Origin of the sequence: Acinetobacter sp. PFS20 (genome assembly GCF_052261015.1) — a bacterium.
In the GTDB taxonomy this organism is placed as follows: Bacteria; Pseudomonadota; Gammaproteobacteria; order Pseudomonadales; family Moraxellaceae; genus Acinetobacter.
The window spans coordinates 3400487-3458157 of the sequence record NZ_JBPVZE010000001.1; the positions used below are offsets into that span (position 1 = coordinate 3400487).

At 38.2% G+C, this 57671-nt stretch carries 53 protein-coding genes (1 of these 53 cut by a window edge); 32 read left to right on the top strand and 21 right to left on the bottom strand.

Going from position 1 to position 57671, the window contains the following annotated elements:
• On the top strand, positions 1 to 829 hold the 3' portion of the coding sequence (locus ACS125_RS16090; RefSeq protein WP_296522458.1) for an AraC family transcriptional regulator. It extends 200 nt beyond the left edge of the window; the window shows 829 of its 1029 coding nt (coding positions 201-1029); its start codon lies off the left edge, out of view; it ends in the stop codon at positions 827 to 829.
• A gap of 7 nt (positions 830 to 836) precedes the next feature.
• Here ACS125_RS16090 and prmC read toward each other — a convergent pair whose 3' ends face one another.
• From prmC to ACS125_RS16105, 3 genes are all read right to left on the bottom strand, one after another.
• Positions 837 to 1658, bottom strand: a complete 822-nt coding sequence (gene prmC / locus ACS125_RS16095) for a peptide chain release factor N(5)-glutamine methyltransferase (RefSeq protein ID WP_004791491.1) — start codon at positions 1656 to 1658, stop codon at positions 837 to 839.
• Positions 1658 to 2746 (bottom strand): peptide chain release factor 1, encoded by a 1089-nt coding sequence (gene prfA, locus ACS125_RS16100; RefSeq protein WP_005306718.1) that lies wholly within the window; start codon positions 2744 to 2746, stop codon positions 1658 to 1660. Before prfA ends, prmC begins: the two co-directional genes overlap by 1 nt.
• Positions 2747 to 3037: 291 nt before the next feature.
• Entirely contained in the window at positions 3038 to 3877 is an 840-nt protein-coding gene (locus ACS125_RS16105) for a type 1 glutamine amidotransferase domain-containing protein (RefSeq protein ID WP_174728364.1), read from the bottom strand.
• A 119-nt stretch (positions 3878 to 3996) separates the two neighbouring features.
• Between ACS125_RS16105 and ACS125_RS16110 the strand changes: the two genes are divergently transcribed.
• The 5 genes from ACS125_RS16110 (at position 3997) to ACS125_RS16130 (ending at position 8112) form a co-directional block, all read left to right on the top strand.
• Positions 3997 to 4899: a LysR family transcriptional regulator gene (locus ACS125_RS16110; RefSeq protein WP_174728361.1), complete on the top strand. Its 903-nt coding sequence runs from the start codon at positions 3997 to 3999 to the stop codon at positions 4897 to 4899.
• A 196-nt stretch (positions 4900 to 5095) separates the two neighbouring features.
• Positions 5096 to 5515, top strand: a complete 420-nt coding sequence (locus tag ACS125_RS16115) for a glycine zipper domain-containing protein (protein WP_004791486.1) — start codon at positions 5096 to 5098, stop codon at positions 5513 to 5515.
• Between the two features lie 236 nt (positions 5516 to 5751).
• Positions 5752 to 6261 carry a hypothetical protein gene (locus ACS125_RS16120; RefSeq protein WP_174728358.1) on the top strand — a complete coding sequence of 170 codons (510 nt, stop codon included), beginning with the start codon at positions 5752 to 5754 and terminating at the stop codon, positions 6259 to 6261.
• A 134-nt stretch (positions 6262 to 6395) separates the two neighbouring features.
• Positions 6396 to 7400 carry an LLM class flavin-dependent oxidoreductase gene (locus tag ACS125_RS16125; protein ID WP_174728355.1) on the top strand — a complete coding sequence of 335 codons (1005 nt, stop codon included), beginning with the start codon at positions 6396 to 6398 and terminating at the stop codon, positions 7398 to 7400.
• 148 nt (positions 7401 to 7548) lie between these two features.
• Positions 7549 to 8112, top strand: coding sequence for a flavoprotein (locus ACS125_RS16130; RefSeq protein WP_443273309.1), 564 nt, complete (start codon positions 7549 to 7551; stop codon positions 8110 to 8112).
• Between the two features lie 39 nt (positions 8113 to 8151).
• Here ACS125_RS16130 and pgaD read toward each other — a convergent pair whose 3' ends face one another.
• The 5 genes from pgaD to ppsR form a co-directional block, all read right to left on the bottom strand.
• Positions 8152 to 8610: a poly-beta-1,6-N-acetyl-D-glucosamine biosynthesis protein PgaD gene (gene pgaD, locus ACS125_RS16135; protein ID WP_443273311.1), complete on the bottom strand. Its 459-nt coding sequence runs from the start codon at positions 8608 to 8610 to the stop codon at positions 8152 to 8154.
• Entirely contained in the window at positions 8607 to 9854 is a 1248-nt protein-coding gene (gene pgaC / locus ACS125_RS16140; protein WP_443273313.1) for a poly-beta-1,6-N-acetyl-D-glucosamine synthase, read from the bottom strand. The genes pgaD and pgaC overlap by 4 nt, the downstream gene beginning before the upstream one ends.
• Positions 9854 to 11680: a poly-beta-1,6-N-acetyl-D-glucosamine N-deacetylase PgaB gene (gene pgaB / locus ACS125_RS16145; RefSeq protein ID WP_443273315.1), complete on the bottom strand. Its 1827-nt coding sequence runs from the start codon at positions 11678 to 11680 to the stop codon at positions 9854 to 9856. Before pgaB ends, pgaC begins: the two co-directional genes overlap by 1 nt.
• Entirely contained in the window at positions 11680 to 14118 is a 2439-nt protein-coding gene (gene pgaA, locus ACS125_RS16150; RefSeq protein ID WP_443273317.1) for a poly-beta-1,6 N-acetyl-D-glucosamine export porin PgaA, read from the bottom strand. The genes pgaB and pgaA overlap by 1 nt, the downstream gene beginning before the upstream one ends.
• 383 nt (positions 14119 to 14501) lie before the next feature.
• Positions 14502 to 15338, bottom strand: a complete 837-nt coding sequence (ppsR, locus tag ACS125_RS16155) for a posphoenolpyruvate synthetase regulatory kinase/phosphorylase PpsR (protein WP_004791471.1) — start codon at positions 15336 to 15338, stop codon at positions 14502 to 14504.
• A 147-nt stretch (positions 15339 to 15485) separates the two neighbouring features.
• On the opposite strand from ppsR, the gene ppsA reads away from it, so the two are divergent.
• The 12 genes from ppsA to alr all read left to right on the top strand — a co-directional run bounded on the left by ppsA (position 15486) and on the right by alr (position 27891).
• Positions 15486 to 17873 (top strand): phosphoenolpyruvate synthase, encoded by a 2388-nt coding sequence (gene ppsA, locus ACS125_RS16160; protein WP_171065147.1) that lies wholly within the window; start codon positions 15486 to 15488, stop codon positions 17871 to 17873.
• Between the two features lie 64 nt (positions 17874 to 17937).
• A complete protein-coding gene (locus ACS125_RS16165) occupies positions 17938 to 18693 on the top strand; it encodes an RDD family protein (protein WP_004791466.1) in 756 nt (251 codons plus the stop codon).
• Positions 18694 to 19009: 316 nt separating this feature from the next.
• A complete protein-coding gene (cyoA, locus tag ACS125_RS16170) occupies positions 19010 to 20044 on the top strand; it encodes a ubiquinol oxidase subunit II (RefSeq protein ID WP_004791463.1) in 1035 nt (344 codons plus the stop codon).
• Positions 20045 to 20047: 3 nt separating this feature from the next.
• Positions 20048 to 22039 (top strand): cytochrome o ubiquinol oxidase subunit I, encoded by a 1992-nt coding sequence (cyoB, locus tag ACS125_RS16175; RefSeq protein ID WP_004791462.1) that lies wholly within the window; start codon positions 20048 to 20050, stop codon positions 22037 to 22039.
• A gap of 4 nt (positions 22040 to 22043) precedes the next feature.
• Positions 22044 to 22664: a cytochrome o ubiquinol oxidase subunit III gene (cyoC, locus tag ACS125_RS16180; protein ID WP_005306751.1), complete on the top strand. Its 621-nt coding sequence runs from the start codon at positions 22044 to 22046 to the stop codon at positions 22662 to 22664.
• A complete protein-coding gene (locus ACS125_RS16185; RefSeq protein WP_004643325.1) occupies positions 22664 to 22993 on the top strand; it encodes a cytochrome o ubiquinol oxidase subunit IV in 330 nt (109 codons plus the stop codon). Before cyoC ends, ACS125_RS16185 begins: the two co-directional genes overlap by 1 nt.
• A 10-nt stretch (positions 22994 to 23003) precedes the next feature.
• The gene (gene cyoE, locus ACS125_RS16190) at positions 23004 to 23882 is read left to right on the top strand and encodes a heme o synthase (RefSeq protein WP_005306754.1); all 879 of its coding nucleotides are present in this window, start codon (positions 23004 to 23006) and stop codon (positions 23880 to 23882) included.
• A gap of 184 nt (positions 23883 to 24066) precedes the next feature.
• The gene (gene rpsF / locus ACS125_RS16195) at positions 24067 to 24450 is read left to right on the top strand and encodes a 30S ribosomal protein S6 (protein WP_004791455.1); all 384 of its coding nucleotides are present in this window, start codon (positions 24067 to 24069) and stop codon (positions 24448 to 24450) included.
• 11 nt (positions 24451 to 24461) lie between these two features.
• Complete coding sequence (gene rpsR / locus ACS125_RS16200) at positions 24462 to 24689, top strand: 30S ribosomal protein S18 (RefSeq protein WP_004791454.1); 228 nt, start codon at positions 24462 to 24464, stop codon at positions 24687 to 24689.
• Positions 24690 to 24697: 8 nt separating this feature from the next.
• Positions 24698 to 25144 carry a 50S ribosomal protein L9 gene (gene rplI / locus ACS125_RS16205; RefSeq protein WP_004700828.1) on the top strand — a complete coding sequence of 149 codons (447 nt, stop codon included), beginning with the start codon at positions 24698 to 24700 and terminating at the stop codon, positions 25142 to 25144.
• Positions 25145 to 25342: 198 nt separating this feature from the next.
• The gene (gene dnaB / locus ACS125_RS16210; RefSeq protein ID WP_004791451.1) at positions 25343 to 26788 is read left to right on the top strand and encodes a replicative DNA helicase; all 1446 of its coding nucleotides are present in this window, start codon (positions 25343 to 25345) and stop codon (positions 26786 to 26788) included.
• A gap of 32 nt (positions 26789 to 26820) precedes the next feature.
• Positions 26821 to 27891 carry an alanine racemase gene (gene alr, locus ACS125_RS16215; RefSeq protein ID WP_443273323.1) on the top strand — a complete coding sequence of 357 codons (1071 nt, stop codon included), beginning with the start codon at positions 26821 to 26823 and terminating at the stop codon, positions 27889 to 27891.
• Between the two features lie 60 nt (positions 27892 to 27951).
• On the opposite strand, the gene ACS125_RS16220 is transcribed toward alr, so the two are convergent.
• The 4 genes from ACS125_RS16220 to ACS125_RS16235 are packed head-to-tail and all read right to left on the bottom strand — an operon-like array spanning position 27952 to position 31654.
• Positions 27952 to 28686: a proteasome-type protease gene (locus ACS125_RS16220; RefSeq protein ID WP_004791447.1), complete on the bottom strand. Its 735-nt coding sequence runs from the start codon at positions 28684 to 28686 to the stop codon at positions 27952 to 27954.
• 16 nt (positions 28687 to 28702) lie between these two features.
• Positions 28703 to 29482, bottom strand: a complete 780-nt coding sequence (locus tag ACS125_RS16225; protein WP_004791445.1) for a transglutaminase family protein — start codon at positions 29480 to 29482, stop codon at positions 28703 to 28705.
• A 2-nt stretch (positions 29483 to 29484) separates the two neighbouring features.
• Positions 29485 to 30081 (bottom strand): alpha-E domain-containing protein, encoded by a 597-nt coding sequence (locus ACS125_RS16230; RefSeq protein ID WP_443273326.1) that lies wholly within the window; start codon positions 30079 to 30081, stop codon positions 29485 to 29487.
• Between the two features lie 22 nt (positions 30082 to 30103).
• Positions 30104 to 31654 (bottom strand): circularly permuted type 2 ATP-grasp protein, encoded by a 1551-nt coding sequence (locus tag ACS125_RS16235; RefSeq protein WP_443273328.1) that lies wholly within the window; start codon positions 31652 to 31654, stop codon positions 30104 to 30106.
• Between the two features lie 227 nt (positions 31655 to 31881).
• On the opposite strand from ACS125_RS16235, the gene ACS125_RS16240 reads away from it, so the two are divergent.
• Positions 31882 to 32889 carry a helix-turn-helix transcriptional regulator gene (locus tag ACS125_RS16240; protein WP_049837019.1) on the top strand — a complete coding sequence of 336 codons (1008 nt, stop codon included), beginning with the start codon at positions 31882 to 31884 and terminating at the stop codon, positions 32887 to 32889.
• Between the two features lie 377 nt (positions 32890 to 33266).
• Here the strand turns inward: ACS125_RS16240 and mnmG are convergent, their stop codons facing one another.
• Positions 33267 to 35147, bottom strand: coding sequence for a tRNA uridine-5-carboxymethylaminomethyl(34) synthesis enzyme MnmG (gene mnmG, locus ACS125_RS16245; protein ID WP_004791439.1), 1881 nt, complete (start codon positions 35145 to 35147; stop codon positions 33267 to 33269).
• 231 nt (positions 35148 to 35378) lie between these two features.
• On the opposite strand from mnmG, the gene ACS125_RS16250 reads away from it, so the two are divergent.
• The 11 genes from ACS125_RS16250 to ACS125_RS16300 all read left to right on the top strand — a co-directional run bounded on the left by ACS125_RS16250 (position 35379) and on the right by ACS125_RS16300 (position 45900).
• Positions 35379 to 35672, top strand: a complete 294-nt coding sequence (locus ACS125_RS16250) for a hypothetical protein (protein WP_151963145.1) — start codon at positions 35379 to 35381, stop codon at positions 35670 to 35672.
• Between the two features lie 153 nt (positions 35673 to 35825).
• Complete coding sequence (gene prmA, locus ACS125_RS16255) at positions 35826 to 36731, top strand: 50S ribosomal protein L11 methyltransferase (protein WP_004791435.1); 906 nt, start codon at positions 35826 to 35828, stop codon at positions 36729 to 36731.
• A 12-nt stretch (positions 36732 to 36743) separates the two neighbouring features.
• Positions 36744 to 37589: a DUF3426 domain-containing protein gene (locus ACS125_RS16260; protein WP_443273331.1), complete on the top strand. Its 846-nt coding sequence runs from the start codon at positions 36744 to 36746 to the stop codon at positions 37587 to 37589.
• A 376-nt stretch (positions 37590 to 37965) separates the two neighbouring features.
• Positions 37966 to 38235: a DNA-binding transcriptional regulator Fis gene (gene fis / locus ACS125_RS16265; protein ID WP_001086304.1), complete on the top strand. Its 270-nt coding sequence runs from the start codon at positions 37966 to 37968 to the stop codon at positions 38233 to 38235.
• 85 nt (positions 38236 to 38320) lie between these two features.
• The gene (gene purH / locus ACS125_RS16270; RefSeq protein ID WP_013197325.1) at positions 38321 to 39895 is read left to right on the top strand and encodes a bifunctional phosphoribosylaminoimidazolecarboxamide formyltransferase/IMP cyclohydrolase; all 1575 of its coding nucleotides are present in this window, start codon (positions 38321 to 38323) and stop codon (positions 39893 to 39895) included.
• Positions 39896 to 40019: 124 nt separating this feature from the next.
• Positions 40020 to 41303, top strand: a complete 1284-nt coding sequence (gene purD / locus ACS125_RS16275) for a phosphoribosylamine--glycine ligase (RefSeq protein ID WP_004791429.1) — start codon at positions 40020 to 40022, stop codon at positions 41301 to 41303.
• Positions 41304 to 41790: 487 nt separating this feature from the next.
• Complete coding sequence (locus ACS125_RS16280) at positions 41791 to 42663, top strand: MetQ/NlpA family ABC transporter substrate-binding protein (RefSeq protein WP_443273336.1); 873 nt, start codon at positions 41791 to 41793, stop codon at positions 42661 to 42663.
• Between the two features lie 75 nt (positions 42664 to 42738).
• Complete coding sequence (locus ACS125_RS16285; RefSeq protein WP_151963149.1) at positions 42739 to 43764, top strand: methionine ABC transporter ATP-binding protein; 1026 nt, start codon at positions 42739 to 42741, stop codon at positions 43762 to 43764.
• Positions 43761 to 44456: a methionine ABC transporter permease gene (locus tag ACS125_RS16290; RefSeq protein WP_004791423.1), complete on the top strand. Its 696-nt coding sequence runs from the start codon at positions 43761 to 43763 to the stop codon at positions 44454 to 44456. The genes ACS125_RS16285 and ACS125_RS16290 overlap by 4 nt, the downstream gene beginning before the upstream one ends.
• A gap of 161 nt (positions 44457 to 44617) precedes the next feature.
• Complete coding sequence (gloB, locus tag ACS125_RS16295; protein WP_174731802.1) at positions 44618 to 45349, top strand: hydroxyacylglutathione hydrolase; 732 nt, start codon at positions 44618 to 44620, stop codon at positions 45347 to 45349.
• 347 nt (positions 45350 to 45696) lie between these two features.
• A complete protein-coding gene (locus tag ACS125_RS16300; protein WP_003652518.1) occupies positions 45697 to 45900 on the top strand; it encodes a hypothetical protein in 204 nt (67 codons plus the stop codon).
• Positions 45901 to 46066: 166 nt separating this feature from the next.
• Here the strand turns inward: ACS125_RS16300 and ACS125_RS16305 are convergent, their stop codons facing one another.
• Complete coding sequence (locus ACS125_RS16305) at positions 46067 to 47365, bottom strand: dicarboxylate/amino acid:cation symporter (RefSeq protein ID WP_151963151.1); 1299 nt, start codon at positions 47363 to 47365, stop codon at positions 46067 to 46069.
• A gap of 446 nt (positions 47366 to 47811) precedes the next feature.
• Positions 47812 to 48384: a TetR/AcrR family transcriptional regulator gene (locus tag ACS125_RS16310; protein WP_312821640.1), complete on the bottom strand. Its 573-nt coding sequence runs from the start codon at positions 48382 to 48384 to the stop codon at positions 47812 to 47814.
• Positions 48385 to 48517: 133 nt separating this feature from the next.
• Between ACS125_RS16310 and ACS125_RS16315 the strand changes: the two genes are divergently transcribed.
• Together ACS125_RS16315 and ACS125_RS16320 are read left to right on the top strand one after the other, a co-directional pair.
• Complete coding sequence (locus ACS125_RS16315) at positions 48518 to 49720, top strand: MFS transporter (protein WP_192454098.1); 1203 nt, start codon at positions 48518 to 48520, stop codon at positions 49718 to 49720.
• Positions 49721 to 49945: 225 nt separating this feature from the next.
• A complete protein-coding gene (locus ACS125_RS16320; protein ID WP_443273342.1) occupies positions 49946 to 50599 on the top strand; it encodes a glutathione S-transferase family protein in 654 nt (217 codons plus the stop codon).
• 45 nt (positions 50600 to 50644) lie between these two features.
• Here ACS125_RS16320 and ACS125_RS16325 read toward each other — a convergent pair whose 3' ends face one another.
• The 6 genes from ACS125_RS16325 to ACS125_RS16350 all read right to left on the bottom strand — a co-directional run bounded on the left by ACS125_RS16325 (position 50645) and on the right by ACS125_RS16350 (position 57615).
• Positions 50645 to 51796: a sterol desaturase family protein gene (locus ACS125_RS16325; protein ID WP_443273344.1), complete on the bottom strand. Its 1152-nt coding sequence runs from the start codon at positions 51794 to 51796 to the stop codon at positions 50645 to 50647.
• Between the two features lie 131 nt (positions 51797 to 51927).
• Positions 51928 to 52818: a LysR family transcriptional regulator gene (locus tag ACS125_RS16330; RefSeq protein WP_443273346.1), complete on the bottom strand. Its 891-nt coding sequence runs from the start codon at positions 52816 to 52818 to the stop codon at positions 51928 to 51930.
• 89 nt (positions 52819 to 52907) lie between these two features.
• A complete protein-coding gene (locus ACS125_RS16335; protein ID WP_443273348.1) occupies positions 52908 to 54263 on the bottom strand; it encodes an MFS transporter in 1356 nt (451 codons plus the stop codon).
• A 42-nt stretch (positions 54264 to 54305) separates the two neighbouring features.
• Entirely contained in the window at positions 54306 to 55583 is a 1278-nt protein-coding gene (salA, locus tag ACS125_RS16340) for a salicylate 1-monooxygenase (protein WP_443273351.1), read from the bottom strand.
• A gap of 177 nt (positions 55584 to 55760) precedes the next feature.
• Positions 55761 to 57134 (bottom strand): PQQ-dependent sugar dehydrogenase, encoded by a 1374-nt coding sequence (locus tag ACS125_RS16345; protein WP_443273353.1) that lies wholly within the window; start codon positions 57132 to 57134, stop codon positions 55761 to 55763.
• Positions 57135 to 57204: 70 nt separating this feature from the next.
• Entirely contained in the window at positions 57205 to 57615 is a 411-nt protein-coding gene (locus ACS125_RS16350) for a PH domain-containing protein (RefSeq protein WP_443273355.1), read from the bottom strand.
• Positions 57616 to 57671: the final 56 nt, after the last annotated feature.

Below are 57671 nucleotides of genomic sequence, written 5' to 3' on the forward strand. Positions count from 1 at the left end.
CATGAATGATGAATTTTTTGGCATGGATAGCCACCCTATGCGTCGTGGCAGCTATAAGTTATTGACTAAACTTGTCAGTACGGCCGAAACTTTAGAAAAGGCACTCCACGATATTTTAAAGTTTTTTAACTTTGTGCTTGATGACATGCATGGAGAACTCATTAGAGAGCAAGAAAAAGCTTATTTGGTGATTCATGATCAAAAACAACCTAAACGCATGTTTACCTATGCAACCTTTTTAATGCTGGTACACGGACTTATGTGCTGGTTAGTAGACCAACGAATTGGTTTAAATAATATTAGAATACGTTGTCTTAAACCGAACGATATTCAGGATTATCTCGTACGTTTCGGTGAAGATATTCAATTTAATGCCGAGATAAATCGAGTTGAATTCGATGCTCATTACTTAGATATTAAAATTAAAAAAGATAAAAAAGCGCTTTATGATTTTTTAGAAAAAACACCGCAAAATCTTTTAGTTCGCTTTAAAAATGAAAATGCCTTGAGCGTTCTTATTCGTCGCCATCTATTGAAACTCCATCCCGCGCAATGGCCCGAACTCAAAGATGTTGCAAAACAACTCAATATTTCAGAAGCCACCATTCAGCGCCGACTGAAACATGAAGGGGGCAGTTATCAACAAATTAAAAATGAAATCCGATGTGATATTGCCGTTGAACGTTTAAGTAAAACGAATGATTCAATTCAAGATATTAGTGAAGATTTAAGTTTCCAAGATCCAAGCGCCTTTCACCGTGCCTTTAAAAAATGGACTGGCGTCAGTCCAGGTGCGTATCGGGAAGCGACCTTTAACTCTATAGATTAAATCGTTCTTATTTTATTGATAATGAAGCCAACGTAACCCGATCATTTTGGCCATAGTCTTGAATGGTTTTAATTTCACTAAAACCATGCTCAGCAAATATATTTCGAACAGCTTGCCCCTGATCATAACCATGCTCTAGTGCAATCCAGCCTTGTGGTTTTAACCAGTTTTTCCCTTCAGCGATAATAATTTCAATATCAGCCAGTCCCTGATGATCTGCAACCAATGCACGGCGTGGTTCTGTTGCCAAAGCTTGCATGTGTTCATCTTCAGGGTCAATGTACGGCGGATTAGAAACAATTAAATCAAATTTTTGTGGCTCAAGTGCTTCAAACCAAGCGCCACAAGCGAATTTTACACGTTGCAAATTATGAGCTAGTGCATTTTCTTTTGCGACTTCTAAAGTAGGCGCATAAATATCAGTTGCTGTGACGGTCCAAGTTGGACGTTCACTCGCTAACGCAAGCGCAATTGCACCTGTCCCCGTTCCCAAATCAACAATATTTGCAGTATTTGGCAAATTTAGATTTAAAACGGTTTCAACTAAAATTTCAGTATCCGGACGTGGCACCAAAGTATCAGATGTTACTTTTAAATCGAGCGTCCAAAATGGCTGTGAACCCGTCACATAAGCTAAAGGTTCACCTTTTTGAATACGTTCAAGACCAGCTACATAGTCTTGCTCTTGTTGGGCGGTTAACTCTTGCTCAAGTCTAAACTTTAATTCAAGCGAATTGATTTTTAGAAAATGCTCAAGTAACCAAGCATTTTCTTGTCGTTCATAACTGTCAGGCTCACCACGAATTGCAAGCGCTTGAGCAATATTCATTAGCCGCCATTTTCCTGTGCAAGCATCGCAAGCTGATCTGCCTGATATTCACGATGTAAGCTGTCAAGCAATTCAGTTAAATCACCTTCCATAATCGCATCTAACTTATATAAAGTTAGGTTAATACGGTGGTCAGTCATACGACCTTGTGGATAGTTATACGTACGGATACGTTCAGAACGGTCACCAGAACCGACTAAATCACGACGCATTTCAGAAGTTGCAGCATCAGCCGCTGCACGTTTGGCATTTTCTAAACGCGATACCAAAAGGGCCATCGCTTTAGCTTTGTTTTTATGCTGTGAACGTTCTTCTTGGCACTCAACTACTGTACCTGTTGGAATGTGGGTAATACGTACCGCCGAGTCGGTTTTGTTAATGTGCTGACCACCTGCACCAGATGCACGGTAAGTATCAATACGTAAATCTGCCGGATTAATTTCAACGTTGGTATCGACATCAATTTCAGGCAAGATCGCAACTGTACATGCTGAAGTATGAACACGACCTTGTGACTCAGTCGCTGGAACACGTTGCACACGATGCGCACCACTTTCAAATTTTAGACGACCATAAACGCCATCGCCATCTACACGGCAAATGACCTCTTTAAAGCCACCATGCTCACCTTCATTTTCAGAAAGTACTTCTATACGCCAATTTTGTGTCTCGGCATATTTACTATACATGCGAAATAAGTCACCAGAGAAAATTGCAGCCTCGTCACCACCCGTTCCAGCGCGAATTTCTAAATAAGCTGCATTAGAGTCATTTGGATCTTTTGGAATCATTAAAATATTGAGCTGGCTTTCTAACTCTACAAGCAAATCTTTATTGGCTTGAATTTCTTCTTCTGCCATATCTTTAAAGTCAGGATCAGACTTCATCATTTCAGCAGTTTCAATATCTTCTTCTGCTTGACGGTATTTGCCCCAAACTTCGGTAATTTCAGATAAATCACTATGTTCGCGAGACAATTTACGGAAACGTTTGTTATCGGAGATGACTTCCACATCTGCAAGCAACGCGGTAAGTTCTTCATGTCGATCACAGAGTTGATCAAGTCGTAAACGGAGTGACGCTTTCATAAGAGGAAATATCTCAAAAGTCCAAAAAGCTTATCGAATGCTATATAAATAGAAGATAAGCAAAATCGTAAAATAGCGCATAGTTTACAGATTATGGCGCTTAAATGACATATATAATCAGCCAATTCATCAACTTTCACCGTAAGTAACGGCTGAACGATATAATGATTTCAGATGAGGTTTATTTACTCGCCTATAATTTAGCTTTCTCTATAAAAAAATAATAAGCCACGTTTTTCACTCAACTGGTAATAGAGGCTTTATTTATAAAACCTCTATTACCTGGTCTATTTATTTTAATTTTTCTAATAATGTTTTACCCACAAGAACAGCCGAGGCCGGATTTTGCCCAGTAATAAGTTCACGGTCTACCACCACGTTTGGAGTCCACACAGTTGTATTACTTTGATATTTACCCCCAATTGACTGTAATGCCGTTTGTGGATAGAACTTCATTTCACCACCTTTTAACAAAGCTTTTGCTTGCTCTTCTTCTTGATTGCTAATCACCGTCATACGATAATTTTTATAAATCCATTCACCAGTTTTGACTGTTTTACCTTGTTCTAGTTGACCAACTACTTCCGAGGCATTAGGTAAAGTTGACATTAAAGCGATAGGACCATGGCAAACCAATGCGGTAGGTTTTCCAGCTTTATGAAAAGCCGTGAGGACTTTGCCGAGCTGTTTATCTTTTAATAAGTCTTGCATGGGCGCATGTCCACCCGGAATATAAATCGCATCAAACTTATCAAACCCAATTTGCTCAATGCGAGACAAACTCAAAACTGGAGAATCTTGAGGAGAGGTTAACTTTAGATCATGCAATAAACCTGCATATTGCTTTAACGCTTTTTCATCTTGGTTAAAATACATTGCAGTATTTGATGACTCATCTAAAGTCGGAGCTTTCCCATGAGGGGTCGCAAAAGTTACTGTGTGACCTGCATCTAAAAGCATTTTTGTAGGCTGCATCAATTCATTAAGATAAAAACCTGTTTTAAAAACCTGATTATTCTTTAGCTCTAATTGGGCTTCATCAGACAACACAACCAATACATGAGCTGCATTTGCACTTAACGCTACTGAAGCGGTAATCATTGCAAACATTATTTTATTTAACATCTTCATTATTCGACCTTCATTCCAAGCATTTGCTGGATTTATAACTGGGATGGCTATATTCTATTTTTACCCCAGAGGTAGAAAAACAACTCCGTTTACAAATCTTTTTTGCGTTTGAGGACAAAATGTCTCGTCAATTTGACTACCTTGCCGATGTTGAAGTGTTTTTAATTGTAGCTGAGAAGCTTTCTATTAGCGCAACTGCAATTCATTTGTCTACGACGCCTTCAGTCATTAGTAGAACAATTACACGGCTGGAGAAAAAATTGGGTATCCAGTTTTTTAGAAGAACGACTCGCCATCTGAGCTTGACGGAAGCAGGCCAACTTTATTACGAAAAAATGCAGCATGCTTTTCAGTTAATTGACCATGCAGAACGTGTAATTCAAGGCGAACAACTGCAAATTTCTGGGAAAATCAAATTAAGTGTTCCTACAACGTATGGTCACTATCGTTTACCACCCTTACTAGAAAAATTTCTTTTGCAATATCCGGACATTCAAATTGAAATCAGTATTTCTAATCGAAACGTTGATTTAATTGCTGAGGGATTTGATTTAGCTATTCGTCAAGGACATCTTCCAAATAGCTCTTTTGTGGCTCGACCTTTAGAACAAGCACCTTTAAAACTTGTTGCCTCACCCACTTATTTAAAGCGTATGGGTATTCCAAAAACGCTAGAAGAATTAAATCATCATCAGTGTATAGCCTTTGAGTTACCCAGTAATGGCAAGGTCACTCCGTGGTTCCTTAAAGATATAGATCAGGAAATTCAGTGGATACCAACAAATCGGATTTTAGTAAAAGAAGATATTTTAGGAGTCGTGTCTCTTGCTGAAAATGGACTAGGGATATGCCAGAGTTACGACTTTATTGTTAATGAAAAAATTCAACAAGGAACGCTACAGCCTTTACTTGAACGATATGCAGGTCACACACGCCCTTTCTCCTTACTATATGCACAACATAAACATATGTCTTCTGCGACAAGAGCTTTGATCAATTTTCTCTGTTCAGATCGTGAGTAATCAACTCATTAAAATTAAATGAGATTCATATTTATTTATATGGGTATTAAATATTCTATTTTAATAGAAAACATACAAACCAGACACTAAACTACAATAATGAATTGATGGTTCTCCATATTTTGAGAAACGTGTTTTGTTACATTTGCCGTAACAAAAGATATAGCGTCCTGCTGCTAAGGACACGGAGTAGAAAATGAAATTAAATGCTTGGTTATGTAGTGCTGTTTTAGCAACTTCTATGGTTACTGTAGCTCATGCTGACAACACAACACATGTAGCGGCTGCTTCTGCTCTAGGTAGTGTCGCTGGTACTGCAATTGGTAAAAGCATGGGCGGTACTTCTGGCGCAACAATTGGTGCTGCTTTAGGTGGTGCTGGTGGTGCAGCTGTTGCAAGTGATCGTCGTCACCGTACCGAATCCGCAATTGGCGGCGGTTTAGGCGGTGGTGCTGGTTATACCGTTGGTAAAAGTATGGGTGGTACAAACGGTGGATACATCGGTGCTGCTTTAGGTGCGGCAGGTGGTGGTGCTTTAGGTAATAAAATTTCTAAAGACCGCGATTATGACCGATCTTCTAAACACTGGAAGAAAAAACACCGTCGTCATCATTAATTAAATTTGATGAAACGACTCTAAGCACCTTCGGGTGCTTTTTTATTAGCATCAACAAATATTCATTACCCCTCCTTTGCTCAGGATTTATCCATAAATTAATAGAAACAATACAAACCGACACAAAACACTCGTATCTCCGTTTGGCTTCTCCATAATTATCACGAAATTTTTTATTACATTTACCTCAAGATAAAAATACTGTCCTTTCAGTAAAAAGGACATGGAGTTCCAAGATGAAAATGAATATTTGGTTAGCTAGTGCAGTACTTGCAACATCGTCTATTGTGACAGTTGCACATGCAGATAATGGTACGCGTGTTGCTGCAACATCTGCTTTAGGTAGTGTAGTTGGTACAGCAATTGGTAAAAGCATGGGTGGCACAACAGGCGCAACCATTGGTGCTGCTTTAGGTGGTGCTGGTGGTGCAGCCGCAGCGAGTGACCGTCGCAATCGTACCGAAGCTGCGATTGGTGGTGCTTTAGGTGGTGGTGCTGGTTATACCGTCGGTAAAAATATGGGCGGTACCAACGGAGGCTATATCGGTGCAGCAGTAGGTGCTGCGGGTGGTTCAGCCCTAGGTCGTAAAGTTTCTGAAGATCGTAACTACGATGATCGCTATGATCGTGGTAGCCGTTACGATCGAGATGATCGTAGATATGATGATGGTGACCGTCGTTATTATAAAGGTGGTCGTCACCGCCACGACAATGGCTTACACCGTGGTTGGTATAAAAATCGCTAATTCACATATGAAACAAAAGAGCACCTTCGGGTGCTTTTTTTATTAAGAGGTAAAATTTAATATCGAAAAAAAACGATATACATTATCCCTTATATATCGTAGTATTTCGATATATCCCTATTCGAGAATATCGCATGCGATCACTTCAAGATACCAAGTTTTCAATTTTAGAACTTGCTCCCATTCGTAATGATAAAACCATCGAATTTTCGTTACGTCACGCATTAGAGTTAGCACAACATGCAGAGAAACTAGGTTTTGAACGTTTCTGGCTTGCAGAACATCACAACATGGATGGAATTGCGAGCTCTGCTACAGCAGTTTTACTCGGTTTTATTGCAGCACATACACAACATATTCGTTTAGGTTCCGGCGGCATTATGCTTCCTAACCATGCTCCTTTAGTTGTCGCAGAACAATTTGGAACACTTGCTACGTTATATCCAAACCGTATTGAACTTGGCTTAGGCCGTGCTCCTGGTACAGATCAACTTACCATGCGAGCTTTACGTCGTGGTCATCAAGAAACAGAAGATCAATTTCCAAAAGATGTTGTCGAAATCTTAAAATATTTTGGTGCCCCTCAGGCAGGGCAAAAGATTATTGCAACGCCAGGGCAAAATACCCATGTTCCTGTTTGGTTACTTGGATCTAGTCTTTTTAGTGCGCAACTGGCGGCAAAACTTGGACTTCCCTACTCATTTGCATCTCATTTTGCACCACGTATGTTAGGTCAAGCGATTCAGCTCTATCGAGAGAACTTTGAGCCTTCTGAGTACTTAGATAAGCCTTATGTTTCAATGGGTGTGCCTGTTGTTGTGGCAGATACAGATGAGGAAGCTCAGTTCTTAGCAACGAGTGCGTACCAACGTGTATTAGGTTTAATTCGTGGCGAAAGTTTAAAGCTTAAACCACCGGTTGAATCAATGCAGGGATTATGGAATACAGCAGAACAGCTTTCTGTTGAAAATTTCTATGCAATAGCTCAAATTGGTTCTGTAGATACAGTTCGCTCTGGTTTACAAAAACTTTTAGCGACATACGATGTTGATGAATTTATTTTCACATGCGATGTATACGATACAGCTAAACGTTTAGAAAGCTTTACACAACTAATGAACGTAAAAACAGAACATTAAACTCTGCTTCGCATTCCCATACTTGAATTGATTTCGAGTATGGAATGACCATCTATCTGAAAAGACTTTACCCCAACTTCCTGCTTGGTTATTTATATTAAAACGATAAAAACATCATGATTTAAAAACCAAAAGGACTTTTGGAAAAATGAGTATTAATATTAAAAATAACACTTCAAAATCAGTAATTTTTCAGAATACTTCTCAAGATTTTGAAGACTTTGCTGGACAAGTGATTTCATCAAGTTCAATTAAAGAATTTGACTTTTCACATTCAACTGTCGCAATTATTGGTACTAATCAAGATACCGTGACCCATCTTGAAAAAATCTGTCAACAAGCAAAATTTGTGACCGTATTTCAAATCACACCTCACTTTATTTTGCCCCACAGTCAAATGGGCACAAATAAGTTAATTACCCATCCTCTCATTATCAAAAACCGGAGATTATTTAACAATCGAGTAAAAAGTCTTTTGGCTTTACGTTTTCTTGATACTCAGGTGAGTGAAACATGGCTTAAGCGCCTTTTAACACCCAATATGGCAACGGCTAAAAAGGTATTTTTTAAATCTGATAGCTATTATGCGGCACTTCAAAAATCCAACTGTAAATTACAAACTTGGCCGATTGTTAAAGTTAACCATAAATCAATTCATAGTATGGACGGCATAGAACAACCTGTTGATATCATCATTAGAACAACCGCATAAAAATAAAAAAAGCATGGTTTTTAAGCCATGCTTTTTTATTTACTCATACTTTTGCAAATTGCCATGATCATCGTAATGCAAAATAACACGTTGTTTCTTTTGCAATTCACTTAACATCCCGGAACTAACCGAAAATTGGGTAGCTAACAGTTCAACAGAACTATTAGGTGCCTTAACTCTTCGGTCCTCACCACTAAATCTAATCCAGTTATAACTCGCCCACAAAATTAAAATGAGTGCACTAATTCCGATGAGCAAAGCTAAATGTAATAAGGTCTTAACTTCTGATATATGGTCAACCCAGACATAATCATAAATTAAGTGTCCTTCAAAAACCCATAAAAACAGTGAAACCAATGGAAACAACAACCACATCAAACAAAACCAACCGATAGTTTGTAATGTATAGTTTGCCGTTTTATTTTTGACGTATTCTGGCTGGTCAATATATTCAGGGATATCTAACGTTTCGATATCCTTATTTTCCTCAGGTTTCATGGGTTATCTCCACGGAAGCCTCGGTCTGGGCTTACCCAGCGGGCACGTTTTTTAGTGTGAAATAAAGTCTTTGGTACCGCAACAACACTTGTGAACAAAGTCAGTAGCCAGAAAAATAACGGATACCAAATGACCCAAAAATAATTTCTAAAGAAGCGGCTACGGTCATAGCGTTGATCAATCCACAGACTCACCAAAAACTGGATTAAACATGTGCCACCGAGTATTACACCGTACCACTGTGGCATAAGCGTTTTGATCTGCCATTGCTGAGGCAACTCAATAAACAATCCCACAAAAAATAGCGTAAAGATCAGAATCATGACATAAGACCAGATAATACTGACTAGCGCCTCAATCATGACTGGCCACATTCTGCGAACACGCAGTTTGAACATTTGTGGAATATATTCTATAAGAACCTCTACCCCACCTTGAGCCCAACGAAGGCGTTGCTTCCATAACCCTTTAAATGTCTCAGGCATATAGATATAACAAAGCGCTTGTGGAATATACTGAATATCCCAATGGTCGAGCTGTAGCTTCCATGAAATATCAATATCTTCGGTAATTTTATCGTCTGACCAAAAACCGACTCGAACGAGTGCTGTTTTACGAAATGCCGCAATCACACCCGATACTGTAAAAATACGACCATATGTACGCTGCGCACGTTTAATCAAACCAATAATCGAAGAAAACTCACCAACCTGTAATTTTCCTAAAATACTAGATCGGTTTAAAATTCGTGGGTTCCCCGTTACAGCACCAATTCGCGGGAAATTAATAAAGGGTTGCATTAACCAAAGTACGGCATGCGGATGTAGTAATGCATCGCCATCAATACAAACAAGATATTCGTATTTACTCACCAATACGCCAGATCTTAAAGCTACAGCTTTACCCTGATTTTCTGCTAAGTGTACAACCCGAAGTCGTGAATCTTGCGCTGACAATTCATCGAGAATTTCGGCTGTCCTGTCACTACTTCCATCATTAACGGCGATTACTTCAAAATTAGGATATTTGGTTTGCAGTGCATAACGAATTGTTTGGCGTACTTGGGCTTCTTCGTTAAAACACGGAATGATGATACTGCATCCTTCGCTGGTCGGTTCAGGAAGTGCTTGTTCACGGTATTCTCTTTTAAAGAAGAACCAAAGTCCTCCTACCATCCATGTCCAAGCCATCAGTAAGGGATATAAAAAGGCAAAAGCAAATAGAATATCGAGTAATACTCTCATTACTTTTTCCCCTCTACCAATTCAGCAAAAGGCTGATACATCACAGGACTAGCATTTAAACTAATCGGATTATACAAATATTGATGAACATCTTTTGATTTTGCAAAGTCATAGCCATCAATACCGAATTTCTGGATTCCTATCCGCTGAATCGAAAAAAGTCCTTGCTGTACTTCTTCCCAAGCCGTTTTTTGCGAGTTTTCTGGTAATTCTAAAGTCAGCATTATTCTTTGCTTATCATTTTCATTAAGTGTATTTAAAAGCATTAGCAACTCATTAAATTGCTTTTTTTTGCCAATCACATCGAACTTCAAATTGACTAAATCATTTTGTAATAAAAGCGTTTTTATAAGCTCAGGTAGCTTTTCCACATGATCTAAATCAGGTTTAAGCAATAAACTAAACTGCGCCTGATTACTCATATTTAAATAAGGTTTTACCGCTTTTTTAGTCATTTGACTCAGTTGTGCGAGCTGTTTTGATTGCTCAATACAACTGTTTTCTTGCACTGTTATTTTTTGCATTGCGCAGTTTAAAGCTGTTCCTGCATTGAGCTGAACACCACTTAAATTACTGTTAAAGCGTGCTATATCTTTAGCCAAATCTACTGTTAAAAATGGCTTATCTTTTTGAGGATAAGCTGGCAACTCTAATATTACCGATTGACCTGCCCGAGTTTGAGCCTGCCATAAACTACGGTTTAAAATATCTTGTTGAACAGGCATTTTATTTGTAGGGAAATAAGCAACATCGTATTGCCCATCTCCATCTTTATCTTCCAAAGGCTTTAAGATTAGAGCATTGTTTTTTAGACTATATAGTTTTGATAACAACTGCCCTAGTTTTTCATCGGTCTGAGCATTTTGTGGAGCTGCTAATTGCTTTAAGTTCATACTCACAAAATGACGTGGTTGTTTAAATAAATCTGACTCTTCGAAATTCAGAATATTTAACATACCTTCGGTGAGCTGTTCAGCTGTAGGGTTACCTATAACTAAGCTTCGCTTAAATGTTGAATCACTCACCCGATTCATACCATCACGGCCCAAACTGAAAGAAAAATCAAAACCTGCTTGCTGCGCTAGTTTTTCCAGTTGCTCATTCACAGCACCATAAGGCCAAATAATCGCTTTCGGGTTAACACCAACTTCTTTTTTAAAAATGGCGTAGGATTTTTTCAAATCCTGCAAAATACGTTGTTGATATTCTGCATCTGTTTCATAACGTGCTTGCGATTTTAAATAGGCATAAGAAGTTGCAGCCGGTTGCTCATTGCCTTGAGGATTGGCCAATACACCATGATGCAAATCATCACTATGGCTTGCAAACTCAGCTAAGCCCGATGCTTGCATTTCACGAACTTGAGTCCAGTTCACCAAGTTACCCAGCCCATACGCTTCATAACCTGCCTGAGTATTGCCATTTAACCAACTGGTTGGAAGAGCAAAAACTGCTGGGATTTTATATTGCTTAAGTAAAGGAAATACTCGGCTATAACTGCTCAATGCACCATCATCGAAGGTAAGTAGAATAGAGTTATGAGGTAATTCTTTACCTTGCTTACGAGCCTCTTCAATGTCTTTCAGACGAATCGGTTTCCAGTCCGACTGACTGAGCCAATCGAGAAACTGCGCCAGATTATTGGTCTGAATCGCATAAACATCGCGGTCACCTTCCTTTAGGACGTCATCTCGTACATCATGAAAAGTTAAAGAAACCGTATGATTTTTGGGTAGTTCAGTTTCAATGCGGGCATGAGAAAACTGTACGGGTAATAATGTTGAAGCAAACACACAGCTCAACATTTTTAACTTCATATTATTCATTAAAAACGCCCTTCAAATCCGAAAATACCATAGGTATGTTGTTCATCATGACCATCGTATGGATGATATTGCCAACCAATGCCATAATTAAGTTGCCAGGTCCGTGAGAGCTGCCATTGATGTTGATATTGCAAAGAATATGTGGGTCGAGCTGAGTAATCTGCTTGTTTATAAAGTCCGACTCCAGCCTCAAAATGCTGTTTAAATGAGCGTTCATATTCTCGCCAAGTGACCCAGTCATGACTTAAATTTAACTCTGCACTGTAATGATTGCTGGGACTAAAATATGCGGTCTGATCTTGACTATTGCTGCCATAAAATCCACGAACGGTTCCGTAGGTGATATGATGCGGCGCATCAAATAATCGTTCGCGCCAAAAAGTCGAAAATTCTTGTTGTTTATTACCATCACTAATATCAGTTAAACCGTAACTTGCCCCAATTTGGCGTGACTCATCTTTTTGCCATGTCAAAGCAGCACGGTAAGCGTGTCCATCCTCACCAGCATCAATTGCTTGCAGAGGAATATTAGCCTGACTGTCATATTGCAATTGATATTGCCAGTGATCATTTAGCCATTGCGACCAATCAACACGAATACCTGCTTGCCCGCCATCTGTACTTTGCGAAAAAATTGCCGACAATGCCTTACGGTTTGCTTGCCACTCAGCACCGACGCCATAACGTTGGTCATGCACATCACCAAAACGATATTCTCCGAAACGATCTTGATGCCAAGCAAATAGACGATAATTATCTTTAATCCACGGGCTATTAAGACGAGTTTCCATTTCACGGTCTTTTAAACCATTTTGCCCACTCACAGAATCGCTATTCTCTGCTTTACTTTGGCCCCAAGTTGTTGAGTGCGAGATGATTGCTCTATCACGATCGTCTAACTCTTTTCGACTTTTAACTACACCGCTATCTTCAGGATAATATTGCAAAAGAGTTTCTGTGCTTTTGCGCCACTCAGGAATATCCCCTAACGCCTGAGCATTTTGCATCTGGTTAATTCGAGTATCTTTAGCAACTGGTGTTAAGCCATTTAAACGATCAATTGTTTGTTTGGACTGTAAAGGTTTATCTCTCCAACGCTCAACACGAGCTAAATTATTAATTAAACCTTCGTTGGCAGGTGCAAGATCTACTTGTTTCTGGAAATGTTTTTCTGATTGATCCAAATGATTTGCATAAGCTAAATGCATACCTTGTAAAGCAATATAATCATCACGATCAGGGTGGCTCGATTTATCCACCCCTTTGGCTTGACTATATTTATACGTAGGGATTAACCGATCAGCATCACTTAAAAGTTGTTCAGCTTGTTTATATTTTTCTTGTTCAATATATGAGTAATACAGTCCGGTATATACCGTCATATCTGAATAGTTTTTTTCAGTCAGTAAGGTTTTAAAAGCAAGCTCAGCTTGTTGCGGCTGTCTTTCAGCCAAATAGCTATCAGCTATTGCATGACGAATATAGGCAGGTAGTTTTTCTAGAGGTACATTTAATTTAGTAAATTGATCTAATACCGTACGGCTACGTCCGCGGAAATCTAATGCATATATATAGTCATAATGGAATCTTAAATAATTAGGATCTGACGGTTGAATCAAAGGCTGCATTTGCTCGCCTTGCTTTAACACAGCATCAAGCTCAGCAAAAGCTTCACTATCTGCCATGCCTTCCCGATTCAAATATTTATAACGAGTAATTGCGTTATTTACACGTTGAGAAAATTCACTGACTTGTAGCCAGTGTTGCAACGATTCTGTTTGTGGATTTTTATCGCTGACAAGCAATAACTGCTGAGCCTTGTTATAAGCCCCCACAGCCGCTAAGTCATAACTATATTCTTGTAAAACTGCAAAAGACTTCGGCTGCTGCTTATATGCTTGTTCAATTACAGATAAAGCATCTACAGGCGAATTGATGAGTCGATATGCATAGGCGATTTGTACAAGTTGATCAGTCTTCAGATTTTTAGTATTAATCTTTGTTAACTGTGCTTTGCCATTTACAACATCTTTAGCTTCAGCATATAAAACTGCCAGCAAAATCTGTCCATCAGGGGTCTTTTGAATATTAAATTTATTTGACCAAGCAATCGCATCTTTAAAGTGTTTAAAATCACGTAAATTACGTATTAAAGGTAGCTGTCCATATTCTGGAAAATTAGCTAAATTAATATTCGCTAAATGCTGAGAAAAAGTTACTAGATCTTTTTTTTCATTTGACATTACAACTAAATAATCAGCTAGCAATTTTTGATCTTGCGGATAGGTTTTTAGCAATTGATCCAGTTGCAATATTGCTTGGTGAGTTTGTCCAGTTTTGTATGTGTGAATAGCTTGCTCTCGCAATTCATCCACTTGAGCGGCATATAAATTAAGTGGCAAGATATATACCAATGAAAAAACACATTTTTTTAGCATTTTGATAATCGGATAGTCCCATATCGAGGTGGGAAAGTATAATTAAAATCAAAAACCAATCACACAATACAAAAATAGTGTGATCTATTTATCATTTTTAAGTATTTAATGTATTTTTACATGATTTTTAAAAATATTTAGAAAAATTAATTAATTAGAATTTTTAAACTTACTCAAATATATACATTTCTTTTCAATACTCTTATTTTATTTCACAATTGGATTATAAAAACCTTACAGGCTGATAACCAATAAAAACGTTTTAATAACTTTTTGTTTTATATTTAAAACTTTTATTTTTCTCATGTTTTATATTTAAAACCATTCAATTTAATCACAAATAAATATATAAATTGAATGGTTAAAATAAAGGTTTGACTAAATTAACCAATACGACGTTTTAATCCTGTCATTTGTAAAACGCGCGTTGAAATTTCTTCAATCGACATTTCCGTCACGTTTAAATATTTAATCCCTTCTGAAATATAGATTCCTTCAATTGCTCTAAGTTCCATTTGGCATTGACTAAAACTTGCATAGCGACTATTTGCCTTACGCTCACTGCGAATCGCAACTAATCGCTCAGCATCAATCATTAAACCAAACAATTTACTGCGATGCGGTCTTAGTACTGCTGGCAAACGGTTATCATCCAAATCTTCTTCTGTTAAAGGATAGTTTGCAACACGGATACCGAATTGAAGAGATAAGTAAATAGAAGTTGGAGTTTTACCCGAACGAGAAACGCCAATTAAGATTAAATCCGCTTTATCATAATGACGAGTACGCGCTCCATCATCATTATCAAGCGCAAAATGAACAGCATCAATACGAGCTTTATAAGATTCAGAATCGGTTACGGCATGTGTCTGCCCAACTAATGTCGTAGGAGGCGTACCTAACTCTTGTTCTAATTTGCTGATTAAACCTTCAAACACATCAAGATTAACTGCTTTAGCGGTATTAATGATTTCTCGTACGTGTGGATCAACTAAAGTGTCAAAGACTAAAGGTAGACAACCATCTTTGGTTTGACATCTATTAATTTCAATCACAACATCCATTGCCGCTTCTTCAGTTGTAATATACGGCATGATATGAATATCAAAATCAACATTGGGAAATTGTGCTAATAACGAATGTCCAAGAGTCTCGGCAGTAATTGCAGTTCCATCAGAAATAAAAAAAACGCTCCGTCTAAACTGTTTACTTTCTGACATTAAAATTCTCCTTAAACATTTGTCTTAGTGCTATATAATCTTTATAGTAAACTGATCTTACATGACTGTCGCTTAGTATAATTCTCAACTAAGCACTTTATTTTTATAATTTCATGCCAAGATAGACATTAATACTGCAAAAGTGGAGTGAAAACTTTGGAAGCGCGCGTAATCGGTCTAGAAAAATTAGGGAAACACGATGTCGAACTCGTAGGTGGGAAAAACTCATCTTTGGGTGAAATGATCAGCCATTTATCAAATGCTGGTGTATCGGTACCTGGCGGTTTTGCAACTACTGCTGATGCCTATCGTGAGTTCTTAGATCAAAGCGGTCTTAACGCTCGAATTCAAGCAGAACTTGCTCAACTCAACGTCGATGACGTAAATGCTCTTGCAGAAACAGGCGCTAAAATTCGTCAATGGATTGTAGAGACTCCACTCACTGCAGCCCTAGAACAAGAAATTCGCGCCGCTTTTACAACTCTTTCTAACGGCAACCCAGAAATCGCGGTTGCCGTTCGTTCATCTGCAACTGCTGAAGATTTACCAGATGCTTCATTCGCAGGTCAGCAAGAAACTTTCTTGAATATTCGCGGTATTGATAACGTTCTTATTGCGATTAAAGAAGTATTTGCTTCTTTATATAATGACCGCGCGATTTCTTACCGTGTACACCAAGGTTTTGACCATGACGTTGTTGCACTTTCTGCAGGTGTTCAGCGTATGGTTCGCTCAGAAACTGGCGCTGCGGGTGTAATGTTTACACTTGATACTGAGTCTGGTTTCCGCGAAGTTGTATTTATTACAGCATCTTATGGTTTAGGTGAAATGGTTGTACAGGGTGCAGTTAACCCAGACGAATTTTACTTATCTAAACCACTATTAAATGCTGGTAGACATTCAGTTTTACGCCGTAACCTTGGTTCAAAACACCAGAAAATGATTTATGGTGAAGAAGGTTCTGCTGGTAAATCAGTTGTTGTTGTTGATGTTGAAAAACAAGAGCGCCAACAATTTGCTTTAAATGATCATGAGTTACAAGAGCTAGCTAAACAAGCGCTTATTATTGAGCAGCATTACGGTGCGCCAATGGATATCGAATGGGCAAAAGATGGCGATGATGGTCAAATTTACATTGTTCAAGCTCGCCCTGAAACAGTAAAAAGCCGTCAAAATGTAGGCACAATGGAGCGCTACCTTCTTAAACAAAGAGGTACTGTTCTTTGTGAAGGCCGTTCAATTGGTCAACGTATTGGTTCTGGTAAAGTCCGTATCATTAATTCAATTAAAGAAATGGACAAAGTTCAAGAAGGCGACGTTCTTGTATCAGATATGACCGATCCTGATTGGGAACCGGTAATGAAGCGTGCGGCGGCAATTATTACTAACCGCGGTGGTCGTACATGTCACGCGGCAATTATTGCACGTGAACTTGGTGTACCTGCTATTGTAGGCTGTGGTAACGCAACAGAAGTATTGACTGATGGTCAAGAAGTAACTGTTTCTTGTGCTGAGGGTGACACTGGCTTCATTTACGAAGGTGCTTTAGATTTTGAAGTTCAACGTAACTCAATTGAATCTATGCCTAAGCTATCGTTCAAAATTATGATGAACGTAGGTAACCCTGACCGCGCGTTTGACTTTGCTCAAATTCCAAATGAAGGTATTGGTCTTGCTCGTCTTGAGTTCATTATTAACCGTATGATCGGCGTGCATCCTAAAGCCCTACTCAACATTGATAGCCTACCGCGTGAAACTCGTGCTGCGGTTCTAACTCGTACTGCGGGTTATGCTTCACCAGTAGATTTCTATGTTGAAAAATTGGTTGAAGGTATTGCGACTCTTGCTGCTGCATTCGGTGACAAGCCTGTTATCGTTCGTATGTCTGACTTCAAATCAAATGAATATGCAAACTTGATTGGCGGTAAGTTATACGAGCCTGAAGAAGAAAACCCGATGCTAGGTTTCCGTGGTGCAAGCCGTTATGTATCTGATAACTTCCGTGACTGTTTCGAATTAGAATGCCGTGCACTTAAAAAAGCTCGTGATGAAATGGGTTTAACCAATATTCAAATCATGATTCCTTTTGTACGTACTGTATCTGAAGCAAAACGCGTTATTGAGTTACTTGCACAAAATGGTTTGAGACGCGGTGAGAATGGCTTAAAAGTAATCATGATGTGTGAATTACCAACTAACGCTTTGTTAGCTGAACAGTTCCTAGAGCATTTTGATGGCTTCTCTATTGGTTCGAATGACTTAACTCAGTTAACCCTAGGTCTTGACCGTGACTCAGGTATTGTTTCACACCTATTTGACGAGCGTGATGCAGCAGTTAAAGCACTTCTTTCAATGGCAATTCATGCGTGCCGTAAAGCGGGCAAATATGTAGGCATCTGTGGTCAAGGTCCTTCAGACCATCCAGATCTTGCAAAATGGTTAATGGAACAAGGTATTGAGTCTGTTTCTCTTAATCCAGACTCAGTTTTAGATACATGGTTCTTCCTTGCTGAAGAAAAAATCAAGCAAATCTAATATGTTATAAAAAAAGGCCCATCCGTGGGTCTTTTTTCATCTTTAGAATAGAGAATTTTTATTTATGCAAATTTACTTGGCACGTAATAATCAACAAGCTGGGCCTTACACCTTAGAACAAGTAAATCAAATGTTGGCTAGCCAACAAATTTTGTTAACTGATTTAGCTTGGCATGAAGGCATGACAGAATGGAAAGCTTTAGGAGAATTAACCCAAGGTAAACTTGTATATCAACCTATCGGTTATTCTGCACCTGTCATAAACACAAACAGCTCACCTAACGAAACTATTCGTCAAATTCGTGTAGAACCTAAAATTCACGAACTTGCCTCTATTCCATCTCGAGCTTTGGCAAAAATTATTGACTTATTGCTTTGGTTACCAATAGCCGCAATTCCGTCTTTTTTCTTTAATGAATCTCAGTATAAGCAATTATTTGAATTGCAAAAACAAATGCAATCAGCTGAAGTTGCTTCAACTAAAGCAGCAGAGCTACAACATCAACTTTTTACTTTAATTCCTATTGAAGCTTGGCATTCTATGCTTGTTTACGTCGTAATCATGCTTGCAATTCAAGCCTTTCTTTTAACAAAATATGGGCAAAGTATAGGTAAGAAAATTGTTGGAATTAAAATTGTAGATGCCGAGAGCAATGGTAAAGTTAATTTAACTCGCATCTTCTTATTAAGAAGTATTGTTTTCATCATACTCAACTTGTTGTTTATGCCTATTAGTACAATTATTGACTACGCTTTTGCATTAGGGCAAAAGAGACAGGCACTACATGACAAAATTGCAAGAACAAAAGTGATCAAATGATAGTGAATGACTCATTCATTTAAGGTCTAAAAAAAAAGGAGGCACCTCGCCTCCTTTTTTCTATAGAGAGTTGATATTTAAATAAAAGCTCCATATAGATTGGATACCCTACAAAAAAAATCGGGTTTTAAAACAATTATTTCAGACTACTTTATGTATAGCTTAGTTTGTCGATATGAGGCATAATGCCCTACAACGTAGCGGTGTCATATAATTGAGAAGTCTAAATTTAAGGATTAGCGTTCTCAATCATGCGACACTTTAATCGCTATCCCATATTTAATTAGGGAATGGGACTCTTCACCGAGGTTGTAAAATGAGACAAACGATTTTAGCTGTATTGTCTTTATCAACGCTTGCCGCACTTTTGACTGGGTGTGGTGGTGATATGGTACTTCTAAACTCTAAAGGTCCAGTTGGTCAAGGTCAAAGTGACCTTATGATGACTGCGATCTATTTAATGTTACTTGTGGTGATTCCTTCAATCATCATGGCATTATGGTTTGGTTGGAAATATCGCGCGTCAAATAAAGATGCAGACTATAAACCTACATGGGCACACTCAACTACAATTGAAGTTGTAGTATGGGGTATCCCTGTCATTATTATTGGTATTCTAGCTTGGTTAACTTGGTGGGGTTCCCACAAGTATGACCCATACCGTCCTTTAGAATCAGATAAAGCTCCTTTAACTATTCAAGTTGTTGCAGAACAGTTTAAGTGGATCTTCATTTATCCTGAACAAAACATTGCAACTGTTAACGAAGTACGTTTCCCTGAAAAAACTCCGTTAAGCTTTAAAATCACCTCTAACTTTACAATGAACTCATTCTTCATTCCACAGTTAGGCGGCCAGATTTATGCAATGGCAGGTATGCAAACTCACCTTCATTTGTTAGCAAATGAAACTGGCGTATATCGTGGTTTCTCTTCTAACTACTCAGGTTACGGTTTCTCTCAAATGCGTTTCAAGGCGCATAGTGTTACAGAGCAACAGTTCAACGAATGGGTAGCAGCTGTAAAAGCGGGTAATGGTTCTACTATTAATCCAGAAGCAGTTCAAAAAACTACGCTTGACCAAGCTGAATTAGCAACCTTACGTGATGGTGACCGTTCTAAGCACCAGATCGAGCATTTAGTAAATCGTGCTAAAGCTGCTGGTGATCAAGAAGCGCTTGCTAAAGCTGAAGCTATGAAACCGTTCCCGACTAAGCCACACCCTGTGACTTATTACTCTTCAGTTGAACCACAATTGTTTGAAACAATTATCAACCATTACATGAGTAATTATCATGGTGTTGACCACTCTGCTGCGCATGCAACAGCTGAACACGCTGCTCAAGGGGAATAAGACATGGATATGATTTTTGGTAAACTGGGTTGGGACTCTATCCCGACAGAGCCAATCGTGCTTGTCACCATGGTCCTTATGGCACTTGGTGCAATTGTTGTGCTTGGCGGTATCACCTATTTCAAAAAATGGGGATACTTGTGGAATGAGTGGTTTATTACGGTAGACCATAAAAAAATTGGTATCATGTACATTCTTGTATCTGTGGTCATGCTTTTGCGTGGTTTCGCCGATGCAATTATGATGCGTCTACAGCTTTTCCTCGCTAAAGGCGGCGGCGAAGGTTATCTACATCCAGACCATTACGACCAGATCTTCACCGCACACGGTGTAATCATGATCTTCTTCGTAGCAATGGGTCTTGTTGTTGGTATGATGAACATCTCTGTACCATTACAGATTGGTGCTCGTGACGTTGCATTCCCATTATTGAACTCTTTAAGCTTCTGGTTATTCGCTGGTGCTGCTGGTTTGATGATGCTTTCACTTGTATTAGGTGAATTTGCTGCGACTGGTTGGATGGCTTACCCTCCTCTGTCTGGCATTCAATATTCTCCTGGTGTAGGTGTTGACTACTATATCTGGGCACTTCAGGTTTCTGGTCTAGGTACGCTTTTATCTGGTGTTAACTTCTTCGTTACCATCATCAAAATGCGCGCACCTGGCATGAAATTAATGGACATGCCTATTTTCACGTGGACTTCACTTTGTACGGCTGTATTAATCATTGCATCGTTCCCTGTATTAACAGGTACACTTGCAATGTTAACTCTAGACCGTTACTTCGGTTTCCATTTCTTCACAAATGAGCTTGGCGGTAGCCCAATGCTTTATGTGAACTTGATCTGGACATGGGGTCACCCTGAAGTATATATCTTAGTATTACCAGCATTTGGTCTATACTCAGAAATCGTTGCAACCTTCTCTCGTAAAGCGTTGTTCGGTTACAAGTCTATGGTGTATGCAACTATCGCGATTACAGTTCTTGCGTTCGTTGTATGGCTTCACCACTTCTTTACCATGGGTGCTGGTGCGAACGTTAACGCGTTCTTCGGTATCATGACCATGGTTATTGCGATTCCTACTGGTGTGAAAATCTTCTCTTGGTTATTCACCATGTATAAAGGTCGCATCACCTTTACTACTCCAATGTTGTGGACGCTTGGCTTCCTTATTACATTTGGTATCGGTGGTTTAACTGGTGTACTTATGGCTGTTCCACCTGCGGACTTCCTTGTACACAACTCATTATTCTTGATCGCTCACTTCCATAACGTAATTATCGGTGGTGTGGTGTTTGGTATGTTTGCCGGCATCATTTACTACTGGCCAAAAATGTTTGGTTGGAAGCTCAATGAAGCATGGGGTAAAGCTGCGTTCTGGTTCTGGTTCTTCGGTTTCTATTTTGCATTCATGCCACTTTATATCCTTGGTTTCATGGGTATGACTCGTCGTTTGAATACATATGACAACCCAGAATGGGATCCTTACCTTGCAATTGCATTATTCGGTGCTGTTCTCGTTGCGATTGGTATTGCATGTTTCTTAATGCAAATCATTGTTGGTTTCTTACAACGCAAAGACAACATGGACCTTACAGGCGATCCATGGGATGCACGTACGCTTGAATGGGCGACTTCTTCCCCTGCTCCGTTCTATAACTTTGCGCATGAACCAGATGCAAGCGGTATTGACCGTTTCTGGACTGACAAAGAAAATGGTGTAGCATACGCACGTAACACTAAATATGAAGACATCCACATGCCGACTGATCGTGCTGCTGGTTTTGTCATTGCAATGTTCATTACTCTTCTTGGCTTTGCACTCATCTGGCATATTTGGTGGCTCGTTGTTGTTTCATTCGTTTCAGCTGTTGTTAGCTTGATCGTAAGCTCATTCACTAAGAATGTTGATTACTACGTTCCTGCTGCTGAAGTTGAGCGTATTGAAAACGAACGCTATGCTTTACTTGAAAAACACTTGAAGAAGGACTAAGGAAATGGCTGAAGTACTTCATCACGACAACCACGGCCACGATGGTCATCATGAGCATGATGATACCGACTTAACGGTCTTTGGTTTCTGGACATACTTGATGAGTGACTTGATTCTTTTCGGATCACTCTTCATTGCGTTCGCTGTATTAAGCAGTCATATTCCACCAGGAACTCCAAGTGCATATGACCTGTTCCATGATTCATTAGGCTACGTTTTAACTGAAACATTTGCCTTATTGATTTCATCGGTAACTTTCGGTTTTGCTGTACTTGCATCTTATAAAAAGAATGTAAATCAAGTTATCACTTGGTTATTTATTACATTCCTTTTTGGTGCAACGTTCATTGGAATGGAGCTTTATGAGTTCCATCACCTTGTAGAAGAAGGTCATGGTCCAACTCACAGTGCATTCTTATCATCGTTCTTTACTTTGGTTGGTACACACGGTATCCACGTAACTTCTGGTTTAGTGTGGATGTTGGTATTAATGTATCAAATCAAAACTAAAGGTTTGACATTACCGAATACACGTCGTCTAGCTTGCTTAAGCTTGTTCTGGCACTTCCTTGACATCGTTTGGATCTGTGTATTCAGCGTCGTTTACTTACTGGGAGTTCTCTAATGAGTAGTCATGACCATAATGCTGCAGGTGCGTCACACGGTAACTTTAAGCAATACACTGTTGGATTTATCCTTTCTGTTATCCTCACCATCATCCCGTTCGGGATGGTGATGGCGGGTGGTTTCAGTCGTGGAATTTTAGTTACAGTAATTGCTATCGCTGCTGTTGCTCAGGTTCTTGTACAACTTGTGTACTTCCTACACATGAATACATCATCTGAACAACGCTGGAATATGATTGCATTCATCTACACAATCTTATGTATCGCTGTGCTTTTAATCGGTTCTGTGTGGATTATGAATTACCTTCACTACAATATGATGATCTAAACTGATTGTCATGTTGAAAAAATATCTATTCCTGACTAAACCAGGAATTCTCTTCGGTAATTTCATTACCACCTTGGGCGGCTTTTTCTTAGCCGCCCAAGGCTCTATAGACATCTTATTATTACTACTCACCTTACTTGGAACAACTTTAGTTGTCGCTTCTGGTTGTGTTGTAAATAATGTGATAGACCAAGACATCGACACAAAAATGCAGCGCACGCAAAACCGTGCATTAGTCAAAAAAACCATCTCTCCTACTGTTGCACTTATATATGCATTTGTTCTTGGACTTATCGGTTTTAGTATTTTGTGGTTCGGTGTAAATGCTTATGCTTTCTTGTTTGCAATGATTGGTTTTGTTGTCTATGTCGGTTTTTATAGTTTGTGGACAAAACGTACCTCAATCCATCAAACCGTCATTGGTAGTATTTCCGGAGCGAGCCCTCCTGTTATTGGTTATACAGCAGTAACTCATCATTTTGATGTAGCCGCTTTACTTTTGTTTTTAGCTTACGCGCTATGGCAAATGCCACATTCATGGGCAATTGCTATTTATCGTTTTGACGATTACAAAAATGCGGGAATCCCCATTCTGCCTGTTGCACGTTCTATTTATCGCACGAAAGTAGAGTGTGTCATTTATATTGTGTTGTTTGCAGCCGTATTGAATGGTTTATATTGTTTTGGCTATACCAATATATTTTTTCTAGTAACCTTTAATGCATTAACAGCATATTGGTTCTATTTATCAATTATTGGCTTTAAAGCTGAAAATGACCAACTTTGGGCTAAACGTTTTTTCCTTTACTCGGTCATATTAATTACCCTGTTAAGTTTGAGCTTTAGCTTTACCTATCAATCCCCTGCTCCAAATCTTCCTCTCTTTTAAATAAGGGAGGATTTCCTCCTCGATAGTAACGAAGTTTTACTTTTCTCATCAAAAGATTTGTTTTTAGTCGAACTTTTACTTATAATTCAGCCTTCGCAAATTTTGCGACATAACTTTTAAGTTATGACTCCTTGCTTCTAATTTTTTATTCATTAGGGGCTGTTTAAACCGTAAGGAGCTGACAATGCGTCATTACGAAATCGTACTTTTAGTACACCCAGATCAAAGCGATCAAGTTGTAGGTATGGTTGAACGCTATATCTCTCAGATCAAAGAAGCTGAAGGTCAAATTCACCGTTTAGAAGATTGGGGCCGCCGTCAATTGGCTTACCCAATTAACAAAATTCACAAAGCACACTACATTCTTATGAATGTTGAGTGTGGTCAAACTACACTTGATGAGTTAGAAGAATTGTTCCGTTATAATGACGCGATCATTCGTAACCTTATCATTCGTCGTGAACACGCAATCACTGAAGAGTCATTGCTTGCTAAAAGTGCTGAAGAAAAGCGTGCGCGTAAAGCTCAACGTGAAGAAGCACAGCAAGTTGCTCAAGACGCTGAATAAGGAGAACATCAATGGCACGTTTTTACCGTCGTCGCAAGTTCTGCCGCTTTACAGCTGAGAATGTTGTGTACATCGACTACAAAGATATCGATACTTTAAAACAGTACATCACTGAAAACGGCAAGATTGTTCCTAGCCGTATCACTGGTACTAAAGCTCGTTATCAACGTCAATTAGCTCTTGCTATCAAGCAAGCTCGCTACTTGTCTTTGATTCCGTACACTGACAACCATAAGTGAGGTGATCTGTGGACGTTATCTTATTACAACGCATTAAAAACCTTGGTAAATTAGGCGATAAAGTATCAGTTAAAGCTGGTTACGGCCGTAACTTCCTTATCCCTCAAGGTAAAGCAGTTGCAGCTACTGAAGCTAACACTGCTGCTTTCGAAGCTCGTCGCGCTGAACTTGAAAAGCAAGAAGCTGAAATTTTAGCTGCTGCTCAAGCACGTGCTGAACAATTGAATGAAGTTAACATCGTTATCACTGCTAAAGCTGGTGACGAAGGTAAACTCTTCGGTTCTATCGGTACTCGTGACATCGCTGACGCTTTAACGAATGCTGGTCTTACAGTTGACCGTGCAGAAGTTCGTTTACCGAATGGTGCGCTTCGTCACACTGGTGAATTCAACATCGCAATCCAATTGCATCATGATGTTGTTGCAGAAGTTCTCGTTACTATCGTATCTGAGTAATTTCTCATCAAAAAAAGAGCATGCTTTTGCATGCTCTTTTTTTATGTGCCCTATTTTTAAAATAAGATATATTAATTCCTGATCAGTTCTTTAGTTTAATTGGTTTTTTAATTAGGTAGTTTATTTCATTTTGTTTTAAGATAGTTCTCGGCCTCACAGGCTATTTGCGTACATCTTTCTTTATCATCAGGTCTAATTATGTCTCAGGCGAATGCCACTTCTTTAACTCTTTCATCTCCAACAGAAAATAAGACGAGTGAATCAGGCCAACTTAAAGAGTTTCGCACTCCCCCACACAATTTAGCCATTGAGCAGGCTGTTCTTGCGGCCTTAATGACAGTTGCTGAATCTTTTGAGCAAGTCAGCGACTTATTAAAAGAAAATGATTTTTATGCAACACGTCACAAATATATCTATCGTGCCATTGAGAAACTAGCACAAGAAAACTCTCCTTATGATGCTGTATTAGTAAGTGACTGGCTATTAAAACAAAATTTACTCGATGCAATTGGTGGCGAAGAGTATTTAATGCAGCTTATGGCTGATTCGCCATCAAGTTTCTATAACTTAGAAACGTATGCCAGTAAAATTAAAGAGTTCTCTACACTTCGCAGCATGATTAAAGTCAGTACTGAAATTTTACAAAATGCTTATGACACAAAAGGTCGTGGCGTTAGTGAAATTCTAGACTTGGCCGAAACGAGTATTTTCTCTTTAGCAGAACAGCACAATAACAATAAAAAGGATGCAGGTCCCAAATCTATTAGCTCTGTTACTGCTGATGTAATTAGTAAACTTGATGAACTCTCAAAACTAGATGGCAATATTACAGGTTTAACCACAGGCTTCTTAGAACTTGATAACAAAACATCAGGTATGCAGCCTGGTGACTTAATTATTGTTGCTGCACGTCCATCGATGGGTAAAACTACTTTTGCCATGAATTTGGTTGAAAGTGTTTTGCAATATAACAAGTTACCCGCTTTAGTATTTTCAATGGAGATGCCAGCAGACTCGATTGCGATGCGTCTTATTTCTGCAATGGGTAAAGTTCACCAAGGACATTTACGCTCGGGTAACTTAGATGCAGATGAATGGACCAAGGTGACTGGTACCATTTTACAACTCCAACAAATGCATTTGTATATTGATGACTCATCTGCCCTGCCTCCAACGGAACTTCGTGCCCGTGCTCGACGCGTTGCCAAAATGCATGATGGAAAAATTGGTTGTATCATGGTCGATTACTTGCAGCTGATGAAAGTTCCTGGCATGGGTGATAACCGTGTAGGTGAGATTTCAGAAATTTCACGTAGTTTGAAAGCATTAGCAAAAGAAATGCAATGCCCAGTTATCGCACTTTCCCAGCTCAACCGAAGTCTGGAAAACCGTCCAAATAAACGCCCAGTAATGTCCGACTTACGTGAATCTGGTGCGATCGAGCAGGATGCCGACTTAATTATGTTTATTTACCGTGATGAGGTTTATAACAAAGAGTCGAAAGAAGCTGGTACCGCAGAAATTATTATTGGTAAGCAGCGTAACGGTCCGATTGGTTCAGTCCGTCTTGCCTTTGAAGGTCAATATACTCGATTTAGTAATCTCTCTCCTGAGTATTACAGCCAATATGATGATGAAGAATAAACTCTATCTCTAGCCCAAAGGAGTAAATGAGGGTGCGCCAAGCAACAGTTTATATTGATCGCAATGCACTTCAATATAATTTAAACCGTGTCAAACAACTCGCAGTAAATTCAAAAATTGTAAGTATGGTGAAAGCCAATGCTTATGGACATGGAATCAAAGACTGTTTAGCAGCCTTAAATGCCTCAGATGCCTTTGGTGTCGCCTGCCTACAAGAAGGTTTAGAAATTCGTGAACTCGGATTTCAACAACCTGTTACTTTAATTGAAGGGGTATTTTCTGAAGATGAAATGCCAATTGCAATTGAACAAAAATTTGAATGTGTGATTCACCATCAACAACAATTTGAATGGTTAATTAAATATAAGCAAAAATACATCGCTCAAGGTTTAAAAGTCTGGGTTAAGCTTAATAGCGGCATGAACCGTCTAGGCTTTAAAGTTACTGAAATTATTGAAGTTATTAAAAAATTAAAAGCCGAAGGATTTACCTGTGTGCTGGCGATGCATTTCGCAAATGCAGATGTAGACCACCCGCTTAACGAACAACAAAAGCAACAATTTTTACAAGTTAAACAAGCTTGTGATCCAGTTTTAGCATCTTGCTGTAACTCTGCTGCTATTTATAAATGGCCAGAATTACATTTTGATTATGTTCGTCCGGGTATTATGCTTTACGGCGCCTCACCTTTTGCTGATAAGACAATTCATGGTCTTGACTTAAAACCAGTCATGACTTTTTCAGCAGAAGTCATTGCACTCAACCATATTCAGACTAATGAGCATGTTGGTTATGGCTCCACTTTTTGTGCAAAGCAAGCAATGGATATCGCGATTGTTTCTATAGGTTATGGTGATGGTTATCCACGAGCTTATATTAAACAGAACTATGTCGCGATTGATAAACAGCTCTGTGCAGTTGTAGGCCGAGTGAGTATGGATATGCTTGCAATCGATGTAACAGGTATGCAAGTAAAATTAGGTACGCCAGTCGAACTTTGGGGTGCACACCGTTTAGTGGATGATGTTGCGGATGCAAACGGAACGATAGGATATGAATTACTCTGTCGCCTAAGCAATCGCCCCACTCGTAAAAGCAGTTAAATAATAAAATTAAAAAAAATCCAAGCATGCTTGGATTTTTTTATATATGTACTCAAAATTTTATCGCCAGTAGTCATCAGTCGGTTTTGGCATTTCCTGTAAGCCACGGCGTAGAGTATCCGACCATTGCCGACTGATTTGTGAAAAATAAGGATCATCTTCTGTAATTCGTTTTCCCATCGGAATTACAAAGCTATCTTTCATATAAATCAATGCATCCAGTGGTAAACCAACAGAAACATTTGAACGTAAAGTTGAATCAAAAGAAATTAAGCTACAACGTAATGCATCATCTAATGGCATTGCATAATATAAAGCTCGGTCCAGAATCGGTTTGCCATATTTACTTTCACCAATTTGAAAATAAGGCGTATCTGTTGTTGCACAAATAAAATTGCCTTGTGGATAGACATTATAAAGTTGCATGTCACCACCTTTAATCTGTCCACCCACCAAAATACTACAGGCATAATTCATTTGTTCTTGGGTGTCCGAACTAATATCCTCTAAAACTGCTTTTAAAGTTTTACCAATCAGTTCTGCTGCCTCAAACATCGTATTAACACTATATAAATTAGGCTCTTGCTGTAAAGTAAGCGCATTTTGCAAATGACCTATAACAGCTTGTGTTGTGGCTAAATTACCGGCTGTTTGCAAAGCAATAAAACGTTCTCCGGTAACGCCGAAAGTATGCAATTTTCGGAACACAGAAATATGGTCAACTCCTGCATTAGTCCTCGTGTCACTAATAAACACTAAACCTTGTTCCAATCTTAGCGCACAACAATAAGTCATTTCATTCTCTTTACATTCAACATGCCAACACTTGAACCACAGACATCATGTTCTCAACCCCACCTTGTTCTCTTACACCACGAATAGGTGCCACATCGAGATAGTCACGGCCAACTGCAAGGTAGATATGATGTTTGGGTGTAAACAACTGATTGCTTACATCAAAACAATACCATTGATTTTCTACAAATACTTCCGCCCAAGCGTGACTGGCAAGGTGCGGATAGTTTTGATCAAATAGATAACCAGAGACATAACGTGCTGGTAATTGTAGCGCACGACACATTGCAATTAAAACATGAGCATGATCTTGGCATACACCTTCTCCCGCATGAAAGGCTTCAGTTGCAGTTGTCTGAACTGAAGTACTTTCAGGCTGATAAAGTATTTTCTGCAAAATATATTCACTTAATAATGCAATATGCTGTCGATCTTTGACTACTACAATATTTCTAGCAAAATCCAACATTTCTGAATCACATCGGGTTGCACCTGTCATCTGCAAAAACAAATTTGTAGGTGTAGATAAATTTACACAACCCAGCTCTAGATCTTGAAGCTCAACAATCCCTTGAGCCATGAATGTAAGATGTTGGTATTGATAGCGCTGACTAGCCGTCATCCAGACATTGTTAAATATGTCCCTTTTAATCGTTTTGTCACCCGGCACGCTAATTGCCCAATTCATAACATGTTGATGCGGCGATGTTTGAGGCATCATTTTAATATACTGAATACTGTTTTGAGCAGTTTCCGTATAGCTATAATGCGTTTGATGATTAACCATCAATTTCATAATCAGACCTCAAACATATTTTCCAACTGCTGCGTAAAAGTATAATAAGCGTCCCACGTAAGTTGCTGCTTCAGCACTTGCCAATTTTGATCTATATTCTCCCACCCTAAATCAGCAAGCCGTTTCACCAAAATATCTAGCTCAGTAATAAGAGCTGATAAATCTTGTCCAAAACGTAACTCAATATCAAATTGCTCTATTTTTTGACCTAAATGCAGAAATAAACAAACATCTTCATTTTCCGCTTCTAGTATTTGAGTACATTGTTCAACAGCTTTTCTCAAGATTTCAGGTTGAGCTTCAAGCGTGTTAATAACATGATTTAATTCTGCATAAGCTTTTGATGACAATATACCTCTTAGTCCCTGAATATTATCTTTAGCAATAATGAACTGGTTCAGTAATGAAAATGTTTGCTTCTTGTCTAACATATAGTGATTTAGTAATTCAGCATTTTCTATAACCAAACCAAATGCTGCTGCAAATTTTGTTGCTTTCTCATCTTGTGTAAAGGGTAAATGAGAGGCTGCGAATTTAACTCGCATTAAATATCGACCCAACCAATATATTTGATGCGCACTCGAATTGAGTAAAACCATAAAGTTCCTCTTTAACCCACAATCAGGAATGTAATGTTTCGACAACCCATGTATCTTTTATACCGCCACCTTGGGACGAATTTACAACTAGAGAGCCAGCCTGCATCGCCACACGTGTTAAGCCACCCGGTACTATTTCTGTACGATAAGGTGAGCTCAATACAAATGGACGTAAGTCGATGTGACGTTCAGCTACCCCTCCTATCGTTAAAGTGGGAGCAACAGATAAAGCTAAGGTAGGTTGTGCAATGTACATATGAGGCGTAGCGATCAATTTTTTTCTAAAGTCATCAATTTCACATGAGCTTGCTTTAGGCCCAATTAACATGCCATAACCACCTGAACCCTGTGCTTCTTTAACAACCAATTGATCTAAATTAGACAACACATAATCTAAATGTTCATCTTTACGGCACTGATAAGTAGGTACATTTTTTAGAATTGGTGTTTCGCCTAAATAGTATTGAATCATTTGGTCTACGTAAGGATAAATAGATTTATCATCAGCTACCCCTGTTCCAGGCGCATTTGCAATCACCACATTTTTTTGCAAATAAGCAGACATAAGACCTGCCACACCTAATGCACTGTCTGGTCTAAATGCCAAAGGATCTAGAAAATCGTCATCTAAACGGCGGTAAATCACATCTACTTTTTGACGCCCACGAATAGTTTTGACAAAAACTTGATCATTTTCTACAAATAAATCCCGATTTGTAACTAGTGGCACATCCATTTCACGTGCCAGAAAAGCATGCTCATAAAAAGCACTGTTAAAACGTCCCGGTGTCAGTACCACCACAAAAGGCTGGTCCGCAGGTGAGTTCTCCTGCAATATTTCTTTTAAAAGTTTTGGATAATGCTCAATTCCCTGTAAATTATTGGCTGCACATAGCTCCGGCATCAATTGTTGGCTAATATTTCGACTTTCGATCATGTAAGACACACCTGAAGGTGTTCTTAAATTATCCTCCAATACAAAAAACTCTCCTTCACCATCACGGATAATATCAATTCCACTAATTTGTGAATAAATTTTACCTTTCAAAGCATGTTTGAGCATGTGGGGTTGGAAAGCCTCATTCCCCATAATTTGATCTTCGGGAATAAGCTGTTCTTTTAAAATATGTTGTCCATGATAAATATCATCTAAGAAATAATTTAATGCTTTAACACGCTGCGCACAGCCCGAAGCTATTTTCTCCCACTGTTTTTTTTCAATTACCCGTGGAATTAAATCAAAAGGAATCGTTCGCTCTGTACCTTCTTTATCACCGTATACGTTAAAAGTAATTCCATGATAAAGAAAATGCTGCTTCGCTTGAGCATTTAATTCTTTTAAATCATCTAAAGTACGAATACTCAACCATTGTTCAATTTTTTTAGAAGCCGCTCCATTCGATGTCACATCATCCAGCATCTCATTAAAAAACTCTGATTTTAGCTGTTCAAATAGATTGGTTTGTACGGAAATATGTTCTAAAAAAGAGGTTTGGTTAATGAGTGCCGTAGTTGTCTGCTCTTGTATAAAAAAATCATTATCTATATGTAATTCATGCTCTTGTTCTGACATAACCACCTCGTCTTATCATTTATCTATATTTCATTTCTAAATAAGCAATTTCAGTGCCACTTATATATGTTTAATATTTTTACGGTGTTTTGTTATAGCTTTCTTCTTCTAAATCTTAACATCGATTGTAAAAGGTTCAGTAAACCGAATCTGACAAACTTGCTAAATCTGTAAAGATTTTTTATTGTGTTGACACCAAAGCAATTGGATATAGATGTATTACGCTTATGTCTGTAATAGAAAAAGAAACTTCGAATAGTTTATATCGCCAATGGCAGATCTTGTCTCGCCTTCCAACCGGTAAATGGATCGGAACACGGGAATTACAAGAAATGCTTGAACGTGAAGGTATTGATATCAGTTTAAGGACTATTCAGCGTGATTTAAATCAAATTGCTCAGCGCTTTCCGATTGAAAGCAATAAGGCCGTACCTCAGGGCTGGCGGTGGCAATCCGATGCGCCTATTCAGAGCTTACCTCACATGACGAGTTCTCAAGCAGTAACCTTTATGATGGTTGAGGAGCATCTTAAACACTTGCTTCCACCTAGTCTTCTTGATGAGATGGGACCGTGGTTTGATTTAGCTAAACGCAGCCTCTCTACACAAAATAATGTGAGACAGTGGATTAACCGAGTACGCATCGTACCAGCAAGCCAACCACTTATCCCACCTGTAGTCGACCGTGCTGCTCAACAAGCAATTTATGAAGGATTGCTACAAGACAAACAAATTGAATGTATTTATCAAGCTCGAGTAAATCAAGGTGAAGATAAAACTTATGTTTTAAACCCTTTGGCTTTGGTACAAAAAGGTGCAGTAATTTATTTGATTTGCACACGACATGACAAAACTGAAGTTCAAACGTTTGCCTTGCACCGTTTTAAATCAGCAAAAGTCTTAGATAGTCGAGCACTGCATCCTGTCAATTTTGATATTGATCATTATATTGATTCAGGTGCTTTAGGCTTCAGAGTGGACTATAAACAGCCAACTGAATCAATCCAGCTCACATTAACTATGACAGAGCAAACTGCTAGAACTTTCTATGAAAGTCAGTTAAGTAAAGACCAAACTATCATTCCACTTGAAGAAAATATTGTAGAAGTTACCGCAACAGTACCTTTTACATCTCAACTAGTATGGTGGCTACGTAGTTTTGGCAAAAAATTACTGCATATCGAACCTATTCAAGTACACAACGCTGTTCGAGAAATTGAATCTGAGAATAAATAGATATAAAAAAGAGAACCATAAGGTTCTCTTTAGATTTTGAATTATAATTTTCTTAATTTTATATTGGCTCTTATATTTATAGTTGTTTCAGATCAGCCTGTTCTCCCCCTACAAAACTGATCTGCTCTTTCTTTTGCGCTATTTTGAACATGAACATTGGCATGCCATTTCATATCCATTGTAGCGAATTGATTTCATTGTCATGGTTAAAGCCCTCTTGTTTGAACGTGAATTTAATATAACTGGCTACCTGAAATATGTGAAATAAGAAAAAAAGGAAGCGAAATCTATTTTCTTCCTTAGGAAGTTTCCATATATTTTTTGAACAGAAAATAAAAAAGCCCAGTCTTAACTGGGCTTTTTGTACACTTAAATGATTAAGCTGTTTTCTTAATCATATTGTTTTTACGAATTGTGATCATTACAAGCTGAACAGCTGCTGGTGTAACACCAGGAATACGGCTTGCTTGAGCTAATGTTTCCGGAAGAACTGTTTTTAATTTCTGGGTAATTTCGCGAGATAAACCAGACACTACGTCATAGTCAAAATCGGTAGGAATTTTAGTTTCTTCAAGACGCTTTAACTGTGCCACATCTTCATGCTGACGGTTAATATAACCTTCGTATTTCACAGCAATCTCGATTTGCTCACCAACCTGCTCAGAAACTTCAGAACCCGTAAGTTCTGCAATTTGACCAAAGCTAATATTAGGGCGTTTAAGCAAATCAATTGCGCTACATTCTTTACTTAAGTCAGCACCCGTCATCTCGACGAATTTTTTACCCATAGGGTTATTTGGTGCTGCCCACAAATGTTGTAAACGAGAGGTTTCACGCTCAACCGCTTCCATTTTTTCACAATAAGCAGCCCAACGAATATCATCAACCAAACCAAGTTCACGACCAACAGTCGTTAAACGCTGATCTGCATTGTCTTCACGTAGCATCAAACGGTATTCCGCACGTGATGTAAACATACGATACGGTTCTTTAGTACCTAAAGTGATGAGGTCATCAACCAATACACCCATATAAGCTTGGTCACGCTTAGGTGTCCACTCTTCTTGCTCCCACGCACGGCGCGCAGCATTTAAACCAGCAAGTAAACCTTGAGCACCTGCTTCTTCATAACCTGTCGTACCATTAATTTGGCCAGCAAAATATAGACCATTAATCGCTTTAGTTTCGAGGGTGAATTTCAAAGCTTGCGGATTGAAATAATCGTATTCAATCGCATAGCCTGGACGCAAAATATGCGCATTTTCCATACCACGAATAGAGCGAACAAGCTCAAACTGCACATCAAATGGAAGCGAAGTCGAAATACCATTTGGATAAAGTTCGTGTGTATCTAAACCTTCTGGTTCCAAAAATACTTGATGCGAGTCTTTATCAGCGAAACGGTGAATTTTATCTTCGATTGATGGGCAGTAACGTGGACCAACACCTTCAATAACACCGGTATACATTGGTGAACGATCTAAACCACCACGAATAATGTCGTGAGTTTTTTCATTTGTATGCGTGATATAACAATTTACTTGTTCTGGGTGCATAGAAGCATCACCCATGAATGACATGACCGGAGACGGGAAATCACCCGGCTGTGGAATCATGACTGAAAAATCAACCGAACGTGCATCAATACGTGGTGGAGTACCAGTTTTTAAACGACCAACAGGTAGTTTTAATTCACGTAAACGTTGAGCAAGTGCAATAGAAGGTGGATCACCCGCACGACCACCGCTTGATTTTTCTAAACCAACGTGGATTACACCACCTAGGAATGTACCTGTAGTCAACACAACAGTTTTTGCATCAAAGCGAATACCCATTTGGGTAACTACACCTTTAACTGTATCACCTTCAACAATCAGGTCATCAGCTGCTTGCTGGAAAATATCAAGATTTGCTTGATTTTCCAAAGTATCGCGGATGGCAGCTTTATAGCGCACACGGTCAGCTTGAGCACGTGTTGCACGCACTGCGGCACCTTTACGCGAGTTTAAAATACGGAACTGAATACCACCTTTATCGGCAGCTAAAGCCATTGCGCCACCAAGTGCATCAATTTCACGTACTAAATGCGACTTACCAATACCACCGATTGCTGGGTTACAACTCATTTGGCCCAAAGTCTCAATGTTATGGGTCAAAAGCAAAGTCTGTCGTCCCATACGCGCAGCAGCAAGGGCCGCTTCCGTACCTGCGTGACCGCCGCCGATAACAATAACATCATAAACTTTAGGGTAGTGCATGAGTACAAAACACCAGAAAAAAAAGACGGAACATTATAGCAAAATTATCTGCTTATTGATGTACATAATTACAAAATTGTCTTTACATGATTTACGGTACTCCACATGTTTTGACATTTTGTTGCATGAATTCAATACAAAGTGAATGTTTTTAAGAATTTTTCATCCTAGAATAAAAAATGTACAGCACTTCTACGACTTTAAAATTAACGCAACGAGAAGGAACACAAAATGAAAACGACTATGTTAAAAATCTTAACCGCATCTCTCCTTTGTTTTTCAGGCGTAACGTTTACCCACGCTGCGACGAATCATACTGCTAAATCGACTCATATGGCTAAATCAAGCAAAACAGCTAGTCATACTGCAGATTCAAGCAAATCAGTGATGCAAAAAGAACTTAGAGCTTGTATGAAAAAACAGCAAGGTGAATGGGTATCTTATAGCCATAATGGTGTAACCTTTAATGGTACTTGCGAACCAAATGAAAACGGTAAACTACAATTTAAAGCCCCTGCCCCTTAATCTGTTTTGACATAAGGTAGAAGAAGTCATTTATTTTCCGCCACATCTCATCAGTATTTTCAACGACGGCTCATTAAAGATGAGCCGCTTTCTTTTTTAAAATGGTCTAGTCCGCTACAATACGCCTTTAAATAAAATTTTTAGGTCCTTTTCGTGAAGTGGTTACAAATACACATTACCGTTGATCAAGAACAAGTTGAGTTCACAGAAACACTTTTAATGTCTCTAGGTGCGGTAAGCGTAACTCTGGATGATGCTGAAGATCAGGCTTTGCTCGAACCATTACCAGGTGAAACACCTTTATGGAACAAAGTAATCGTGACAGGCATCTATCAACAAGACGAACAAGACCCAATTGATGTCGACACTTTAGAAGCTTTCTTAAAAGCACAACTTCCAGATGCTCCTATACGCCACGAAGAACTTGAAGATCAAGTATGGGAACGTGCATGGATGGATTATTACGAACCAATCCAAATTGGGGAAAAGTTCTGGATCGTACCTGAATGGCTAGAGCCACCAGAAGCTGATGCAACCAACATTAAGTTAGATCCAGGTCTTGCGTTTGGTACAGGTAACCATGCAAGTACTTTCTTATGCTTACAATGGCTAGGTAAAACTGACGTTAAAGATAAGATCGTGATTGATTATGGCTGTGGTTCAGGCATTTTAGGGGTAGCCGCTTTATTATTAGGTGCTAAAAAAGTATATGCCACTGATATTGACCCTCAGGCTGTTTTAGCAACAAAACAAAATGCTGAACTTAATGGGGTATTAGATGGACTATATGTAGGCCTTCCTGAAGAATTCGATCAAGAGTTCAAACCTCAGCAAGCAGATGTTCTAGTTGCAAATATTTTGGCTGGTCCATTAATGGCACTTGCGCCAGAGTTTGCAAATTTAATTAAATCTGAGGGTGAGTTCGCACTCGCAGGTGTAATTGAAGAGCAAGTTACTGATGTTTCAGGTGTTTATTCTGAATTTTTTGATATATTAGATGTCGAAAAGCGCGAAGAGAACTGGTGTCGCATTTCAGGAAAACGTAAAACAATAAATTGAGACTTTTAACTCATGAATGAAAAACAAACCCGCTGCCCTAAGTGTTTAACAGTTTATAAAGTATCTCTTACTCAATTGACTGTTGCTCAGGGTATGGTTTGTTGCCCTAAATGTGATTCGAGCTTTAATGCACTCACCCATCTGATTAATATTGAAAATCCTGTCATAGTTAACTCATCTACATTAGCCAATGGTTCAATGCAAACGAGATATATGACACATTCACATGTGTTAGATATCTTTGAGCAAAAAGTTGAAAATTCCAATATTGATCTTTTAACTTATCTCAATAACTTAAATTATTTTCATAACGAACCTATTAATGCTCTGCCAAATCTTAATTTAGCTGAACAAACTTCCTCGCAAGAACAAGACAATAATAAAAAGCATAGTTGGCTGTACTACACGCTCTGGAGTTCTGCTAACCTTATTTTAATTTTAGTTTTTACTTTTCAAATTCTCTGGTTTAATCCTAAGCTCATGCATGCAAGCCCGACCGTTAGCCATGCTTTTAATTATGTTTGCGGAATAATGCATTGCAATAAGTCAGCCGAACAATATCAACTTATTTATATAGAAAAGTTAAAACTCCGCAAAGTTGACACAAGTCATACTCAATTCTCAGGAATATTGCTTAATCAAAATGATAAAAGTATTGAACTTCCAAACCTAAAGTTGAGTTTTGCAACAGAGCCAAACAAAACAGAAGAAATTATATTGACTCCTCAACAATATCTTGTTGAAAACTTACGAGGTATTCAACGCATTCCCTCTGATACTCCTTTCCGATTCCAATTTGAGCTAAACAAAAGCAAAAAAAGCCTATTAAATTATCGATTAGAAATTGTCCACCCCTAAAATGTAAAAAAAGTGAAAAAAAAATAAAAAAAAATGCAGTTAATTTGCTCACTTTTTCCTAGACAATGGTATGATACGCGCCACGAAAGCTTTGACTCATATACTCCTCGCTCTCAATCCAAAAAAAATACTGTTAAGCATGTGTGCTTTTCTACTTTAAGCACATAGCCTAACTTTTTTTGTTTTTGAGGGAGCTGTAACAAATATTTAACTATTGTTACGCTTATTTTTTATTCAATACGAAGAAATATGGCAAGCTAATTGTTCTTATGTTTTAGAGTCACTGTTTTAGGATCTAAAACAGGACTCCGTATTTTTAGACCACATTTATATACTACTTTATCCAAGTTAGTATTTGATTTTCGGATTAACTCGCATGAATAGCAAATCTCCTATTTTTACTGCACAATCTGATGTTGCTCTTCGCATCCACGTGGATCGCGCAGTTCGTCATTATTTTGCACAATTGCAAGGTGAGCAACCATCTCAGGTATATGACATGGTGCTAGCAGAAATGGAGAAACCTCTTTTATCTGTAGTTCTTGAATATACACGTGGTAATCAAACCCGTGCTGCAGAGATTCTTGGACTCAACCGTGGCACTTTACGTAAAAAGTTAAAAGCTCACGGTTTAATGAGTGAATAAATGATAAAATGCTCACGACTTCGTGGGCATTTTTTTATGCTTATTGGTTTTAATCCGTAGACTTGAAATTGTTGAATTAAACATCATGACTATTAAACGTGCTTTGATTTCTGTATCTGATAAGACAGGAATTGTCGAATTTGCTCAAAACCTTGCAGCTTTAGGGGTAGAATTATTATCTACAGGCGGCACATACAAGTTGCTTAAAGATAATAACATCGCAGTTGTTGAAGTATCTGAACATACTGGCTTCCCTGAAATGATGGATGGTCGTGTTAAGACATTACATCCAAAAATTCATGGCGGTATTCTTGCTCGTCGCGGCTTAGACGAAGCAGTAATGGAAGAACACAACATTGATCCGATTGATCTAGTCGTTGTAAACCTTTATCCATTCGCTGCAACAGTTGCAAAACCTGACTGTACTCTTCCTGATGCAATCGAAAATATCGACATCGGTGGTCCTACAATGGTTCGCGCAGCTGCTAAAAACCATGCTTCTGTAGGTATTGTAGTAAATGCTTCAGATTACGACACCGTAATCAATGAATTAAAAACTGCTGGTTCACTTTCTTATGAAACACGTTTTGATTTAGCTGTTAAAGCATTTGAACATACTGCTCAATATGATGGCATGATCGCTTCTTACTTAGGCGCTCGCGTTGGTAAGACCGAAGGTGAAGCTGATTTATTCCCTCGTACGTTCAACACTCAATTGAACAAAGCGCAAGATCTACGTTACGGTGAAAACCCACATCAATCTGCTGCATTTTATGTTGAAGCAAATGCAAAAGAAGCATCAGTTTCTACAGCAAAACAGTTACAAGGCAAAGAATTGTCTTATAACAACATTGCTGACACAGATGCTGCACTTGAATGTGTTAAATCATTTGCAAAACCTGCTTGTGTAATTGTAAAACATGCTAACCCTTGTGGTGTTGCTGTTTCTTTAGACGGCATTAAAGCTGCTTACGATTTAGCTTATGCAACAGATCCAGAATCTGCTTTCGGTGGCATTATTGCATTTAACCGTGAGTTAGATGTTGCAACTGCTCAAGCAATCGTTGACCGTCAATTCGTTGAAGTTATTATTGCTCCAAGTATTGCTGATGGTGTGCTTGAAGTTACTGGTGCTAAGAAAAACGTACGTGTTTTAGTCTGTGGTGAATTACCTGCGATTGATGCACGTGCACCACAACTTGACTACAAACGCGTTAATGGCGGTTTATTAGTTCAAGATCAAGACTTAGGTATGATTACTAAAGATGATCTTAAAGTAGTAACTAAATGCGCACCAACTGAACAAGAAATTGATGACCTGATCTTTGCTTGGAAAGTTGCAAAATATGTAAAATCAAATGCAATTGTTTATGCGAAAAATCGCCAGACTATTGGTGTTGGTGCAGGTCAAATGAGCCGTGTTAACTCAGCTCGTATTGCTGCCATCAAAGCTGAACATGCAGGTTTGGTTGTTGAAGGTGCTGTGATGGCATCTGATGCCTTCTTCCCATTCCGTGACGGGATTGATAATGCAGCTAAAGCTGGCATTAAATGCATTATTCAACCAGGTGGTTCTATGCGTGATGAAGAAGTAATCGCAGCAGCTGACGAAGCTGGTATTGCAATGGTCTTCACTGGCATGCGCCATTTCCGCCACTAATTTAAATTTAGTCCTCCCTAACCCTCCTTTTATTCAGGAGGGTTTTCCACAATAATGGAGCTAACTCTCCAACTTGATGGATAGAGGGAGATGAAAAGGATTAAAGTTAAGGAACAAATTAAAAATGAATATTTTAGTTTTAGGTAGTGGTGGTCGTGAACATGCTTTAGCATGGAAAATTGCGCAAGATACCAATGTTACTCAAGTTTTTGTTGCGCCAGGTAATGCTGGAACTGCAACAGAAGACAAATGTGTTAATGTTCAACTTGATATTTTAGACAACTCAGCAATCATTGCTTTTGCTAAAGAAAATAATGTTGATCTTATTATTGTTGGTCCAGAAGCACCATTAGTTAATGGCGTGGTAGATGCTGCACGTGAAGCAGGTTTAAAAATTTGGGGACCTACTCAATACGCAGCGCAGCTTGAAGGCTCAAAAGCATTTGCTAAGCACTTTTTAAAGCGTCACAACATTCCAACTGCTTTCTATGACGTTTTCACTGAAGTAGATGCAGCTAAAGCGTATGTTGAAAAAAATGGTGCACCAATTGTAATTAAAGCTGATGGTCTTGCTGCCGGTAAAGGCGTAATCGTTGCAATGACCAACGAAGAAGCTTTTGCAGCAATTGATGACATGCTTGCTGGCAACAAATTTGGTGATGCTGGTTCACGTGTTGTAATCGAACAGTTCCTTGCGGGTGAAGAAGCTTCTTTCATTTGTATGATTGATGGTAAAAATATTTTACCAATGGCAACTTCACAAGATCACAAGCGTATTTTTGAAGGCGATCAAGGTCCTAACACCGGCGGTATGGGTGCATACTCTCCTGCTCCGGTTGTAACTTCTGACATTTTCGAACGCGTTATGTCTGAAATCATGCGTCCGACTGTTGACGGTATGGCTGCTGATGGACATGTTTACACTGGTTTCTTATATGCTGGTCTAATGATTGATGAGCAAGGCCAACCACGTGTGATTGAGTTTAACTGTCGTTTTGGCGATCCTGAAACTCAACCGATCATGATGCGTTTAAAATCATCTCTTGTTGAATTGGTAGAAGCTGGTATTGCTGGTAATTTACCAAAAGAAGCTGAATGGGATGAGCGTAAGTCAATCGGTATTGTACTCGCAGCTGAAGGCTATCCTGATAGTGTACGCAAAGGCGATGTAATTTCTGGTATCGGACAATCACCTGAAGATACTAAAATTTTCCATGCAGGTACTGCAACTCGTGAAGATGGTCACATCGTGACTTCTGGTGGTCGAGTTCTTTGCGTAACAGCATTGGGCGACAGCGTTCTTGAAGCACAAATTAATGCGCTAGAAGTATGTGGTCAAGTTACCTTTACTGGTATGCAATATCGTAATGACATTGGCTACCGCGCAATTGCACGTGAAAAAGCTTAAAAAACCTACAAGTTTAAAATGCTAATAAAAAAGCCTCTATATAGAGGCTTTTTTATTATGTCTTACAATATAAGGGAATCGTATAAATCTTTATCATATTCTTAAAGATATCAATAAATAGAAAAAAAGCCCTCTATATCAACTACATTTTTATTGCTATCATTAGCACATAGTTGTAACTGTCATCAGACACTGCTGTTTTAATAATTTCCATAAAGACTTGCTCTACAAATTATGCCTGTAGAGAGTTTTTTAATATTCTAAATTTATGAATGCTCGTTTGGCTACTGTTGGGGATGAACTGTTTGGGGAAACAGTTTTTGTTTATTAAACAATTACCCTCTGTTATAGCCAAAATATGCAAGCAAATTATGGAACCCCAGAAAAAGATCACAGAGTTTAGACTAGTTGTAATTTCAACTCCTCTCTTTTCATATTGATATAGATCAATCGTTATTGTTCTATATCTTAATCAGGACTTTTTTAAATGAAAAAGCTGATCAGCCTTTTTTTAAGCATGTCAGTAGTATTATTGACAGCATGTAGCAAACAAGAAAATGCTCAACAAGCCGAACAAAACAATGATAGTTCCAAAGTACAGAAGGTAGTAATTGCCTCTACAGGTTCGGATGCTGAAATTTGGCGTTATATCGCAACTTTACCTGAAACCCAAGCTGCTGGCTTAAAGTTAGAAGTGAAAAACTTCACAGACTCCGTTTCAATGAATACAGCAATTGCAAATAAAGAAGTAGATTTGAACGCATTCCAAGCTTATTCTTATCTTACTGCATTTAATAATTCAAACCAAGATAAGATTGCAGCGGTTTCTACCACTTATATTGAGCCAATGGGGATTTATTCAAGTAAATACAAAAAAATTGAAGAACTTCCTGAAGGTGCAATTATTTCAATCCCGGATGATGCTGCCAGCGAATCTCGTGCGCTACTCTTGTTACAAACTGCTGGCTTAATCAAGCTTAAAGCGGACTTTAATCCTGTTCAGGGCAGTCCAATTGATGTTATCGAAAATCCCAAAAAGATCAACATCAAACCAATCAAAATGGAAACTGCATTACGTCTTAAAAATGAATTTGATGCAGTTGTATTAAATAATACCATAGCACTCGAGGGAGGTTTAAACGTACTCAAAGATTCTATGTTCTATGAACCTATTGATCAAATCTCAAAAATTAGTGTAAACGTTCTAGCAACTACTGAATCACGTAAAAATGATCCTGTCTTGCAAAAAGTTGCTAAGCTTTACCACAATGCAGCTGTTAAAAAATACATTGAAGAACACTTTGGTGGAACAAAAGTTGACGTAGACAAACCAATCAGCTATCTCTCAGAAGCTAAATAGTAATATAATAGCCCAAACGTGAAACAGGCAAATTCTCTTTGCCTGTTTTTTCTTTCCAGCATAGCTTCTGAAGATATGATTCAATTTAAAAACATTTCAAAGCACTATCAGCTCAAAAATCAAACCATACGCGCACTCGACGAAATCAATTTAGAGATTCCAGAGGGCAGTATTTTTGGCATCATTGGCTATAGTGGTGCAGGTAAAAGTACCTTAATCCGCCTGATCAACCTTCTTGAGCGACCAACTGAAGGTCAAATCATTATTAATCAGAAAGATTTCACTGCTTTGGATGCACGCTCATTACGTCAGGAACGTGCAAACATTGGAATGATTTTCCAGCACTTCAATCTGCTACAAACCAAGACAGTTGCTGAAAATATTGAAATGCCAATGCGCCTACTGAATTACAATAAGGTAGAACGTGAAAAACGCCTGAATGAGTTATTGGAGTTCATTGATCTTAAGCATAAAAAAGATGCTTATCCAGATGAACTTTCTGGCGGACAAAAGCAACGTGTCGGTATTGCCCGTGCTTTGGCAAATCATCCAAAAATTCTTTTGTGTGATGAAGCAACTTCTGCTCTAGATCCGCAAACTACCAAATCAGTTTTAGAACTGCTGAAGAAAATTAATCAAGAGCAAAAAATCACGATTGTTATGGTGACCCATGAAATGGATGTCATCGAAACTATTTGTGATCATGTGGCTGTGATGGAAGCAGGTAAAGTCATTGAACAAGGTTCAACGATTGATATCTTTAGTAAACCTCAACATCCAACGACTAAAAACTTCATTCAAACTGTTTTACATCAACAGTTGCCTGTGAACATTTTAAATCAGCTTGAAAACCAGCATCATCATAGTATTTACTGCTTACAGTTTTTAGGACGTTCTGCTCAAGAACCTGTAATTCAGTCACTAATTAAACAATTCGATATTAGCTTAAATATTTTATTTGCCAACATGACTGAAATTAATGGCACAGTCATTGGTCAAATGTTTGTGCAGCTTTTAGGTGATCCTCAGCTAATTAAGCAGGCTATTGAGTTTTTGGAACAAAATGAAGTAGGTGTAGTTCAATCAGGAGATCAAGTATGAGAGATTTAATCGTACAATGGTTAACTGAACTTACTCAACCTTTCTGGCACAGCTCCCTTTCTATTGATCAATTCGTTACAGCTTTGCAAGAAACCTTTAACATGGTTTTCTTCGCACTTTTGTTTGGCGGCATTTGGGGATTTATTCAGGGAATTATTTTATTAGTTACCCGTCCAGAAGGCATTTTACCGAATAAAGTGATTTATCATTTACTTAATCCAATTGTAAATGCTTTACGCTCCCTTCCTTTTATTATTTTACTTATTGCAGTGATTCCTCTTACTAAGCTATTAGTAGGTACTTCAATTGGTACATGGGCAGCTATTGTTCCATTGACCATTTATGTTGGTCCTTATATGGGACGTCTGATTGAAACTTCATTACTTGAAGTCAATGAAGGAATTATTGAATCTGCTCAAGCAATGGGTGCTACACCTTGGCAAATTATCTATCGCTTTATTTTGCCTGAAGCACGTAGTTCACTGATTTTAAACCTTACCACAGCGACAATTAGTCTTATTGGTGCAACCGCTATGGCTGGCGCAGTTGGTGCAGGTGGTATTGGTGATTTAGCAATTTCTTATGGTTATCAACGTTTTGATACCAGCGTTGTGATTTTAACAGTCATTATCCTATTGCTATTAGTACAGATTGTACAAACGCTAGGAAACTGGCTAGCTAAACTCCGTTAAGTCATCCATATAAAAAAGCTCTCTTCTAGAGGGCTTTTTTTGTTTTATACAACTCTTTTCTTAAAGACAGTTGAGTACATGGCTCAATACCATTTTCTGGTATGATCAGATTTAGTCATTATTATTCATTTACTCTTTGGATTTAGTTTCAGGATAAAACAATGCGTTATAGAATTCATTTTATTGATGTGCAGAATGCCCTCCAAAACTATATCTGGATTTTAGAAGATACTGAAACCCAAGAAGCTGTAGCAGTTGACCCAACAGAAGCAGAATTAGTCACCCAATTTTGTCAAAAGCATCAGTTAAATTTAAAACAAATTTGGCTTACTCATTGGCATAAAGACCATATAGGTGGTGTTGCTGATTTAACGGCTGCCCAAAATATTACTGTGTATGGTCCACGTGATGAGCTCACAAAGATTCCGGGAATTACTCACCCCTTACAACATGATGATCATCTAAAATTTAATGATTTAAAAGTAGAGATTATTGCAACTCCAGGTCATACCCTAGGGCACATTGTATATTTCATTGAGGAATTAGAAGCTGTATTTTGTGGTGATACTTTATTTGCAATGGGATGTGGTCGATTATTTGAAGGCACAGCTGAACAAATGTATCACTCACTGAGCCGTCTAGCAGCATTACCGACTAGCACAAAAGTTTATTGCACACATGAATACACGCTTTCAAATGCCGAATTTGCTTTAACGGTAGAACCGCACAACTATGCCCTATCAGAACGGGCTGAAGAAGTCCGTGAGCTACGTAAACAAGGTTTAATCACACTACCAAGTACGATTGAGCTTGAATTAGCAACCAACCCTTTTCTTCGTGCAGAAAGTGTTGAAGACTTTGCACACTTACGTGCTCTCAAAGATAATTTCTAAAATTAAGCTTTAAAAAAGAAGATATGGTTTTATTTTAAAAACTGTATCTTTTTGCTTATTAGCTGTTGCCTGTAATTATTTTTTACATTTACTCTGTTTTTTATTTGCTCATTATTTTAAAAATATTGTTGAATTTATATTTTTTAAAAACACTCAAAAAAAGCTGATTTTAAATAAAAAGTTATTATTTTTTAGCTATATAGCGCACTTATATTTTTATAAAGATAAAATATTTACTCAATTTTTTACAAGTTGCAAAATAAAAAAAAGTTTTACCCCTTTAAAAAATCTTATTAAAACCCTATTAATAAATAAGATGTAATGCCACGGATAGAAGGAGTTCTCACGTGAAAAAGGTTGTTAAAGCTAAAAATTTGATTGCGTTTCGTATTTGGTTAGAAAAGTTAGGGTATTCAGTTAAAAATCTCGCTGACGGGAAAGGTTTTACTTTTAGTTTTAAAAAAGAATATGGTTTGGTGACCTGTGAGTTAGCAGGTAATTCATTAGCGATGCAATTAGGTGAAGAGTTTGAGGATCATTTAAAAGCATAACTTTTCACGATTTGATTTTAATTACAGTACTGTCTTTTTTAAAGACGAGTAATGTTGCAGAACTTTAGAATGGCTTAATTAAAATATATTTTTTAGTTATTAAATAAAAAATCTGTAGCAGGGCTACTCTCCCAAATTGCCCTTAGCTACAGATTTTTTTGTAAGGTTAATCTGCTTTAGGGTTCTTTAATGCTTTATCAAGAAGATCTTTATCTAAAGCTTTATCCCAACGTGCCACCACAATTGTTGCGCAAGCATTACCAACTAAGTTTGTTAACGCACGGCATTCAGACATAAAACGGTCGATACCAAGAATTAAAGCCATACCCGCGACAGGAACAGCTGGCACAACCGATAGAGTTGCAGCCAGAGTAATGAAGCCTGCACCAGTCACCCCTGCTGCACCTTTAGAACTTACCATTGCAACAAGAAGCAATGCAATTTGTTCACTAATTGATAAATCTACATTACAAGCTTGTGCAATAAATAGAGCAGCCATAGTCATATAGATATTTGTACCATCGAGGTTAAATGAATAACCTGTTGGAATGACTAGACCTACCACCGATTTTTCACAACCTGCTTTTTGCATTTTGTCCATTAAAGATGGCAAAGCTGCTTCTGAAGAACTTGTTCCTAAAACTAACCACAGTTCATCTTTGATATAACGAATTAAATGAATAATTGAAAAACCGTTATAACGAGCTACTGCTCCTAAGACTACTACGACAAATAACACCGCAGTAATATAGAACGTCATAATTAACAGTAATAAATTACCAATTGATTCGATTCCATAAGCACCGATCGTGAAAGCCATTGCACCAAAAGCACCAATTGGAGCAAGCTTCATTAACATACCAACTAAATAGAAAACTGGAGCTGTTAAGTTATTTAAAAAATCGGTAATTGGGCGTGCTCGGTCACCTAAAGCAGCCAACGAAATACCAAATAGCACTGCTACAAATAGCACCTGCAAAATCTCGCCACCAGCCAGAGGGCTGACTAAGGTTTGCGGGATAATATTCATGAAGAAATCGGTAATATTTGTTGCATGTGCCTTCTCAACGTAAGTATTTACTTTGTCGTTGACTAAGGTAGCAGGATCGATATTAAGGCCTTTACCCGGTTGGATAATATTTGCCACAATCATACCAACCACAAGAGCCAAGCTTGAGAAGGTCAGAAAATAAAGCATTGCTTTACCAGTTACACGGCCCACACGGCTCATGTTTGTCATACTGGCAATGCCTGTAACAACTGTTAAAAAGATGACGGGAGCAATAATCATTTTAACGATCTTGATGAATGCATCACCAAGCGGTTTTAAACTTTCGCCAAGTTCTGGGTAAAAATGACCAATTAAAATGCCCAAAATAATTGCAAAAATGACCTGTACATACAAAATTTGGTGAAATTTCTGTTTTTTCTGTACCGTTTCTTGGTCAAGGGTATTGAAATCCATTATCTAAATACCTTTTCGATGGGGATAAAAAAATAAAATATAAAGCTAGCACCACAAGCCGCTTTAACAAGGAAAAGCCATTGTAAAGAATAAAAAACACCCTGTGTTATAAATTTAAAAAATGTCAAATTCAAAAATCATGCATTAATTTATATAGAATACTTTTTATTTTAAGATTTAAAAAATTATAAAATTTATTAAAAATAAGATTAAATTATTGTTTATATTAAAATTAGAACCTATTTAAGTTAATAAAATTGGCTTTAAGAACTTGTTTAACTGATTTAGAACTACCATTTATTAAATAAATGATTTTATTAAATACATGTAAATTATAAATTATGAAAATTTAATTTAAAAATAATAAGAAAAATTGATATATAATTTTTTAACAAGAGAAAATGTCTATTTCCTGTTAAAAAATTACACTAATAAGATGTGATAAATTAATTAAAATTAGGGTGGGCCTTAAATAACCGTTTTAATAAAATATGGACATAGTCTAAGCTTAATGTACGATCAGTGAATAAGATGCGGAATAACATAGGTGCAATCACAGCTTCGATAATTTCTTGATTTTCTATAGTTAATTCACTACGCGCCTTAGCTCTAGCTTGAATAATATCAAGTTGTTGAATGATTAAAGTTTCGCACTTTCGAGCGTTTGAAGATTCAGTTGCATATAGCAAATCTCGTAGTAATGTTTGCCCTACTTCAGAAGAGTACTCTTCGAAATATTGTTCCACCCATGTCGTGATATCAAGTTGAAATGAGCCTAAATCTTTTGGCTCCATATCGGGTTTCAGTTCATTAAGGGCTACATCTGAAAATAACTGATTGATATCTCCCCAACGACGATAAATGGTAGAAGGTGTTACACCTGCTTCATCAGCAATCATGGGTATAGTAATTTGGCTTTGCTCCAAGTTTTTTTGAAGCTCTTTTACTGCTTGATGAACTGCTGTTTGAATTCTTTCACTACGACCACCCGGGCGTAACCCAGTAACAACTTTTGCCATTAATTAGCTCTACTTCAATAAAAACGATTAAAATAATATTTGTATATACAAAATACACTAAAGCTAATGATTTGCTTTAGTGTAAAAATCATGTATAAAAGCTAAATATTCGCTTTTATGTTATTCATCTTATATGAACAATTCAAGTTCAAAACGGTCTGGATCAGTTTTTCAGTTAGATTCAACAGTAGCGTTGACCTTAAACACAATCACGCTGATGACCTTTATGGCGGCGTCTAGTGCCCCTACGCCTTTATATCGTTTGTATCAGCAGATATGGCAATTTTCGCCTGTTATCTTAACTTTAATTTTTGCGACCTACGCGTTTACCTTACTTGCTTCTTTACTCATTATTGGTTCTTTATCTGATTATATCGGACGTCGGCCCGTCATTATTTCAGCAATTTTTTTGCAAATCGCTTCAATGAGCTTTTTTCTTTTTGCCTCAGATGTTTCTATGTTATTTATTGCGCGTGGCCTACAAGGTATCGCAACAGGTCTTGCCGTTTCTGCAATTGGAGCTGCAATTTTAGATTTTAGTAAGCATCATGGTTCCCTAATTAATAGTATTGCTCCCATGGTCGGCATGGCAGTAGGCGTTTTTATTACATGTTTTATTCTGCAATTTTCAGCTCAACCCTTACATTTGGTTTTTGAACTCTTATGTGTTTTGTTTGCATTTGAACTTATTCTAAGTTTCTTTAACCCTGAGACTGTACGTAAAAGATCAGGAGCTCTGGCTTCATTAAAACCCAACATGGCTATTCCTCATCAAGCAAGAGGTGCTCTATTAAGTATTAGCCCTATTAATATTGCGCTTTGGATGGTGAGTGGTTTTTTCTTATCACTTATGCCCTCTTTACTGGCAAAAATTTTTCAGACATCTTCAGCTTGGCTAAACGGCAGTATGTTTATGGCGCTCGCCCTTTCAGGTGCGGCAGGAATTCTGACGCTTAGAAAATCCACCAATTTTCGTATTTTGCTCACGGGCACCTTATCCATCATTATTGGTGCAACCGTTTTATTTTTAGCGATCAATTTTACAAGTGCCGTGGTTCTACTTATTGGTTCTATTATTACCGGAGTGGGTTTTGGTACAGCTTTCATGGGAGCAATTCGTACTGTCATGCCTCTCGCTTTACCAGAAGAACGTGCAGGTTTAATGGCTGCATTCTTTGTTGAAAGCTATTTGGCTTTTAGTGTTCCAGCAATTTTGGCAGGCTACTTTGTGGGTAAAATCGGACTTATGAACAGTGCCAATATTTATATGAGTTTAATTATTGGGCTTGCACTGATTGCCCTTCTAATGATTTTTAAAAATATTAAAAGTAAATAAGGATGTGTTAAAAAGTCAGTTTCAAATGAAGCTGACTTAAATAATTTAAAATAAATGATACTTAAATAAATAATTTAGCTTCCGATTACTACATTGATGTCTGTTGAAATTCGTTAGACTATTTTTAATATCAAAATTCACTCGTAAGATGAGTTTCGATACAAAACAAATAGAATATTCAAAAGGATTTTTTAGTTATCATCATAAAATATAAGGAAATTTATTATGAATAATTTCATTTTGACAACTTTTGACTGGGTTCCAGAATTACCACGAGGTTTTGTAAGAGATATAAGGATAAGATGGGCATTAGAAGAGGCAAAAATGCCCTATAAAATAAATAGCGTATCTTTTTATGAACGAGGAGATGATCATTTTTCTCACCAACCTTTTGGGCAAGTTCCTTGGTTAACAGATGGTGATATTTCAATTTTTGAAAGTGGCGCTATCCTATTTTATTTGGGTGAACGTAGCGATGTACTTTTACCTACCAATCCAAAACAGCGTAATGAAGTTATAGAATGGTTATTTGCAGCGCTTAATTCAGTAGAAATGGCGAGCCTTCCTTGGGCTTTAATAAAATTTTCTAATGCTCAGACAGATACTCCCACCCACGAACAATTTGATGCCTTTCTTCACTCTCGACTCCAACATATGGAGTCAATTCTTGCTGAGCGAGAATGGCTAACGCAGTCATTTTCTATTGCTGACATTGTTATGGCTGACGTATTACGATTGGTAAATAGATTTGATGGATTAACAGAGTTTCCCCATTGTCTCGCATATGTTCAAAGAGCCACTATACGCCCTTCTTTTCAAAAAGCGTATGCTGACCAAATGGCTCATTTTGCAGCGGCAGATGCCAAGAAGAATGCTTAAACATGTTATTTATCCATTCTACATTTATAAGCTAAAAATGAAGCTTTATTGATCACGCCAAGGTTTCAAAAACCGTTTTACGTACTTTTTAAAAGGCCAAGTAAACTGTTTTATAAAACTATTTGGGATTTTATAGCCCACTGTTCCATATACACTCGCCAAATGTTTAGGCATATAGACGGTTTTAAAAATGACATCATAAAATGGAATAAACGCAGCGTAATTTTTATCAATGGCAGGTTTTTCTGAAGAGTGATGCCAATGGTGGAATTCTGGCGTAGCGATAATCCAGCGCAAATAGGGAAAACGAAAACGCACATTGGAATGAATAAAAATAGCGTGAAACGAAATAAAAACTAAATAAGCAAAAACAGCTGAAGTATGAAAGCCCAACAGGAAAATAGGTAATGTCGCAATAAAGCGAGTTATTAGCACTTCAATGATATGCAGACGAGAAGAAGCTAACCAATCCATATATTCAGTTGAATGATGAATTGCGTGAAAGCGCCATAAGAAATTAACTTCATGCATAGCGCGATGCAACCAATACACTGTAAAGTCGACTACAATTAATAGTTCAATAAATTGCAGCCAAATTGGTTGAGCTTGTACATAAGGCACAATTGGATTATCAGGTAGATGCGTAATCCAATATTGAATTGGCATGACGGTTAAAAAGCTAAATAATTGAATGCCAATATGGCTGACCATGAAATATTTCATATCGGTCACCCACCCTACTCTTAATATTTTTTGTTCAGGATTTTTAGCAAAAAAACCTTCAAGTGGAATAAAAATGAACGCTAAAATAAATAAAGTCAGTACAAAATAATCGATACCTGCATAAAACGGCACACTTGGTAAAACGGGTGCTTCAATTACACCACAGCCCAAAACCGCTGCTACAAGTGAAAAACATAGTCCATAAAAGCCATATCTGTTTTGACGCACAATTGCACTAAATGCACCGAAACCAGAGCTAATAATAATGCCTGTGATCAGCCCATAATAAAAAAGATGATAATGTTTTGCGTAAAGAGGACGGAGTTCTGGAGTCGTTAATACACTGGGAAATAAAAAACACAATGCCCCAAATAAACACAACAAGCTTAAAGACATTGAAATGAAAGCACTGATTTTTCCCAAACCAGCGTTCAGTTCTAAATTTTCAAATTTTGTTCTTAATTGATCTGTCATAATTCATATACAGTTCTTATTGTGTATAACGCGAATGCTATCAAAATTTAATAATAAATTGGAAAGAACTTTAAATTCTCAAATATTCCCCATTCCACTGAAAATGAGATTTAAAATAGCGTTAAGTAGTTTTATAAAACCTCAAATATTTGCCCGACAGATTGAATCAGCCATTTTCTGGCAACAATATCATCACTACGATTAAACCAGTTTAAGCTCACTTTAAAAGAATCCATGGCAAAAGGTAATTCAAACATTTGGACATTACCATGAGCTAAATAATGCCGAGCTGCTCGCGATGGTAAGGTCACCAACATATCTGAGCTCTGCAAAACACCTTGTAAAACGCTAAAATGTGGAACCTCTAAACGAATTCGTCGCTTCAAATCCATTGTTTTTAAATATTGCTCAACTTGGATATGCCCTGTTGATGATTTAATCGCAACATGATCTTCTTGCAAATATTGCTCTAATGTCAGTTGCTGTTGTAGCCTTGGATGGTTAGCTCTAGCAATACATACATATCTTTCTTCAAATAAAGTACGTGTTTCTATTTTAGGCATTATGGTCTGCGTACTATTAAATACGGCCAGATCTAAAAAGCCATCAATAAGCCACTGTTCAACCTTAGACGACAGAATCTCTTCAATCTCAATTTGAATATAGGGCGCTGTTTTCTGCAAAAAGGCCATAAGACTAGGCAATAGGCAAATCTCCCCTGCGTCGGACAGTCCGATTCGGAAAGTTTTATTGGAGTTTTGAGGATGAAATTCCTGTGCTTGAGCAATCGCTGACTCAATATTAAAAATTGCTTGATGAAAAATTGGATAAAGCTCATGTGCAACTTTTGTCGGTTCGACGCCACCTCTGCTTCGGGTAAACAACTCGTCATTTAACTGACGGCGTAAACGGTTCAAATTATAAGTCACAGAAGGCTGGCTCAAATTCAATTTATCAGCAGCTTTACTAATATGACGAGACTCATAAATACAAACAAAAACTTTAATCAAACCTAAATCCATGGTTCTGATCCTTTAAATACTCTAAACAAAGACTTTAACTTCTTTGCTTAGAGTTTAGTTCCTTTTTCAGGAATAAAAATGCTTAATTCTTATGGAGATAGACTTGAATTTAGCATTACACGTTTGGTTCGATTACAAATACTTATGGCAATAACACTTAAGGTTGCCAGCACACAAGGAATGGCTAACGCGATAAAATTATATTCAATAGGTAGGTGCAAACTTAAAAGCCAACCACATAAAATCGGACCTAAAATTGCCCCAATACGACCTACCCCTAAAGCCATACCAATGCCAGTACTGCGAATTGGTGAAGGATAAAACTGAGCCATATAAGCCAGCAATAAAATTTGCCCGCCGATAGATGCCGCTCCTGCAACGGCTATACAGAGATATAAAATGACCATGGGTAAAGCATAGCTCAGCAAGTATAGTGAAATTGCACCCGCTAAGAAGAGTGAACAAATGACCTTGCCTAGGTGAAAACGATCAGCAAAGTATCCTCCACCGATTGCACCCAACATCCCGCCCAAGTTTAGTGCCAATAAAAAGACCAGACTGGTTGATAAATCATATCCGGCCTCGACCATGAGTTTTGGTATCCAGTTACCGAGCGCGTACACCATGAGTAAAGCCATAAATACACTCAGCCAGAAAAACACAGTGACTAAAGCACGATTCTCAGTAAATAGAGCAACCAAAGGTCGAGCCGTAGTTTGTTGATTTTCTTGATGTAATACGATGCTCGTATGATCAGTTATGCTTTGTTGTGGTGCTAATTGTTGAAGTAAGTCACGTACCTCATTCCATTTTTTCTGGCGAACCAGATAATCGATTGATTCGGGTAAAAATTTCCAAATAATAGGTAATGAAATGAGTGGAATGCCCGCCAAAATAAACATGATTTGCCAACCAAACTTAGGAACCAGCCACATGCCTAAAAGCGCTGAGCTCATCCCGCCAATCGCATAGCCGCTAAACATGAGTGATACCAAAGTTGATCGTAATTTCTTTGGGGCAAACTCGGTCATTAAAGCAATAACATTCGGCATTACTCCGCCCAAACCAAGACCAGCAATAAAACGGTAAATGGCAAACTCTTTGGGGCTGTTGGCAAAACCACATAACACCGTAAAACCACTAAAAATAAGGACACACAACATAATTAAACGCTTACGGCTAAAGCCATAAGACTCTAATTTATCGGCTAAGCTACCGAAAATCATGGCACCAAACATCATGCCAAATAATGCAACACTGCCCAGCAATCCAGCAGTCATACTATCTAACTGCCAATGTTGCATAAGCTTAGGCAATGCAACACCATAAATGACTAAGTCATAGCCATCAAAAATAATAATGAGCGCACTCAGCAAGATCACCCGCCAATGTAATGGCGTTAATCTTGCATCATCAATCAATTGATTTGCATTTAGTTTTTCCATAATTGCTTTCCTTAGCAAATTGTGTGTAAAACAAAAATTTATTTAAATGGTTGCCATTCCTAGCTGATGTAATTGTTGCTTTGCTTCTGCAACATCCTGTTCTAGGTCGTGCTGCCATAACCAATCAAACCGATGTTCAAGATGTTCACCAATTTCGGCAAATGTTGGGTACTGAGTCGAATAACACTCATAAATTTCGCCAGATTCACGAGAAGTTTGCTGAACACGACAAGCACGTTTTAAACGGAGCTTTTCATAAATTGAAGACACATCGGTTAACTGATCTGCTTGCAAGTTTTTTGTCGACAATAATGCTGCAAGGATTAATGCATCTTCAAGACCTTGTCCTGCTCCTGCACCTTGATGGGGTAACATCGCATGTGCAGCGTCGCCCATGACAATGACATGACCTGAGGCACTTTGATAAGTCGAAAGCTCTTCAATTTCATGTAAAGCCCAAATGGTAGGCTGTTCAATTAAACCGAGTAATGTTTGGCAGCTTTCACTCCAGTCTGAAAAATCGGAAAGCATTTGAGCTTTATCGACAGGCTTAGTCCACGGTGTATCGGCTGGTAGTACTGTATCTTCACGGTTTGAGCAGAAAGCAACGATATTAATTTGCTCACCTTTACGAATGGGAAACGTTAAAATATGTTTATCTTTACCCAATAACATTTGGGGAATATCTGCTAAATCTGTATCGCCATTTATTTGCTGCAAAGCTTCTTTAAATGAAGCGTAAGAAATAATTCCACGATATGCCCAAGTTCCTGAAAAACGTGGATGAACTAGTGGTAAATGATGAGAAGCTAAAACATATTGGCGCGCCACCGAGCGGATACCATCAGCCCCAATCAAATAATCGCACTCATGCTGACTACCATCATTAAAGTGCAAAATTACCTGATCATCTTGTTCTTCAATCGCCTCTAGGCGTTTAGAAAAATGCACATTTTGCGTAGGCATGTGAGGAATAATGGCATCTAGAAAATCAGCACGATGAACAGATGACTGCCCTACATCTGTCGCAATAGATGCAGATAAATATTCATCGGTATAACCATTGCGCCATTGAAACCAAACATCTTGAAATGGTGGTGATACTTTATCTGCAATTGCGTGATATTCGTTGGCTAAACCTAACAGTTCAATGGCTTTGACCGCATTGGCACCAAAAGAAATCCCTGCCCCAATTTCAGAAAACTGAGGTGCAGATTCAAACATTTGCACATCTAAATGGGCATGTTTACTTAAATTACTTGCTAAAGCCAGACCAGCAATACCACCACCGACCACGGCAATTCGAATATGTGTATTCATGTGTTTGTTCCTTAAACATCATTATCGTTTTCACATATTCATTTTTGAGAAGTTGGCTTATAAAGTCCAATTAGTATTTTTTTTGTTCAATTATTTAAAAATTAAATAATAGCCATTTGGGCGAGCCTCTATAAAGCCTAAAGGCCGCCCGTGCTAATCAATTATTTTTGATAGACTTTATGGTGTGCCTGGCGGGGTTCCAATAGCATGTTTCATTGGAACTTCATAAGTTGTCTCGGCAACCGGTGAAACGCGCCAAATCGTATTACCTACATCATCTGCAACTAATACGGCACCTGAAAAATCAATTGCTACCCCCACAGGACGACCATACGCTTTGCCTTTATCACTCAGGAATCCGGTCAAGATATCTTGTGGTGGACCAGAGGGTTGACCACTTCTGAATGGTACAAAAACGACTTTATAACCACTGTGAGGCTTACGGTTCCAAGAACCATGCTGGCCGATCAATGCGCCTCCTCTAAATTGCGGCATGAGTTCAGCTGTGTAAAATGCAAGACCTAAAGAAGCCGTGTGGTTACCTAGTGCATAGTCGGGTTTAATTGCACGAGCAACCATATCCGGATTTTGTGGTTTTACTCGCACATCTACATGTTGACCATAATAGCTATATGGCCAGCCATAAAAAGCTCCATCTTGGACTGACGTCATATAGTCAGGTACTAGGTCACTCCCAATTTCATCGCGCTCATTAACAACCGTCCAAAGTTTTCCACTTTGCGGTTGCCAAGCCATACCATTAGGATTACGCAGTCCTGTTGCAAATGGGCGTGACTGACCACTTGCGATGTCAAACTCTGTAATTTGTGCACGGCCTTTTTCTTGATCTAGACCATTTTCAGCAACATTACTGTTAGAACCAACGGTAATGTAGAGCTTTGTACCAGCTGGATTAATAATTACATTTTTGGTCCAATGGTGGTTTAAAGGACCACCCGGTAAATCCAACACTTTGGTTCCACTGGCTGTAATTTGAGTTTCACCCTCTTGATAAGGAAAACGCACAAGCGAATCCGTATTGGCGATATATAAGTTATTACCAACCAATGCCATACCAAATGGAGAATTTAAGTTTTGAAGAAATACCGTTTTCTGGTCAGCGACGCCATCTCCATTGGTGTCACGAAGTAAGCTAATACGGTTTACACTTGGATGAGATGAGCCTGCCCGCTTCATCACAAAAGACATAATTTTACCTTTAATGCCTTTGCTATCTTCTGGTTTAGGCGGAGCATCTGTTTCCGCAACCAATACGTCACCATTCGGCAATACATAAAGCCAACGTGGATGCTCAAGTCCTTTGGCAAATGCTTTTACCTTTAAACCTTCTGCGGGTTTTGGCATTACCCCACTCGGCCAGCCTTCTGCTGGCGCTATATTAACAGTGGGAAATAAACTTGATTTAGGTTCAGGTAATTTTGGATCTGGACCATAACTCTCAGTAATCGGATATTGCGAGGATGAAGCGCATCCAGCTAATGTAATTAAAACCGTAGTGCCTAAAACTGGCAGTAAAAAACGTGTCGTCATGGGTTATCTCCATTTATTTTTTGTCGTCATGGAAATAGCGTAATTTATGTTTGCAATTAAACAAGCAACTTTAATGGAGTCTTTTGTTTATGGCTTGCAAAAAACGTTCTTTATCTTTTGGTGAAATCATCACTGAAGTAATTTCTCCATTTTTCATATAATAAATTTTAAGCCGATCTAATGAGAGCGCTGGAGATGAAAGTGGATTATGAGTAGGCTCTATTTGGGTAATATCATTAATATTAATTTTCCATCGGAATACCAAACTCTTAATCATTAAAGTGTCGTTCTCTACCAAATAACAAGTATTAAAGATGGGAAGCCAAATAAGAAAAATGATTAAACTATAAATGATGAGATGTGGAAAATTTGAAGCTAAAGAATAATGATGATTTGCTTCATAAATTTTCATAAGGATATTGGCAGTGATAACAACAAATATTAATAAAAGCCACCAATCTATTTTTGATCTAAATTTCAAAAGTTATCCTCCATGTCTAAATCTCATTTATAACGAGTATTTCTATATATTTTTTA

What these genes read in the sequence shown, in the direction of transcription:
- salA (WP_443273351.1), bottom strand. Translation starts at nt 55,583, where the DNA reads ATGAATACACATATTCGAATTGCCGTGGTCGGTGGTGGTATTGCTGGT.
- ACS125_RS16230 (WP_443273326.1), bottom strand. Translation starts at nt 30,081, where the DNA reads ATGGTTTTACTCAATTCGAGTGCGCATCAAATATATTGGTTGGGTCGA.
- ACS125_RS16185 (WP_004643325.1), top strand. Translation starts at nt 22,664, where the DNA reads ATGAGTAGTCATGACCATAATGCTGCAGGTGCGTCACACGGTAACTTT.
- pgaA (WP_443273317.1), bottom strand. Translation starts at nt 14,118, where the DNA reads ATGCTAAAAAAATGTGTTTTTTCATTGGTATATATCTTGCCACTTAAT.
- mnmG (WP_004791439.1), bottom strand. Translation starts at nt 35,147, where the DNA reads ATGCACTACCCTAAAGTTTATGATGTTATTGTTATCGGCGGCGGTCAC.
- ACS125_RS16110 (WP_174728361.1), top strand. Translation starts at nt 3,997, where the DNA reads ATGTCTCGTCAATTTGACTACCTTGCCGATGTTGAAGTGTTTTTAATT.
- ACS125_RS16235 (WP_443273328.1), bottom strand. Translation starts at nt 31,654, where the DNA reads ATGTCAGAACAAGAGCATGAATTACATATAGATAATGATTTTTTTATA.
- dnaB (WP_004791451.1), top strand. Translation starts at nt 25,343, where the DNA reads ATGTCTCAGGCGAATGCCACTTCTTTAACTCTTTCATCTCCAACAGAA.
- fis (WP_001086304.1), top strand. Translation starts at nt 37,966, where the DNA reads ATGAATAGCAAATCTCCTATTTTTACTGCACAATCTGATGTTGCTCTT.
- pgaC (WP_443273313.1), bottom strand. Translation starts at nt 9,854, where the DNA reads ATGAGAGTATTACTCGATATTCTATTTGCTTTTGCCTTTTTATATCCC.
- ACS125_RS16220 (WP_004791447.1), bottom strand. Translation starts at nt 28,686, where the DNA reads ATGACTTATTGTTGTGCGCTAAGATTGGAACAAGGTTTAGTGTTTATT.
- gloB (WP_174731802.1), top strand. Translation starts at nt 44,618, where the DNA reads ATGCGTTATAGAATTCATTTTATTGATGTGCAGAATGCCCTCCAAAAC.
- pgaB (WP_443273315.1), bottom strand. Translation starts at nt 11,680, where the DNA reads ATGAATAATATGAAGTTAAAAATGTTGAGCTGTGTGTTTGCTTCAACA.
- prfA (WP_005306718.1), bottom strand. Translation starts at nt 2,746, where the DNA reads ATGAAAGCGTCACTCCGTTTACGACTTGATCAACTCTGTGATCGACAT.
- ACS125_RS16240 (WP_049837019.1), top strand. Translation starts at nt 31,882, where the DNA reads ATGTCTGTAATAGAAAAAGAAACTTCGAATAGTTTATATCGCCAATGG.
- rpsF (WP_004791455.1), top strand. Translation starts at nt 24,067, where the DNA reads ATGCGTCATTACGAAATCGTACTTTTAGTACACCCAGATCAAAGCGAT.
- ACS125_RS16290 (WP_004791423.1), top strand. Translation starts at nt 43,761, where the DNA reads ATGAGAGATTTAATCGTACAATGGTTAACTGAACTTACTCAACCTTTC.
- ACS125_RS16260 (WP_443273331.1), top strand. Translation starts at nt 36,744, where the DNA reads ATGAATGAAAAACAAACCCGCTGCCCTAAGTGTTTAACAGTTTATAAA.
- ACS125_RS16250 (WP_151963145.1), top strand. Translation starts at nt 35,379, where the DNA reads ATGAAAACGACTATGTTAAAAATCTTAACCGCATCTCTCCTTTGTTTT.
- ACS125_RS16165 (WP_004791466.1), top strand. Translation starts at nt 17,938, where the DNA reads ATGCAAATTTACTTGGCACGTAATAATCAACAAGCTGGGCCTTACACC.
- cyoC (WP_005306751.1), top strand. Translation starts at nt 22,044, where the DNA reads ATGGCTGAAGTACTTCATCACGACAACCACGGCCACGATGGTCATCAT.
- ACS125_RS16225 (WP_004791445.1), bottom strand. Translation starts at nt 29,482, where the DNA reads ATGAAATTGATGGTTAATCATCAAACGCATTATAGCTATACGGAAACT.
- ACS125_RS16120 (WP_174728358.1), top strand. Translation starts at nt 5,752, where the DNA reads ATGAAAATGAATATTTGGTTAGCTAGTGCAGTACTTGCAACATCGTCT.
- ppsR (WP_004791471.1), bottom strand. Translation starts at nt 15,338, where the DNA reads ATGTCAGAAAGTAAACAGTTTAGACGGAGCGTTTTTTTTATTTCTGAT.
- ACS125_RS16345 (WP_443273353.1), bottom strand. Translation starts at nt 57,134, where the DNA reads ATGACGACACGTTTTTTACTGCCAGTTTTAGGCACTACGGTTTTAATT.
- cyoA (WP_004791463.1), top strand. Translation starts at nt 19,010, where the DNA reads ATGAGACAAACGATTTTAGCTGTATTGTCTTTATCAACGCTTGCCGCA.
- prmC (WP_004791491.1), bottom strand. Translation starts at nt 1,658, where the DNA reads ATGAATATTGCTCAAGCGCTTGCAATTCGTGGTGAGCCTGACAGTTAT.
- ACS125_RS16330 (WP_443273346.1), bottom strand. Translation starts at nt 52,818, where the DNA reads ATGGATTTAGGTTTGATTAAAGTTTTTGTTTGTATTTATGAGTCTCGT.
- ACS125_RS16280 (WP_443273336.1), top strand. Translation starts at nt 41,791, where the DNA reads ATGAAAAAGCTGATCAGCCTTTTTTTAAGCATGTCAGTAGTATTATTG.
- pgaD (WP_443273311.1), bottom strand. Translation starts at nt 8,610, where the DNA reads ATGAAACCTGAGGAAAATAAGGATATCGAAACGTTAGATATCCCTGAA.
- ACS125_RS16115 (WP_004791486.1), top strand. Translation starts at nt 5,096, where the DNA reads ATGAAATTAAATGCTTGGTTATGTAGTGCTGTTTTAGCAACTTCTATG.
- rpsR (WP_004791454.1), top strand. Translation starts at nt 24,462, where the DNA reads ATGGCACGTTTTTACCGTCGTCGCAAGTTCTGCCGCTTTACAGCTGAG.
- purH (WP_013197325.1), top strand. Translation starts at nt 38,321, where the DNA reads ATGACTATTAAACGTGCTTTGATTTCTGTATCTGATAAGACAGGAATT.
- ACS125_RS16305 (WP_151963151.1), bottom strand. Translation starts at nt 47,365, where the DNA reads ATGGATTTCAATACCCTTGACCAAGAAACGGTACAGAAAAAACAGAAA.
- cyoE (WP_005306754.1), top strand. Translation starts at nt 23,004, where the DNA reads ATGTTGAAAAAATATCTATTCCTGACTAAACCAGGAATTCTCTTCGGT.
- ACS125_RS16335 (WP_443273348.1), bottom strand. Translation starts at nt 54,263, where the DNA reads ATGGAAAAACTAAATGCAAATCAATTGATTGATGATGCAAGATTAACG.
- ACS125_RS16285 (WP_151963149.1), top strand. Translation starts at nt 42,739, where the DNA reads ATGATTCAATTTAAAAACATTTCAAAGCACTATCAGCTCAAAAATCAA.
- ACS125_RS16325 (WP_443273344.1), bottom strand. Translation starts at nt 51,796, where the DNA reads ATGACAGATCAATTAAGAACAAAATTTGAAAATTTAGAACTGAACGCT.
- cyoB (WP_004791462.1), top strand. Translation starts at nt 20,048, where the DNA reads ATGGATATGATTTTTGGTAAACTGGGTTGGGACTCTATCCCGACAGAG.
- ACS125_RS16105 (WP_174728364.1), bottom strand. Translation starts at nt 3,877, where the DNA reads ATGAAGATGTTAAATAAAATAATGTTTGCAATGATTACCGCTTCAGTA.
- ACS125_RS16125 (WP_174728355.1), top strand. Translation starts at nt 6,396, where the DNA reads ATGCGATCACTTCAAGATACCAAGTTTTCAATTTTAGAACTTGCTCCC.
- ACS125_RS16320 (WP_443273342.1), top strand. Translation starts at nt 49,946, where the DNA reads ATGAATAATTTCATTTTGACAACTTTTGACTGGGTTCCAGAATTACCA.
- ACS125_RS16310 (WP_312821640.1), bottom strand. Translation starts at nt 48,384, where the DNA reads ATGGCAAAAGTTGTTACTGGGTTACGCCCGGGTGGTCGTAGTGAAAGA.
- ACS125_RS16315 (WP_192454098.1), top strand. Translation starts at nt 48,518, where the DNA reads ATGAACAATTCAAGTTCAAAACGGTCTGGATCAGTTTTTCAGTTAGAT.
- ACS125_RS16130 (WP_443273309.1), top strand. Translation starts at nt 7,549, where the DNA reads ATGAGTATTAATATTAAAAATAACACTTCAAAATCAGTAATTTTTCAG.
- purD (WP_004791429.1), top strand. Translation starts at nt 40,020, where the DNA reads ATGAATATTTTAGTTTTAGGTAGTGGTGGTCGTGAACATGCTTTAGCA.